General features: G+C 44.3%; 48 protein-coding genes and 2 rRNA genes (1 of these 50 running past the window's edge). 39 read left to right on the forward strand and 11 right to left on the reverse strand.

What is annotated here, in order from left to right; translation table 11 throughout:
* Together BLW60_RS10295 and rrf are read left to right on the forward strand one after the other, a co-directional pair.
* Positions 1-173, forward strand: a 23S ribosomal RNA gene (locus BLW60_RS10295); the annotation flags it as partial.
* 69 nt (positions 174-242) lie between these two features.
* Positions 243-359, forward strand: a 5S ribosomal RNA gene (gene rrf / locus BLW60_RS10300).
* A gap of 34 nt (positions 360-393) precedes the next feature.
* On the opposite strand, the gene BLW60_RS10305 is transcribed toward rrf, so the two are convergent.
* From BLW60_RS10305 to alr, 7 genes are all read right to left on the reverse strand, one after another.
* Positions 394-990, reverse strand: coding sequence for a dipicolinate synthase subunit B (locus BLW60_RS10305; protein WP_074717068.1), 597 nt, complete (start codon positions 988-990; stop codon positions 394-396).
* On the reverse strand, positions 983-1,846 hold the full coding sequence (locus BLW60_RS10310; protein ID WP_074717070.1) for a dipicolinate synthase subunit DpsA: 864 nt from the start codon (positions 1,844-1,846) through the stop codon (positions 983-985). Before BLW60_RS10310 ends, BLW60_RS10305 begins: the two co-directional genes overlap by 8 nt.
* 143 nt (positions 1,847-1,989) lie before the next feature.
* Positions 1,990-3,057, reverse strand: coding sequence for a branched-chain amino acid aminotransferase (locus BLW60_RS10315; protein ID WP_028517249.1), 1,068 nt, complete (start codon positions 3,055-3,057; stop codon positions 1,990-1,992).
* 33 nt (positions 3,058-3,090) lie between these two features.
* Positions 3,091-3,222 carry a hypothetical protein gene (locus tag BLW60_RS17280; RefSeq protein WP_278289914.1) on the reverse strand — a complete coding sequence of 44 codons (132 nt, stop codon included), beginning with the start codon at positions 3,220-3,222 and terminating at the stop codon, positions 3,091-3,093.
* Positions 3,223-3,352: 130 nt separating this feature from the next.
* A complete protein-coding gene (locus tag BLW60_RS10320) occupies positions 3,353-3,967 on the reverse strand; it encodes a TIGR04100 family radical SAM protein (RefSeq protein WP_074717072.1) in 615 nt (204 codons plus the stop codon).
* Between the two features lies 1 nt (position 3,968).
* Positions 3,969-4,487 (reverse strand): SecDF P1 head subdomain-containing protein, encoded by a 519-nt coding sequence (locus BLW60_RS10325; protein ID WP_074717074.1) that lies wholly within the window; start codon positions 4,485-4,487, stop codon positions 3,969-3,971.
* A gap of 58 nt (positions 4,488-4,545) precedes the next feature.
* Entirely contained in the window at positions 4,546-5,682 is a 1,137-nt protein-coding gene (gene alr, locus BLW60_RS10330; RefSeq protein ID WP_074717076.1) for an alanine racemase, read from the reverse strand.
* A 127-nt stretch (positions 5,683-5,809) separates the two neighbouring features.
* Between alr and BLW60_RS10335 the strand changes: the two genes are divergently transcribed.
* From BLW60_RS10335 to BLW60_RS10360, 6 genes are all read left to right on the forward strand, one after another.
* Positions 5,810-6,511: an SLOG family protein gene (locus BLW60_RS10335; protein WP_074717078.1), complete on the forward strand. Its 702-nt coding sequence runs from the start codon at positions 5,810-5,812 to the stop codon at positions 6,509-6,511.
* 332 nt (positions 6,512-6,843) lie between these two features.
* Complete coding sequence (locus BLW60_RS10340; RefSeq protein ID WP_074717079.1) at positions 6,844-7,722, forward strand: LCP family glycopolymer transferase; 879 nt, start codon at positions 6,844-6,846, stop codon at positions 7,720-7,722.
* Position 7,723: 1 nt separating this feature from the next.
* The gene (locus BLW60_RS10345; protein ID WP_074717081.1) at positions 7,724-8,488 is read left to right on the forward strand and encodes a TatD family hydrolase; all 765 of its coding nucleotides are present in this window, start codon (positions 7,724-7,726) and stop codon (positions 8,486-8,488) included.
* A gap of 20 nt (positions 8,489-8,508) precedes the next feature.
* A complete protein-coding gene (locus tag BLW60_RS10350; RefSeq protein WP_074717083.1) occupies positions 8,509-9,258 on the forward strand; it encodes a PP2C family protein-serine/threonine phosphatase in 750 nt (249 codons plus the stop codon).
* 661 nt (positions 9,259-9,919) lie between these two features.
* A complete protein-coding gene (gene serC, locus BLW60_RS10355) occupies positions 9,920-11,005 on the forward strand; it encodes a 3-phosphoserine/phosphohydroxythreonine transaminase (protein WP_074717084.1) in 1,086 nt (361 codons plus the stop codon).
* A 140-nt stretch (positions 11,006-11,145) separates the two neighbouring features.
* Positions 11,146-12,306, forward strand: a complete 1,161-nt coding sequence (locus BLW60_RS10360) for a 3-phosphoglycerate dehydrogenase family protein (RefSeq protein ID WP_074717086.1) — start codon at positions 11,146-11,148, stop codon at positions 12,304-12,306.
* A gap of 183 nt (positions 12,307-12,489) precedes the next feature.
* Here BLW60_RS10360 and BLW60_RS10365 read toward each other — a convergent pair whose 3' ends face one another.
* Together BLW60_RS10365 and BLW60_RS10370 are read right to left on the reverse strand one after the other, a co-directional pair.
* Positions 12,490-13,224 (reverse strand): hypothetical protein, encoded by a 735-nt coding sequence (locus BLW60_RS10365; protein ID WP_074717088.1) that lies wholly within the window; start codon positions 13,222-13,224, stop codon positions 12,490-12,492.
* Complete coding sequence (locus BLW60_RS10370) at positions 13,224-14,819, reverse strand: MBL fold metallo-hydrolase RNA specificity domain-containing protein (RefSeq protein WP_074717090.1); 1,596 nt, start codon at positions 14,817-14,819, stop codon at positions 13,224-13,226. Before BLW60_RS10370 ends, BLW60_RS10365 begins: the two co-directional genes overlap by 1 nt.
* Positions 14,820-15,459: 640 nt before the next feature.
* Here BLW60_RS10370 and BLW60_RS10375 point away from each other — a divergent pair.
* From BLW60_RS10375 to BLW60_RS10430, 11 genes are all read left to right on the forward strand, one after another.
* A complete protein-coding gene (locus tag BLW60_RS10375) occupies positions 15,460-15,918 on the forward strand; it encodes a DUF2975 domain-containing protein (protein WP_074717092.1) in 459 nt (152 codons plus the stop codon).
* Positions 15,919-15,929: 11 nt separating this feature from the next.
* Positions 15,930-16,142: a helix-turn-helix domain-containing protein gene (locus BLW60_RS10380; RefSeq protein ID WP_072952515.1), complete on the forward strand. Its 213-nt coding sequence runs from the start codon at positions 15,930-15,932 to the stop codon at positions 16,140-16,142.
* A gap of 70 nt (positions 16,143-16,212) precedes the next feature.
* Positions 16,213-16,728: an RNA polymerase sigma factor gene (locus BLW60_RS10385; protein WP_074717094.1), complete on the forward strand. Its 516-nt coding sequence runs from the start codon at positions 16,213-16,215 to the stop codon at positions 16,726-16,728.
* Positions 16,698-18,515, forward strand: a complete 1,818-nt coding sequence (locus tag BLW60_RS10390; protein ID WP_074717096.1) for a hypothetical protein — start codon at positions 16,698-16,700, stop codon at positions 18,513-18,515. The genes BLW60_RS10385 and BLW60_RS10390 overlap by 31 nt, the downstream gene beginning before the upstream one ends.
* A gap of 166 nt (positions 18,516-18,681) precedes the next feature.
* Positions 18,682-20,004, forward strand: coding sequence for an esterase/lipase family protein (locus BLW60_RS10395; RefSeq protein WP_139283407.1), 1,323 nt, complete (start codon positions 18,682-18,684; stop codon positions 20,002-20,004).
* Between the two features lie 75 nt (positions 20,005-20,079).
* Complete coding sequence (locus BLW60_RS10400) at positions 20,080-21,249, forward strand: dockerin type I domain-containing protein (RefSeq protein ID WP_074717098.1); 1,170 nt, start codon at positions 20,080-20,082, stop codon at positions 21,247-21,249.
* A 259-nt stretch (positions 21,250-21,508) separates the two neighbouring features.
* Positions 21,509-22,396, forward strand: coding sequence for a dockerin type I domain-containing protein (locus BLW60_RS16270; RefSeq protein WP_175460927.1), 888 nt, complete (start codon positions 21,509-21,511; stop codon positions 22,394-22,396).
* Between the two features lie 170 nt (positions 22,397-22,566).
* A complete protein-coding gene (locus tag BLW60_RS10415) occupies positions 22,567-24,084 on the forward strand; it encodes a zinc ribbon domain-containing protein (protein WP_074717099.1) in 1,518 nt (505 codons plus the stop codon).
* 418 nt (positions 24,085-24,502) lie between these two features.
* Positions 24,503-25,264: a hypothetical protein gene (locus tag BLW60_RS10420; protein WP_074717101.1), complete on the forward strand. Its 762-nt coding sequence runs from the start codon at positions 24,503-24,505 to the stop codon at positions 25,262-25,264.
* A 123-nt stretch (positions 25,265-25,387) separates the two neighbouring features.
* Positions 25,388-26,020 carry a hypothetical protein gene (locus BLW60_RS10425; protein ID WP_074717103.1) on the forward strand — a complete coding sequence of 211 codons (633 nt, stop codon included), beginning with the start codon at positions 25,388-25,390 and terminating at the stop codon, positions 26,018-26,020.
* Positions 26,021-26,039: 19 nt separating this feature from the next.
* On the forward strand, positions 26,040-26,729 hold the full coding sequence (locus BLW60_RS10430) for a PepSY domain-containing protein (protein ID WP_074717105.1): 690 nt from the start codon (positions 26,040-26,042) through the stop codon (positions 26,727-26,729).
* 69 nt (positions 26,730-26,798) lie between these two features.
* Here BLW60_RS10430 and BLW60_RS10435 read toward each other — a convergent pair whose 3' ends face one another.
* Positions 26,799-27,029: an HPr family phosphocarrier protein gene (locus BLW60_RS10435; protein ID WP_019680953.1), complete on the reverse strand. Its 231-nt coding sequence runs from the start codon at positions 27,027-27,029 to the stop codon at positions 26,799-26,801.
* A gap of 276 nt (positions 27,030-27,305) precedes the next feature.
* On the opposite strand from BLW60_RS10435, the gene mtaB reads away from it, so the two are divergent.
* From mtaB to BLW60_RS10545, 20 genes are all read left to right on the forward strand, one after another.
* A complete protein-coding gene (mtaB, locus tag BLW60_RS10440) occupies positions 27,306-28,616 on the forward strand; it encodes a tRNA (N(6)-L-threonylcarbamoyladenosine(37)-C(2))-methylthiotransferase MtaB (RefSeq protein ID WP_074717107.1) in 1,311 nt (436 codons plus the stop codon).
* A 126-nt stretch (positions 28,617-28,742) separates the two neighbouring features.
* Positions 28,743-32,447 carry a phosphoribosylformylglycinamidine synthase gene (locus BLW60_RS10445; RefSeq protein WP_074717109.1) on the forward strand — a complete coding sequence of 1,235 codons (3,705 nt, stop codon included), beginning with the start codon at positions 28,743-28,745 and terminating at the stop codon, positions 32,445-32,447.
* 26 nt (positions 32,448-32,473) lie between these two features.
* Positions 32,474-32,782: a hypothetical protein gene (locus BLW60_RS10450; protein WP_028516755.1), complete on the forward strand. Its 309-nt coding sequence runs from the start codon at positions 32,474-32,476 to the stop codon at positions 32,780-32,782.
* 111 nt (positions 32,783-32,893) lie between these two features.
* Positions 32,894-34,546 carry a leucine-rich repeat protein gene (locus BLW60_RS10455; protein WP_074717111.1) on the forward strand — a complete coding sequence of 551 codons (1,653 nt, stop codon included), beginning with the start codon at positions 32,894-32,896 and terminating at the stop codon, positions 34,544-34,546.
* Between the two features lie 368 nt (positions 34,547-34,914).
* Positions 34,915-36,369, forward strand: a complete 1,455-nt coding sequence (gene glgA / locus BLW60_RS10460; protein ID WP_074717113.1) for a glycogen synthase GlgA — start codon at positions 34,915-34,917, stop codon at positions 36,367-36,369.
* Positions 36,370-36,681: 312 nt separating this feature from the next.
* Complete coding sequence (locus BLW60_RS10465) at positions 36,682-38,208, forward strand: DUF1963 domain-containing protein (RefSeq protein WP_074717115.1); 1,527 nt, start codon at positions 36,682-36,684, stop codon at positions 38,206-38,208.
* Between the two features lie 26 nt (positions 38,209-38,234).
* Positions 38,235-38,894, forward strand: coding sequence for an HAD family hydrolase (locus tag BLW60_RS10470; RefSeq protein WP_081348212.1), 660 nt, complete (start codon positions 38,235-38,237; stop codon positions 38,892-38,894).
* Positions 38,891-39,133: a hypothetical protein gene (locus BLW60_RS10475; RefSeq protein WP_074717119.1), complete on the forward strand. Its 243-nt coding sequence runs from the start codon at positions 38,891-38,893 to the stop codon at positions 39,131-39,133. The genes BLW60_RS10470 and BLW60_RS10475 overlap by 4 nt, the downstream gene beginning before the upstream one ends.
* Positions 39,134-39,278: 145 nt before the next feature.
* The gene (locus tag BLW60_RS10480) at positions 39,279-39,863 is read left to right on the forward strand and encodes a hypothetical protein (RefSeq protein ID WP_074717121.1); all 585 of its coding nucleotides are present in this window, start codon (positions 39,279-39,281) and stop codon (positions 39,861-39,863) included.
* A 411-nt stretch (positions 39,864-40,274) separates the two neighbouring features.
* Positions 40,275-41,633, forward strand: coding sequence for a Trk system potassium transporter TrkA (gene trkA, locus BLW60_RS10485; RefSeq protein WP_074717123.1), 1,359 nt, complete (start codon positions 40,275-40,277; stop codon positions 41,631-41,633).
* 19 nt (positions 41,634-41,652) lie between these two features.
* Positions 41,653-43,089: a TrkH family potassium uptake protein gene (locus BLW60_RS10490; RefSeq protein WP_074717125.1), complete on the forward strand. Its 1,437-nt coding sequence runs from the start codon at positions 41,653-41,655 to the stop codon at positions 43,087-43,089.
* A gap of 73 nt (positions 43,090-43,162) precedes the next feature.
* Positions 43,163-44,236 (forward strand): leucine-rich repeat protein, encoded by a 1,074-nt coding sequence (locus BLW60_RS10495; RefSeq protein ID WP_074717126.1) that lies wholly within the window; start codon positions 43,163-43,165, stop codon positions 44,234-44,236.
* An 88-nt stretch (positions 44,237-44,324) separates the two neighbouring features.
* A complete protein-coding gene (locus BLW60_RS17025; protein ID WP_207645934.1) occupies positions 44,325-47,366 on the forward strand; it encodes a leucine-rich repeat protein in 3,042 nt (1,013 codons plus the stop codon).
* Positions 47,367-47,553: 187 nt separating this feature from the next.
* On the forward strand, positions 47,554-47,970 hold the full coding sequence (rpsL, locus tag BLW60_RS10515) for a 30S ribosomal protein S12 (RefSeq protein ID WP_028516762.1): 417 nt from the start codon (positions 47,554-47,556) through the stop codon (positions 47,968-47,970).
* A 230-nt stretch (positions 47,971-48,200) separates the two neighbouring features.
* A complete protein-coding gene (gene rpsG, locus BLW60_RS10520) occupies positions 48,201-48,671 on the forward strand; it encodes a 30S ribosomal protein S7 (RefSeq protein ID WP_009983569.1) in 471 nt (156 codons plus the stop codon).
* A 24-nt stretch (positions 48,672-48,695) separates the two neighbouring features.
* A complete protein-coding gene (fusA, locus tag BLW60_RS10525) occupies positions 48,696-50,774 on the forward strand; it encodes an elongation factor G (protein WP_074717128.1) in 2,079 nt (692 codons plus the stop codon).
* Positions 50,775-50,943: 169 nt separating this feature from the next.
* Positions 50,944-52,143 (forward strand): elongation factor Tu, encoded by a 1,200-nt coding sequence (tuf, locus tag BLW60_RS10530; RefSeq protein WP_074717130.1) that lies wholly within the window; start codon positions 50,944-50,946, stop codon positions 52,141-52,143.
* 106 nt (positions 52,144-52,249) lie between these two features.
* Positions 52,250-53,161 carry an ATP-binding cassette domain-containing protein gene (locus BLW60_RS10535; RefSeq protein ID WP_074717132.1) on the forward strand — a complete coding sequence of 304 codons (912 nt, stop codon included), beginning with the start codon at positions 52,250-52,252 and terminating at the stop codon, positions 53,159-53,161.
* Positions 53,154-53,891: an ABC transporter permease gene (locus BLW60_RS10540; RefSeq protein WP_074717134.1), complete on the forward strand. Its 738-nt coding sequence runs from the start codon at positions 53,154-53,156 to the stop codon at positions 53,889-53,891. Before BLW60_RS10535 ends, BLW60_RS10540 begins: the two co-directional genes overlap by 8 nt.
* A 204-nt stretch (positions 53,892-54,095) precedes the next feature.
* The gene (locus BLW60_RS10545) at positions 54,096-56,657 is read left to right on the forward strand and encodes a carbohydrate-binding protein (RefSeq protein ID WP_074717136.1); all 2,562 of its coding nucleotides are present in this window, start codon (positions 54,096-54,098) and stop codon (positions 56,655-56,657) included.
* A 352-nt stretch (positions 56,658-57,009) separates the two neighbouring features.
* Here BLW60_RS10545 and asnB read toward each other — a convergent pair whose 3' ends face one another.
* Positions 57,010-57,671: the final stretch of an asparagine synthase (glutamine-hydrolyzing) gene (gene asnB / locus BLW60_RS10550; RefSeq protein ID WP_074717138.1), read on the reverse strand. It continues 1,159 nt past the right edge of the window; 662 of the gene's 1,821 nt are visible here — the last part of the coding sequence; its start codon lies beyond the right edge, outside the window; its stop codon occupies positions 57,010-57,012.

Consider the following 57,671-nt stretch of genomic DNA (forward strand, 5'->3'; position numbering starts at 1 on the left):
TAAGTGCGGAACGGATAAACGCTGAAGGCATCTAAGCGTGAAGCCGACCTTAAGATAAGATATCCCTTCGTAAGAGTAAGACCTCTCAAAGACTATGAGTTTGATAGGCTCAAAGTGTAAGCGTGGTGACACGTTCAGCTTGCGAGTACTAATCGGTCGAGGGCTTTTCCTTTTTACTTCTGAACTTCTTTGTTCTTGCCTCGCATTACGCTTTATTCGTTTCAAAACTTCACAAATATTTAGTCGGTGCTTATGGCAATGAGGTCACACCCGTTCCCATTCCGAACACGGAAGTTAAGCTCATTCGCGTTGACGATACTTGGCTGGTGACGGCCCGGGAAACTAAATCAGTGCCGACACTCTAAAGGACTACTTCTTGTAGTCCTTTTTTATTTATGGTCTTGAATGATAGATTATAGGGCGGAGCTGTATGCCGTTCAGAGCTGCTTCTATTGCTTGTGGGAGCATTGAAAATTCAGCCACAAGTGACGCTGGCTTGTTTATCCAGTCGTCCTGTATCATTGGAACAAAGTAATAATTCTTGCGGTTGAAAAGCACTCCCAGATTTTGGGCAGAGCCCATAAGTGAGTCATTGGAAGCTATTGCAAGTACAACGGGCTTGCCGCGGCGAAGATGAGATTTTACAGCCATAGTCACAGCTGTATCGGTAATTGATACGGCAAGTTTTGCTGCTGTATTTGAGGTGCAGGGAGCAACTACCATTATATCTGTCATATCCTTAGGACCGATAGGCTCAGCGTCCTCGATAGACATTATAATGTCCTTTCCTGATATCTTTTTCAGCCTTTTGATGTTTTCTTCGGCTGTGCCGAAGCGCGTTGATATAGAGGCGACGTTTTCAGACATTATCGGAATAAGCTCTGCACCGTACTCCGCAAGTATCTCAGCCTGTTCAAAGCTCTGCTTAAATGTGCAGAACGAGCCTGTCATGGCATAGCCTATCTTTAGTCCCTTTAAAGCGTTACTCAACGGCTTCACCCCTTTCCCATATCATGGAGCTAACTGTTTCTGCGATTATCTCCCCCGATGTGACGGGAGCAGTTTTTCCCGGGAGTCCAAGTGCCCATATAACTCTGATACCATGTTCGAGAGCGGCATCGAAATCAATTCCGCCCGGTTTTGAGGCAAGGTCGATGAACAGAGTGTTTTTATCAAATCTTCCGAGCATATCATCGTCGAAGATAAGCTTTGGAACTGTATTGAAAACCAGGTCATAGCTGCCGTTAAGACGGCTTGTGGGGATAGCTTTTATGCCGTGGAGCCTTGCCTTTGCAGTACCACGGGAGTTGTGTACAGCCGCGGTTATATCCGCACCGAAGCCCTTCAATATCTCAGCAAGAGCTGTACCTATCCTGCCAATTCCTACTATGAGGACTTTCAGTCCGTTGAGAGTAACGGGAAGCTCTTCAAGTGCAAGCTGAACAGCTCCCTCGGCAGTTGGTATGGCGTTTTTCAGACTCATTTCCTCACGCAGGAGATAATCGTATATCGTATGTTCGGGTATGGCTTTTCTGAGCTTGTCATCGACTCTTCCTGCATATATAACAGCATCGGGAGCAAGCAGCTCCTCAACTGCGGCTATTGATATGACAGAAGAACTGCACGGTGCAAACAAAGTTCCCTCGCTGTTGAGTGGGGGCAAAGGCAGTACAGCGCAGTCATATGAGCGGACTCCTGTACGGTCGGCAGTTTTCAGATCAAGGTCATCGGGTATACGTTCACGGTCGAAGCCGAGAACGCTTATTTCAAATTCGCGTGACAGTCTGGCAGCACAGTAAAGCTGACGCATATCACCGCCTGTGATAAGTATTTCAGGTCTTTTCATATATTTCTCCAATCTGCCCTATGGCAAAGAAGTGATTATCTCTAATCAACCTATTATATGAAAAAGCAGGCGGAAGTGACAATATATCAATATATAAAAAAGGCGTTTCCATTGCGGAAACGCCTTTAACAATACTTTTATTATCAGTCGATAGGAAGGATCCAGTTGAATGTATCCTCTATCTTGCCCCACTGGATACCTGTCATTGTATCATAGAGCATCTGTGAGATCTTACCGATCTTGTTGTCGTTGATCTCCATAACCTTGTCGTTCCACTTGAGGTGGCCAACAGGTGAGATAACAGCAGCAGTACCTGTACCGAATACTTCGTCAAGCTTGCCAGCATCGTAAGCATCAGCGATCTCCTGGATAGTGATACGTCTTTCCTCAACTTCGATGCCCTTAGACTTGCAAACTTCGATAGCGGACTTTCTTGTGATACCGGGGAGGATAGAGCCCTGAAGCATAGGAGTTACTACCTTGCCGTCGATAACGAAGAAGATGTTCATTGCGCCAACTTCTTCGATGTACTTCTGCTCAACACCGTCGAGCCAGAGAACCTGTGAGTAGTTCTGCTTGTGAGCCTCGTCCTGTCCGATAAGAGAAGCAGCGTAGTTACCGCCTGTCTTAGCGAAGCCCATACCGCCTCTTACAGCGCGGACATACTTGCTCTCAACGTAGATGTTTACAGGGTTAAGACCTGTTTCATAGTAAGCTCCCGAAGGTGAGAGGATAATGATGAAGAGGTACTGAGCACCTGGCTTAACACCGAGGAACGGATCAACAGCGATGATGAATGGTCTGATATAGAGTGACTCGCCTTCCTTTGAAGGAACCCAGTCCTTTTCTACCTTGATGAGTTCTGTAAGGCACTTCATGCCAAGCTCAACAGGAAGCTCAGGGATTACAAGTCTCTCGTTGGACTGATTGAGTCTCTTGAAGTTTTCCTCAGGACGGAAAAGCTGTACCTTGCCGTCAGCAGTTCTGTAAGCCTTTAAGCCTTCAAATACTTCCTGACCGTAGTGGAGACACATAGCGGCAGGTGAGAGCTCGAGAGGAGCATAAGGCTTGATCTCGGGATCATGCCAGCCCTGTCCCTCATCATAGGGCATAACGAGCATATAGTCTGTGAAGATGTGACCGAAGCCGAGCTTGTCGCCTGGCTGTGGCTTAGCCTTGAGGCTTGCTGCTTTTGTGAATTTGATTTCCATTTTATTCAACCTTCTTTTAATAATATTGACCTGTTAATCTGTGACCGAGAAGTAATTCTTCTCGTAAATGCGCTTGCAGACGAATATAGTTACAGCAGCGGCAAAAAATGCCAGAACTGTTGAAGTGATAGAAGCTGCAAGAATGACTTTACTTTTTTTGCTCATAAAAAACTACTCCTTATCTCAGATCAGAGAAATCTTTCAATAAATAATTATACCATATTTCTGTATGTTTTTCCATAGTCGAAATGCTAAAATACTGCACAAAATGAGGTGTTGAAATATGTGCAGTATATCAGTCGTCAAAGGTTCTGACGCGTAGCTTTGCTCCCAGCTCGGCAGCAAGCTTCTTTGAAGCTTCTATCTGCTCGGGAGGGATAACGTCAACTACTGACATTACGATCTCAGCTCTGCCTATTTTTACGCAGTCCTTAGTGAATTTCTGGAGAGCCTCGAAAGCGTTGTCAAATCTTGGGCGTGTGACTTTCATGTACTCGTCCTCAGTGCCTGCATTAAGGCTGATAGAGATTATATCAAGGGAATAGCAAAGAGCCTTGGAAATACTTCTGCCGTGGATAAGATCGCCGAGACCGTTCGTGTTGAGTCTGAGCTTGGGACATCCTTCTCTGCTGCGGAGATAAGCCGCAGTCTCAAGTATCATGTCAAGACGCTCTGTAGGCTCGCCGTAGCCGCAGAAAACTATCTCTCTGTACTTTTTGAGATCGCGCTTTCTGAGGTCCATGATTATCTCGTCCCATGAGGGTTCATGCTCAAGCCAGAGCGGATCTGAACCGTATGCACCGTCAGCATGATTGCGTATGCAGAAAGTGCAGTTGCAGGGACATTTATTTGTAAGGTTGAGGTAGAGGTTATTGCCTACCTCATAAGAAATAGTCATAGCTTTAATCATATTATTCACCTTCGTTATTATTAGTTTCGGATTTTTCTATACACTCGTATATCCAGCCTGCTATCTTTCCGGCTTCTCTGAAGTCTGTTCCCGATATAACGGCTGCACCGTTGGTGATGGGTTCATCTACAGTAGCGCGGCTGATAAGATATTCGTTGTACCAAGTGGAGATGATACCTTTGTTTTCGGCAGCCTCAGTAGTAGCCTTTGCGAATATCTCTTTGCCCTCTTCATCGAAAAAGATATCGACAACGTATGTAGATTCACCTGAGTCGCTGGGAAGTATCTCCATTGAGCAGTCAGTGATATGGTCACTTGTGAGGAATGGTTCTGTGCTTGCGTCCTCACCCATGCGGAAGAATATCTGACTTTTGGCTGCTGTAGTCGGTTCGGTAGTTTGCTCCTGAGTAGTCGTTTTCGGAGCGGTCGTTGTCTCAGTGCTGCTGTTTTTGGATAACGGATTGCTGCAGCTTGTTAGCATTAAAAGAGCAGATGCCAATAATAAATACTTCTTTTTCATAATATTCCACCTTTTCAGGGACGCACACTGCGCGTCCGTATTAAGCGCTAAAATCCGATCATTCTATATATATACGCGGTACACGCTTGGAGATGCCGCAGACTACTTCGTAGCCGATAGTTCCGTATATCTGAGCAAGATCATCGGCGGTTATGCGTTCGCCGTTCTCTTCGCCTATGAGTATCACGATATCGCCCGACTTAGCTTCGGGAACGTCCGAAACGTCTATCATGAGCTGATCCATGCAGACTCTGCCGACTATTTTACAGCGTTTTCCGTGAACGAGCATTTCGCCTTTTGAGCTGAGAAGTCTTGAATATCCGTCAGCGTATCCGATAGTAACGGTAGCGATACGCATTTCATGGTCAGCCACAAATGTGCGTCCGTAGCTTATGCAGTCGCCCACATTTACAGTCTTGACATGAGAGATAACAGCTTTGAGCTCCATAAGCGGTTCGAGACCGTCGGGGATATCAAGGCTGACATCGGGGTGCAGACCGTAAAGGATAATTCCAGCTCGTGAAAGAGTGCTGCGTGAGCTGTTTCTGTAGCAGGTAGCCGCACTGTTCATAAAGTGGAGATGTTTTAGCTTTATGCCGTGGCTCACAAGTACATCGTATGTATCGGTTATGAACTTCTCCTGCTTGTCGGTGTAAGCGATATTGTCGGGATCGTCGCTGTCTGCAACAGCAAAGTGTGTATATATACCCTCAACAGAGAGCTTGTCGATCTTCATCATAGCCTCTATCTCGGCGGCGCAGGCTTCGGGAGTATCATGCTTGAGACCTATTCTTCCCATGCCTGTATCTATCTTTATATGACATCTTATGGGCGCAGGAGTGTTCTTCACAAGCTCCTGAGCATATTCTGTGGAAACAACGCCCTGAATAATGTTGTATGAAGCTATCTCGTGAGCGTACTCGGGGGGAGTATATCCGAGAATGAGGATATCTGCATCGGGAGCGAATTTCCTTACAGCTATAGCTTCATCAAGGTTTGAAACGGCGAAATACTTTATTCCGCACTGCTCAGCCAGACAGCGTACGATGTGCTCATCGCCGTGACCGTAAGCGTCCGCCTTGACTACAGCCATTATTTCTGTACCTGCTGAGTTTAAGCTCCTTATTATTTCAACATTTTTTCTTAGCTTGGGGAGAGATATCTCAGCCCATGCTCTTTTGAGATACGGCTTCATTTCCGTTATCAATCCTTTCTTTATGTCAAAGTTAAAATTTAATTACAAGTTAAAAAACGCCTTGAAATAATACATAATTTATGTTATACTTTTTAGTGTATGATTTTTTAGAGAAGCGAGGTGTGTCATGCTTTTCTCACTTGATTCGGGTATCGAAGTAATGCCTGCGGAGACTATTGAGACAGACGCAGGGCGCACTGTCTGCTTTACAGGTCACCGCGAAAGCAGCGTGATACCATATATGAAAGATCCTGTTTACAGCAGGATAACCCTGCGCACTGTTCAGCTCATGCTGTTCAGATACATAGACATGGCTGTTGAATACGGCTACAAAAGCTTTATAAGCGGACTTGCCGTTGGTACAGACCTGTGGGCGGCAAAGTATATACTCAATAAAAAACGTGCTGACAGCAGCATACGCCTCATCGGTGTCATGCCTTATCTGCGCCATGCAGAGCGTTTCAGCAGCAGCTACAGGGAGATGCTTGAAGATGTGGAAAAAGGAGCGGATATGCTTCTTACCACAAATACCGATCCAACAGTAGTATATGGCAAAAGCCGCACAGGAGAGAACACCTCTCCCGATCTTTACCGTGTCAGGAATTATTTCATGGTAGATCATGCTTCTGCGGTAATATCCTATTTCAACGAGGGTTCGTTCAAATCGGGAACATATCAGACGCTGAACTATGCAGTCCGTCAGGGGCTGAAGATACGGCGTTTCGGTCTTGAAGACGCATATTCCGTCATTGACGAGTGCGGAGCTGATATAGAAAGCATACGCAGAAAGCTTGTTTTTATGGAAAATGTCTTTGATCTTCCCTATTAATTATATCACATAAAACTTTTTTTGCAAGTTTATTCAGATAATTTTTCCTCAAATAAAAACTGAGTTAATGAATGTCTGTTCTTTTTCAACAGACTGTTGAATTGTGTGTTTAAACATGGACAAGCAATTCATTCATGTTGAAAATGTGGAAAACTTTGTGGATAACCGTATTTGCGCCAAGAAGTTTTTAACTTTGTTTTTTGGAAAACTTTTTTATTCATTTCCCGATGTATATTTTTTAGAATATAACTTTATACGATCAGTTTATATCCTTTGTGATATTAATAACATATAAAACAAAACTGTAAAAATACATGAAAGGAGCCAATGAAATGGCAAAGAGAAAAAGCGGACATATAGCTGTCCCATTCCTTATCACTATCTTTATCGGACTTATTATCGTAGGAGGCGGTGCATACGGAGTTTACCGATATTTCGACTTGGGAAAGAAAGAGGAGCTTACTGAACCCATACCGCGAGAGGTCGATGAGATAACCTCTGAGGACAGTCACACTATGCTTCTTATACTTGACGTTCCCGAAAAGAATTGTCCGCCAACTTTTGTACTCATGCGTTCGATGCCTGTAAAGAAAGAGGTAGTATTCATAGGCATCCCTTCAAATACTATCTACCTTTTAGATGGTGAGCAGAAGAGCATAAACGGAAGCTACGGAAGCGGCGGTGCTGATTCTGCTGTTGATTTTGTTTCAAAGGTGTTCGATCTGCAAATAGACAGATATATGAAGTTCAACGCAGATGCTGCAAAGAAGGTCTATGATATTTTCGGTGATGTTACTTATCCTGTCAACGCTGATATCGCAGGCTTCCAGAATGACGGTTCAAGCCAGCTCCTCAACGGCGATCAGGCTCTTACATTCGTTACATACAGAATGTTCAAGGACGGAGAGAGTGAGAGAGCTTTCACAGCAGCTACTTTCCTTTCATCAATGCTCAACCAGACAGACGGTGAGCGTATTGCCTCTAATATGGACGACAGCTTCAATATCATCATCAACATGGTCGAATCAAATGTAACATCTAAGGATTATAAAGACCATAAGACAGCTTTGAAGAATATGTTCAAAAACGGCAAATCCATTTCTTCTGCTATCTCACTGGACGGTACTATCTCAGGCGAGGACTTTATCCCAAGTGACAAATTCCTTGACGATATCAAGGAGAAGTTTTCAGAAGCAAAAGAAGTAAAGTAAGATGAAGATTTTTGATACTCACTCTCATTATGCAGACCATGCCTTTGACGAGGACAGGGAGCAGGTGCTTGCCGAGCTTCCCGACAAGGGCGTTGAGCTTGTGATGCTTGCAGCTTCTGATATGAGGGACTGCGCTGCAAATTCCGAGCTTGCGAAAAAGTATGACTATGTTTATGCTGCCGCAGGCATACACCCAGAAAGCCTTGACGAAACACCTGAGGATTATCTTGACTTTCTAAGAGAAATCATCGGTTCAAATCCTAAGATAAAGGCTGTAGGCGAGATCGGTCTTGACTATCACTATGAGGGCTATGATCGTGAAAAGCAGATACGCTTTTTCCGCGAGCAGCTTGCACTTGCTGCTGAGCTTGATATGCCTGTCATAGTCCACAGCCGCAACGCCACCGAGGACACAGTGGAGATACTGAAAGAGTTCCGTCCGAGGGGAGTAGTCCATTGCTTTAGCGGTTCTGCTGAAACAGCAAAGGAAATATTAAAGCTTGGAATGTACATCGGCTTTACGGGAGTCCTTACGTTCAAAAATTCAAAAAAAGCACTGAAAGCACTGGAGGCTGTTCCGCTGGACAGACTTCTCATGGAGACTGACTGCCCGTATATGGCACCAGAGCCTTTCAGAGGCAGACGAAGCGACAGCTCGATGATAGCTTTCACGGCTGCAAAGGCTGCCGAGATAAAAGGAGTTCCCACAGAGGAGCTTATTGATATTACCTGCCGCAACGGAATGAAGATGTACGGCATAGAATAAAAAGTAAAGGAGGAGTCTTGATGTATTACTGCTGCGGAGTTACAGACAAGGGCATAATGCCCCATAATGAAGATGCTCTGCTCATAAATAAAAGCGTTATTGATTCAGGCTCTTCCGAACAGAATGTATCGGTCCCGTTTATTGCGGCTGTATCTGACGGGGTATCGGGCGAGCGTTCAGGCGAGCTTGCTTCAAAGATGTGTCTGGAGCTTGTACGCGATATTGATTACAGCAGAGAGGTAAAGCTTGACGACGAGCTTCTCGGCATACATCAGAAGCTTGCGGATTACAGCAGGTCTGATCCCGAAATGCACAATATGCAGGCAACTCTGTGCGGTATAGCAGTAGATGAGACAGGAAATATCCTCACATTCAACGTTGGCGACTCCCGCCTGTATCGTTACCGCAGCGGACGTATCAAGCAGATATCCCGAGACCAGTCACTTGTGCAGCTGCTCATTGACGAGGGAGCTATTACCAGTGAGGAACGCAAGAATCATGTCCACCGCAATATTATTTTCCCTGTTTTCGGCAATCAGAAGTCAGCACCGCAGATAGATACTGTAGTGCTTGAGGGTGGGATGGAGTACGGTGACCTGCTGCTGCTGTGTACGGACGGACTTTCGGATTATGTCTCGGTGCTCGATATCGAGGAGATAATAGAAATGCCGAAAAGTCTGGATATGCGGCTTCATATGCTGGTGAAAAAGGCTCTTGATAACGGCAGCAAGGACAATATATCAATTATTGCAGTCGCATATTATGAATAAACACAGGGAACGGCTTAAAGTTGATACTGGTATAGAAGTATAGCCCCAACGCATTTGAACTGCTTTGGGGCTAATTATTTTAATTACGACTTGCCAGATAACTTGCTGAATGTATGAACGGGATTCCAAAGGGACTGTGTTCCTTTGGCAGAGTCCAGAGACAGCGTCGCTGGTCGCTGTTCACAGTTTTCAAAGAACAGCGAAATGATACGAAGGCGCATCGCAAAGGGTGAATTCAAAAACAGTCCAGTGGACTGTTTTTGAAGAGGGTGACTCCCTGCTGTGCAGGGAGATGTCTGTAGGACAGAGGGTGCCGGACCCGATTAGGGTCGCCTTGCAAGAGAAGGCGTTCCCTACCGCATTCTCGTTCAATTGTTTTGCTGTTAACGGGCGGATAATATCCGCTCTTACTTTTTTATTACGTTGCATTTTATACTGAAAAAAGCTTTGATACTGTGAAAGAATTACGTTAAAATGCGGCACTGTGCGGTCAAGCTCATAATGAGCAGTAAATTTGTCCTACCATTTTTTTTGCGGAATATTACCTTTGCAGGAAAAATTTCGATTTTATGTCTTGACTTATAAGGTCGAAAAGAGTATAATTTATATTGTATGGCGAATACTGCTTTTTATTTTATATATTAACTTGGAGGTATTTACAATGAGCAGAGTTTATAACTTCAGCGCAGGTCCTGCAGTTCTTCCTGAGGAAGTCCTCAAGGAGTGCGCAGAGGAAATGATGGATTACAAGGGTTGCGGAATGTCCGTAATGGAAATGTCTCACCGTTCAAAGGTATATGATGAGATAATCAAGGAAGCAGAAAAGGATCTTCGTGATCTTATGAATATCCCTGACAACTACAAGGTTATCTTTGTACAGGGCGGTGCTTCACTTGTATTTGCAGGCGTACCTATGAACCTTATGAAGAAGGGCAAGGCTGCTTACATCATCACAGGTCAGTGGGCAAAGAAGGCTGCTCAGGAAGCTGAGAAGTACGGCGACGTAGTAAGAGTTGCTTCATCTGCTGACAAGACATTCTCTTATATCCCTGACTGCTCTGATCTCGACATCCCTGACGATGTTGACTATGTATATATATGCGAGAATAATACTATCTACGGAACAAAGTTCTGGGAGCTCCCTAACACAAAGGGTCACGAGCTCGTTGCTGACGTAAGCTCATGCTTCCTCTCAGAGCCTGTTGACGTAACAAAGTACGGCGTTATCTACGGCGGCGTTCAGAAGAACGTTGGTCCTTCTGGCGTACAGATCATCATCGTTCGTGAGGATCTTATCGCTGACGGCCCTGCACTCAAGTGCACACCTACAATGATGGACTGGAAGATCCAGGCTGATAACGAGTCACTTTACAATACACCTCCATGCTATGGCATCTATGTATGCGGCAAGGTATTCAAGTGGATCAAGAAGATGGGCGGACTCGAGGCTATGAAGAAGCACAACGAAGCTAAGGCTAAGATCCTTTACGATTTCCTCGACAGCAGCAAGATGTTCAAGGGCACAGTTGAGAAGAAGGATCGTTCACTCATGAACGTACCTTTCATCACAGGCAATGAAGAGCTCGACAAGAAGTTCGTGGCTGAGTCAAAGGCAGCAGGCTTTGAGAACCTCAAGGGCCACAGAACTGTTGGCGGTATGAGAGCTTCTATCTACAATGCTATGCCTATCGAGGGCGTTGAGAAGCTCGTTGCTTTCATGAAGAAGTTCGAGGAAGAAAACTCGTAATAATTCATAATGCATAATGCATAATGCATAATTACAGTGATGTGTTATACTTGAGATATCGAGCGTAGCGAGCTCCGCAATTATGAATTATGAATTCTTAATTATGCATTTCAAAATCAAACAGAAAGAGGTTTACTGAAATGTACAAGATTCAGACATTAAATAAGATATCAGAAGTCGGAACAGATGTATTTGACAAGAGCAAGTATGCAATTTCTGATGATTGCGCTAATCCTGATGCTATAATGGTTCGTTCGGCAAAGATGCACGATATGCAGTTCGGCGATAACCTTCTTGCTATCGCTCGTGCAGGTGCAGGCGTAAATAATATCCCTGTTGAGCGCTGCGCACAGGAGGGTATCTGTGTATTCAATACTCCCGGTGCTAACTCAAACGCTGTTAAGGAGCTTGCTATCTGCGCACTTCTTCTTTCTTCAAGAAAGATCGTTGAGGCAGCTGAGTGGGCAGCTTCACTTAAGGGCACACCTGATGCTCCTAAGACAGTTGAGAGCGGCAAGTCAAAGTTTGCAGGTCCTGAGATCGCAGGCAAGACTCTCGGTATCATCGGTCTTGGTGCTATCGGCGGTAAGATCGCAAACGCTGCTGAGGCACTTGGCATGAAGGTCATCGGTTTCGATCCATACCTTTCAGTAGGTGCAGCTCTTCACCTTGAGCCTTCTGTAAAGATCGTTGCAGATATCAACGATATCTACAAGAACAGTGATTATATCACAATACATATGCCATATACACCACAGACAAAGAACACTATCGACGCTGAGCAGATCGAAATGATGAAGGACGGCGTTCGTCTTATCAACCTTGCAAGAGGCGAGCTTATCAACAGCGAGGCTGTAGTTAAGGCACTTGCAGACGGTAAGGTAGCTAAGTATGTAACAGACTTTGCTGATGATGTAGTTCTTGGCGTTGAGAACGTTATCGTTCTTCCACACCTTGGTGCTTCAACACCTGAGAGTGAGGACAACTGCGCTATCATGGCAGCAGAAGAGCTTATCGAGTACATCGAGAACGGTAATATCAAGAACAGCGTAAACCTTCCTAATGCTTCTATGAATGCTGTAGGCACAAAGATCTGCATCATTCACAAGAACGTACCTACAACTATTGCTTCTATCACATCAGTAGTTGGTAACGAGGGAATAAACATTGAGAACATGGTAAACGCAAGTAAGAAAGACTTTGCTTACACAATGCTCGATGTAACAAGTGATGTACCTCCAACAGTTGAAGGCAAGATCAACGCAGTTGACGGTGTTATCAAGGTAAGAGTTATCAAGTAAGATAATGATAATAATCAAGCCCCGAAGCTATAGCTTCGGGGCTTTTTGTTGTTAACGCAAATCATAATTCGTAATGCGTAATCAATTGTGTCGGCTTACGCCGACGGATTAAAGAATTATTTTGATCCTGTCCGCCATTCGGCTGACACCAATAATTACGAATTACGCATTAAGCATTACGAATTATAAAGATTTGCTTGTGATATAGCGTTTTTTCACGTTCAGCAATGTAGCCGAGAAAAGGAGATATCCTTTTAATTCTCTGAAATAGGGGATAAGCTCGTCATCGTCATATAATGTCAATTTGATTATGAGCCGCGAGAATACGAAGAAAAACCCCACTACTATCAGCCACCTGCTCTGTGATATGGAGTATCCGTGGAGTATCATTCTTATCATAAAGATGAAGAATGCAGTGATAAGCAGAGCTGAGAGGATATCCATACCAATTATACAGTAAAGGTAGGAAAGGTTCTTTTTTACAGCAGCAGCATAGTTGTGGAACTGCTGTGCAAGCTGAGCAGCTTCTGCCGCTATACCTGCCACAGGAAATATTATCATCAGGCGATAATGCTTTTTCATATTTACAAGTATCGTGAATATCAGAAAAGCAGCAGGAAGTATGCAGTACATTATCACAACTGTGATATAATTCAGCGGCAGTTCATTTCGTGCAAGGTTAATGAAGTCAGTAGGCGGTTTGTAGTCTGAACCAAGGTCGTTAAGTCTGATAAGCTCTTTTGGGCTGTTATAAATGTAAAAAACAGCGTGAAAAGCGGACATGATGAAAACGAATAAATAAATTATAGTACTTGATAAAATGTATTTTTTTCTGTCAGTGTCGCTCATATTTCTGCATATGGGACAGAGAGAGAAATTGTCGTGTATTTTTGCGCCGCACTTGTCACAGTACCGCATTACAGCTTCCAGCTGTCACAGAGCTTATGGATAGCTTCTGTGAGCTGGCGCATATCGGCATTTGTTCTGCCTTCCGAGTCTTTGATAAGAGCCGAAAGTCTGTCCGAAGCAGCAATGAGGTCGCTGTATGCAATGCTGAAGTTTGCGGTGTTTTTCTTCTTTGGTATCGGTATAGGCTCAGCGTCAATGGTTATGACATTTTCGGCAATGTCGAATTCAGCACCGCTGTACGGTACATAAACATCTTTGCCCAGCTCATCTCTCAGACGCTGTGCAAAGCTTTCTGAGGAGCTTGCTTCACCGTGGTTGATGAAGAACCTCTGAACTCCCGAAACGGCTTTAGCCCATTCGAGAAGTCCGTTCACATCAGCGTGACCGCTGATACCCGGGAGCTGAGTTATACGTGCAGCGACCTTGACTGTCTCACCGAAGAGCTTGACGCGCTTTGCGCCTTCCACAAGGCTTCTGCCGAGGGTGTTGCTTGCCTGATAGCCGACAAAGAGGATAGTATTCTGCTTTTTCCAAAGGTTGTGCTTGAGGTGATGCTTGATACGTCCTGCTTCACACATACCGCTGGCAGAAATGATGACCTTCGGGCGTTCATCGCTGTTTATTGCGATAGAGTCGTTGCTTGTGACTGTGCGGATAAGGTCGGGGAATCCGATAGGATTGATGCCCTGACGAACGAATGAAAGAGCCTCTTCGTCATAGCAGCTTTCACGGTTGTTTACGAAAATATCTGTAGCTTCGTTTGCGAGAGGGCTGTCCACATAAACAGGGAAGCCGTCGTGACCTTTGACAAGTCCCTCGGATTTGATATGTCTTATGAAGTAGAGCATTTCCTGAGTTCTTCCGACAGCAAATGAAGGTATTATAACACTTCCTCCGCGGTCAAATGTCTCTTGCAGCACCTTTGCCAGCGATGTTGTGTAGTCTGTAGGGCGGTCGTGGACACGATTGCCGTATGTGGACTCCATTACAACATAGTCAGCCTCAGCGAAATGCTGTGGGTCGCGTATGAGAGGCTGGTGGATATTGCCGATATCGCCTGAGAAAGCAATGGTCTTTGAAACGCCGTCCTCAGTAAGAGTGAGGAGGATACTTGACGAACCGAGGAGATGACCTGCGTCACGGAAAAGCACCTTTATACCCTCGTATATCTCGACTTCCTTTTCGTACTGATGAGGTATAAATAGCTCGATAGCACCGAGAGCGTCCTCCATAGTGTAGAGCGGCTCATAGTTAGGATCGCCGCGTCTTTCAGCCTTACGGCTGCGCCATTCTGCTTCAAATTCCTGAATGTGGGCACTGTCGCGGAGCATAACGCTGCAAAGGTTTGAAGTAGCTTCCGTAGCGTGTATCTCTCCCTGAAAACCGCCCGAGTAGAGCAGAGGCAGCAGACCTGAGTGGTCGATATGAGCGTGAGTGAGGAGAACGAAGTCGATATTTGAAGGTGAAACAGGTATCTGAACGTTCTCGAATATATCTTCACCCTGCTGCATACCGAAGTCCACAAGGAACTTCTTGCCGCAGGCTTCTATATAAGTGCAGCTTCCCGTAACTTCGTGAGTTGCACCGATAAAAGTCATTTTCATTGAAAAACCTCCTTTAGTAAATCAAAATTTGCAGCGTGACGCTGAACACTTTCTCCGCGCTTAAATAAATCTGATAAACAAATTATAGCCGCGAGAGACAATGAATTAATAGGTAAATATCATCGCGTGATTTGCTAAATTTTGATTTGAGCCGTTAGCCATTAGCCCATTGTAGGGGCGGATATTATCTGCCCGTGTATGACTTGCGCAATAAATAGCATGAACCAATGTGTAGGGGAGGGCGCCCTCGCCCTCCCGCGTGGGTATTTATTATTATTATTATTATTATTATTATTATTGCGGGAGCCCGAGGGCGGGCTCCCCTACAAATGTAAATATAATTTATCTTACTTATATTATACCATATTTTACGGCTTATGTCTATAATTAAACTGCGAAAAATGACTGAAAACTGAAAAAACTCCCAAGCAGTTTAATGATAAACGATAAATAATTATCGTGCGAAATATACAATGAAGTGCTGAAAACAGCTACCTGTTTATGTTTAATCGTACAATATTTAATGATAAACGATAAAAAACAGTTGACAAACATTAACGGCTGTGCTATTATTTAGTCACAGAAACGGAGTAACTCTATGTTCTGATAATGAACAAATACTTTACAAGGAGCGATCAATATGAATAAAACGAAAGTAGAAGCCATGATAAAGAGAAGCAGCTTTATTGTAATGATAATAGCTGCTGTAGAGACAGTTCTTTCGGTGCTGATGGCGGTAATGGAATACAAAAACTGTAAAAAAATGTCTCCTGAAGTCTTTAAGATGATGCTGCCAAACAGTGTAAATATGCTTTTCAATGCGTCAACATTTATTATTGAGATGGTCGTATTCTACAGGATATTCCGAAGCGGCAGACCGTTTACAAGCGGCAATATAACAGCGGTCAGAGTTATAGCTGCACTGTCGCTTATCGGCAGTATCGTTATTGCATTGATAAGGCACAGCGCAGGTATGCCAATCATATCGGCATTATTCACTTCGATCTTTTCGGTATTCGGAGCTGTAGTTTTTCTGTTCTTTGCCGAGATAATGCGCTACGGAAAGCTTCTCCAGATCGAATCTGACGAGACTTTATGAGGTGAGGGCGTATGTCGATAATTTTAAGACTTGACCGCGTAATGGCTGACAGAAAGATAAGCCTTAACGAGCTCAGCGACCGTGTTGGGGTAAGCAATGTTAATTTGTCAAAGCTGAAAACAGGCAAGGTGAGTGCGATACGTTTCTCCACGCTCAATGCCATATGCAAGGCACTGAAATGCCAGCCCGGAGATATACTGGAATTCACAGACGACGAAGAATAAAAATTTTTTTAAACTCTCTGCACAATTACTCATTCCTCATGTGTGTTATATATGAAAGGAGGTCACAGCAATGAATAATGACAGTACTGCATTATACGCATTCAGAAAATACGGAAACACAGTTCTGCGCGCAGCCTTTGCGTTTTGCGGCAGCTATGCCGAGTCAGAGGACATAGTTCAGGACGTTTTCCTTTCATTACACACATCTCCCAAAACCTTTAATGACGACGAACATCTTAAAGCGTGGCTCCTTAGGGTAACGATAAACAAGTGCAAAAACCTGAAAAGAAGCTTCCGCTTCAGCCGTACCTGTTCTATAGATGAGCTGGAACAGTCCGAGGCTATATATGAGATAAGCACCGAAGGGCGCGAACTGCGCCGACAGATATCGGAGCTCCCGCGGAAGTATGCCGAGGTAATATTCCTTCATTATTATGAGGGCTACAGCATAAAAGAAATAGCCGGGATACTTGAAAAGAATGAAAATACGGTTGGTTCATTACTGAAAAGGGGACGGGAAAAGTTAAGAGCTGAACTTGAAAAGGAGGATGAGTCATGCGGAGAGACGATTATAAAGACGCTCTGAATGAGCTTCAGCTCAGCAGTAAATTCCGTGAAGAAATGGAGAAAAAGCTTGCAGGAAGCGAGCAAAAAACAGAAGATGAGTACGAAGACGTCGTAACTCATGTTGACGTAATAAAACCAAAGAGATTTCGCGGACTTGCAATAGCTGCGGCATTTGTTATATGCGCAGGAGCTATCGGCGGCGGAGCGTATTACAAATACAGTGAAAGAAGCGGTATAGAGCCTCATGGCGAGCAAAGGATATATAATGACCGTAACTGTCATTTCCCCTTTGCTACACTTCCGCTCCATGATGCAGTATTCAATGCAACCGACAGAGTCGTTAATGCGACTGTTGTGGGTTATGACGATATAGCAAAGAAGCTTTGTGATTATTTTGAAAGTATTGAATGGAAAGAATTAGAAGTTGAAAAAGATACAGTGTATAAAGAGAGTTATATGTACTTTTATTCAGGTGTCAGCTTTTCGATCAATAATTATAAAGTCGTTATAAAGTCTGATGATAATGCATATGTGACACGAAGGATAATAAAAGACACCAGCGGAAAAGAACTGGACGAAGAAAAGGATTTTATCCCTGAAGTGATCTTTAATTCTTACGATTATTATACGTATTCTCTGCCTGAGGGAACATATTATGAGCTTCTCAGTATGCTTCTTGCGGAAAGAACAGGCGGAAATGCTGATTTCTGCGGTATAAAGGCAAGCTTTGCAGGCGCAGAATACCATACTCTGAGAGACGGAGGAAAGGTATCGGATATACAGGCGTTTTCTCTTTCACTGGTCTTTAATGAGCCTTTGTGGAGCGAGTGTACGGAAGAACCTGATGAAGATCCCGATGAAGAGCCGATCACACTCAAACTGCAAAACGGCAGAGAGCATTATCTGATAAGCGTGTACAGAGACGCTTTTGTATATATCAGTAAGACTACAGACGGCGTAGATGGAGAAGAGATAAGTAAGTATCGCTGTAAAGATAATCCGCGCATATATGACGAGGTAAAGGCTGCACTTAGCGAAAACGACAGCTATTTGTGGCTTGAAAAGTGTCCGATAGAGCTTGAACATGAAGAAGCTGTTATTATCAGGAAAGAAAAGGGCATAGAAAAAGCATATTGTGTTGCTTCTACGTGGTATACTAAACTTGCCGACATACTTGATACCTGTGACTGGACTTACTATGATGATCTCTTCTATATGGAAAATCTTCCTGACGGTTCGGTTCAATATTCGATATCTGATGAAAAATTAGCAGAAAACGAGAATACTTTCAAAATAGCTATCGGTGATCAGGTCATTATAGTAAATGACAATGATCTTGTCACTTTGCAGGGAGGCAACAGATTTAGTATAAGCAATAGAGATTATGAAGCTTTAAAAGCTTATGTGGATGATATTGACGGACAGTCTATGAGAGATTTCGAGATATCGGACTGGTTCATTGAAAATATGCTGGTACTTGGCGATCAGTCGTGTTATAACGTATACCGTAATGATCCTGATGATGGTATAGATGTTTATAGTGCCGGAACTTTATCATTAAACAAAAAAGAATTGGCAGAAATGAGTTCAAACTTGAGATCATTCATGTGGGAAAGACAGGACGTTTCAGAATTTGATGAGAAAAGTGATATTAACTTTGGCGATGATCTAATGTATTCTGATCATATCTCCATAGATAAAAACGGCAATATGGAGATCAATCTCTTTAACTCCACTTATTATTTCCACACCGATGATCCAAGATATGAAAGGTTTTATGAAAGCATAAAAACAAAGGAAGAATAGATATATTCAAAAAACAACATGATATAAGGGATTTTTCAAAGCATTTCTGTCTTTTCGGTCGGGCAGAAATGCTTTGGCTGTTTTATTGACAAAATATCCCCTTAGATGTATAATCTTAGTGTGATGCGATGAAGTATCGGATAAGAATTTTATGAGAGGGGAATATATGGAAATACTGTCTCTTTTAACAAAAATGATACTTACCTTTTGTGCAGTTAATATATATGCGGTCTCACTTATGTATCTTCATGGAGCAATGAAAGTCCTCGTCGTAATTGTTGGTATATTATTTGTATTTGTCCTTTGCGCAGTTCCGTGCAGCTCCCGTGAGGGCGGCAGACTTGGGCGTATGCACCGCGGCAGCCATCTGATGAAGATATTCCTTGTTGATGTAACTGCTGAGACAGCAGGCTGCATTTATTATGCAGTATGCGGAAAATGGGGACTTACCCTCACCATAAACTGCATCATAGCGTTTATCCTGCTTGCACTTATGTTTCTGGTATCGGCTGCAAGGATATACACAAGCTCTGTCCAGATAGGCATAAAATGGCGAATATTAGGCTTGATATTCGCTTTTATACCCGTGATAAACGTTATTATCCTTTTGAAGATGATAAAGCTCACTGACGCTGAATACAGGACGGAATGTGACAGGCTTGCCCTTGACTGCTCCCGTGAGCAGGAAAGAGTCTGCGCTACGAAGTATCCCATACTCATGGTACACGGGGTATTCTTCCGCGATGTGAGAGCTTTCAATTACTGGGGAAGGATACCGCAGGCACTTGAAAAGAACGGCGCAAAGATATACTACGGCTGTCAGCAGTCAGCGGACTCTGTTGCAGGCTGCGCCGCTGAGCTTAAAGCGAAGATAGACGAGATAGTCGCAAAGGAAAAGTGCGGCAAGGTAAATATCATAGCACATTCCAAGGGCGGACTCGATTCAAGATATGCCATATCCCTGCTCGGAGCAGGCGATAAGGTGGCAAGCCTTACAACTATAAATACTCCTCACCGAGGCTGCCAGTTCGCAGATTATCTGCTGTCGAAAGTTCCTGAGAGCTTCAAGAACGGACTTGCCGACAAATACAATGCTGCTCTTAAAAAGCTTGGCGACACCAAGCCCGACTTCATTGCGGCAGTCACCGACCTAACTGCTTCGGCTTGTGAACAGATGAACAGCATATGTGAGGACGTTAAAGGCGTGTACTATCAGAGCGTCGGCTCACGTTCGGTATCGGCTATGGGCGGACGTTTCCCCTTAAATCTGACCTATAGTTTCGTGAAGTATTTCGACGGACCTAATGACGGACTTGTTTCCGTTGAGTCTATGAAATGGGGCGAGAAATTCATTTTTGCCGAGCCACACGGTAAAAGGGGAATAACTCACGGCGACATCATAGACCTTAACCGCGAGAACATAAAGGACTTCGATGTAAGAGAGTTTTATGTGGGGATAGTAAAGGAACTTAAAGAAAAAGGCTTCTGAGATATTGACATATTCGGAGTTTTTTTCTATAATATAAGTATCATATATCGGACAATTCATAAAGGAGGTATTTTTATGAAGAAAACAAAGCTTCTGGCAGGGGCACTTTCAGGAATAATGGCAGCAGCTATGGCAGCTTCGGCTATGACCGCATCAGCTGACGCATTAAAGCTGGGCGATCCTACAGGCGACGGCATTATCGATTCAATAGACGCTTCATATATACTCAGCTTATACGCTGATCTTTCCGTAAACGGTGAAGAAATAACAGATGAGATACTTGAGATCTGCGACGTTGATAAGGACGGCAAGGTGAATTCACTTGATGCTTCACTTATCCTTTCTTATTACGCAAATCAGTCTATAGCCGATACAGAGGTATCATTGGAGGCTTTCATCGAGGAGATCTGCAATAAGGCTGTTTCATGGTGGGACGAGAACGCAAAAGATCTTGTATATGATCCCACATTTTCATTGAGTTGGTACGATACATTTAGTGAGGATATTCCGTGGGGAAAATGGGATCCTGATTCGAATACATGGAGTGAAAGTGGGCTTTGGGATAATGAAGCCCTGTGGGGGCCATGGCAATTGTGGTATACTAACCCATCTGCATTGATTGACGGTGAGCTTTCGGATACAGAAATTACAGATGCTCCAGGATCTGCTTCTTCATCTCCATGGATCTGGGGATCTTCATACAATCCGTGGGGCAGCTTGTGGTCATTTAGTGACGAAAACGGACAAGCCGTTACAACAGAAGAAACGACTTCTGATGACGGCTATGCAGGCAGCATGGACAGCAGATACTGCTTATGGATAGACATTGCAGAGAATAAGGACTATGTATTCAACGATGATTTCATAGAGGTATGCTTCAAACTCAAGGATAATATCCCTAAGAAAGACTATCCTGTAAGATTTATCACTGATTTCTCAACAGTCAATGGTAATTCTCTCGTGCCTGATAAGGTAATGCAGGGTAATATCAGAGTAGGCGGCAGCATCGAGGCTCAGGACGTTTCATCAGAAACAGGCTTCGTTGCTTACGGTGACAATGTTTCCGCAAATCCAGGAGAGGAAGTACGCTATCGCATAAACCTCAAGAACAATCCGGGTATGGCTGCTATGCTCGTATGGGTATACTATGATTCAAATGCTATGGAAGTTGAGAAAATTACTCCGTCAGGCGAATTTGCTGAACTCGCTGATACTGTTGTTACAGGCGAAAAGCCAAAGAACTAAAGATCTGTTGAAGCTCCCGATGACCGTGGTGCTGATATAAAAGTTTATATTGATCTATCTGGGAGCCCTTTCCGAGAAAAGGGCTCCCTTTTTTATAAGTGGGGCTTTCAATAATTAGCATAAATTATTATATAATTATTGCAATAATAGGGCTTTTTTAATTGTTTTAGTTATTTAATATATAATCTATTGACATTGTGATATCCAATTTATATAATGTAGTTAGAAAGATATTGATAAATCATAAGGGGGTATGATTATGAATATTAAAAAGATTATAACAGGTGCAGTAGCAGGAGTAAGCGCACTGGCGGTATGTATGCCGCTGAATATAAGTGCAGCAGCTCCGGAAGAAGAATATGTTGAGTGTGATGATTTTCCTCTCATCTCATACCACATATTGGACGATCATGTCGAAGTTGTAAAAAATCCGATTTTAAAGGAACTTGAAGCTCTTATCGCGGGGGGAACAGATAAGGCTAAAGAGGCTGAAAGCGAACTGGCGAGCCTGCTTGCAAAGGTGCTGACCAATGAAGTCGTAATAAAAGACACAGTAAACGGTCTGCCTGTAACAGAGATAGCTTACCAGTGCTTTTACGGAGATGACAGGATAAAGTCCATTATCCTGCCCGATACCATTGTTGCAATAGAGGGAAGTGCTTTTGAAAAGTGCTCGGGATTACTGTCCATAACCATAAAAAATCCTGACTGCAATTTAGTATCGGGAGTCTACTATTCCATATCCAATGACACTGAAAGAGTGGAATGGAAGGAAGGCAAAAAGCGTTATTCAAAGTATGTCCCTAAGTATAGCGGTACCATATACGGCTATGAGGACTCTACAGCGCAGGCGTATGCGGACAAATACAATTTTAATTTTGAACTTCTCAGTGACGGAACACACGCTGCAAAACTTGGCGATGTTAACGGTGACGGCAGGATAGATTCTGTAGACGCATCGAATATACTTGCTTCGTATGCAGTATTTTCAACAGGACAGGCTTCACCTACATCGACTGAGGTCGCCGCAAGCGATGTGAACAATGACGGCAAGATAGATTCTATCGACGCATCAAAGGTACTTTCGTTCTATGCTTACAGTTCTTCAAGCGGAACCCTGAGTTTTACCGATTATCTGAAGAAATAACAAGAAAAGCCCTCATTCGAGGGCTTTTTTCCATAATATCCGAATTTTTGCCAAAATCGCCGTTATGTAATCTTATGTAACAGTTTTTTTACTTGACATATTTAATGGTATGACTTATAATGATAACAGTATTACTTTTGACCATTTGACCTATTTACAGGAGGGATATTATGATATGCAAAAAATGCGGAAGTGAGCTTCCCGAGGACGCTCTGTTCTGTACAGAGTGCGGAGCTTCGCTTGCAGAAGAAAAAAACGAAGACATAAACGAGGTATCATCTGTTGATACGGATACGGACAATGAAAAAACTTCCATTTTACCACACCTTGAAAAAGTAATAGCTGACAATGAGGAGACGCTCAGTCTCACACAGGAGCAGGTACAGCTTCTTAATGATGAGCCAACGGAGATACTCAGCACTACCGAGAAGATAGATATACCTGAGCCGTCACCGATACCGCCTGCCGAGACAAGCTTTGAGAAGCCTGCTGAGTTCCCGAAGCAGGAAGCTCCCGCACCTGAGATAAGTGCTCCCGAGAGCTTCAACGACAACAGCGATACCATGAAGATACCCGTACAGCCTGAGTACGGCTCGGAAAATGCAAATAAAGACCGGTATACAAATGAGCCTAAGTACAGTATCAATGACAGTGTACAGCCGCCTGTGAACGATACACCTCAGTATCAGCCGCAGCCCCAGGAACAGCCTGCAGAACCTGTGCCTGCACCAATGCCTGTACAGGAGGACAAGCCAAAGGCTCGCAAAAAAGTCGGCGGCGGTCGTATCCTCGGAGCATCTGTGGTATCAATATTTACTATACTTTTCCTCATGCTTTGCAGCTTCCTACTTGCAGTAAAGCTCGGAGCCAACGGAAATGTCATAAGAAAGAGAGCCGCAAAGCTTGACAGCGAGACAGTTCTTTCTGCTCAGTATGACGGCAAGGAGCTTTCAAAGACCTTCTATGACTCTATGGGATTCAGAACAGCAACAAGAGGCAATGCCGATGAAGCAGGCTTCAAGAGATATATGCTCAACACTGATTTCCGTGAGTATATGGGCAGAGTTGCTGACAATTACCTCGATTTCATCATAGACGGCGAGGGAAGTGATCCTTCACTTACTTCCGAGGACTTTGTAAACGATTTCATAAAGGCTAATAAGGGCGCAGCAGTCAAGGAGTTCAACTACGACTTTGATGACGATGATTATGAGCTCATAGCCAAGAACCTTGATAAGGACAATTTCACTGATTCACTCAGCATAAGAAAGTGGAACAGAAAAGTCGGCTTCCCTGTAGACAGGCTCAGCTTCGTATTCTCATATATAACGATAGGCATAATCGTTGCATTCTTCCTGCTTTTCCTCATCTGGATAGCAGCTATAGTTGACAAGCGCGCAAAGCACGTTACAGGATTCTTCGGCTTTATATTCACATTTACGGGAGCACTTTTCACTCTCGGCGGACTTGCGATACTTATCGGTTCGGCAATGGGCTTCACATTCACACATAAGGTAGGATATTACCTTGCAGAAAATCTGCTCCTGCCGTTCACTTTGATTATCATTGCAATAGGAGTAGCCGAGCTGTTCATCGGATTTGTATTCAGAAAGACATACCTCGGTATAAGAAGAAAAGCAAAGAAAGCCGCAGCAGCTGCCGCAGCCGCAGAAAACGCTGCTAACTGATAAAAACAGCGTTGCACAAGTATGATACATATATAAAAGTTTATAGTTGTTTATTGGGGAAAACCTTTCTGAAGAAAGGCTTTTCCCCAAACCCTTTTCCAAAGACTTTTTATCTGATTTTTTCTCAGATAGGGCACTCCCTGCATTGTTGCAGGGCTTTTTTATTTTGGGTGTGCCCTATCTGAGAAAAAATAAAACAGGAAGTTTTAGGGGAGGAGTTTGAGGAGAGACCCTTTTTCAAAAGGGTCCTCCTCAATAGATGACCATCAAGCTTCTGTATGTGTAACAAACTTGTGAAACGCTGTTTTTGTCATTTATAGCATAAAAAAACAATGAAAATTTGTGTTAAACGATAGTTGATACTTAATATGAAATATGTTATAATACGGTATGAACGAATTATTAACGGAGGAATATTATGAAAGCAGGTATCATAGACAGTCCGAACAAATTCGGATTCTGGGAATTTTCCATAGGCGAAACAATGGATTTTATAGTTGCTGCTGATATCAGTGAGCTTTCAGGCTGTGATGTGCTGCTTGTTTCTGAGGAATACTGCGGCGGAGCGATAGGCACGTTAATGGAGAATATCCGTGCATCGGAAAAGCTTTGCAGGATACCTGCGGCTGCGGTGACATCTGAGAGGAGCTGCGAAGATCAGGAGATACTTTTCACGCTCGGCTTTGATGATATAATACTTCTTCCTGCCTGCCCTCAGCTTATACAGCGCAGGGTCGTATCGCTTGTAAAAATGGCATCTAACTGCTGCTCGGAGAGAATAATAAACCTCGACAGCCTTATGAAAATGAAGGACGCAGAATGTGGAGCATTTTACGTATGCACAGATGATTTTGAGAATATATACAAGTTCGTTCGCAGGATACTTGAGCGCACTAAAAAGAACGCACAGGTACTTGTACTCACTATCGAGGACAGCAAAAACTGTGATGCAATGTCTTGCAGGAATGAGATAAGCACACTGTCCCATGCGGTAAAGCTCTGCCTCAGACGCGGAGATATGGCAACAGTCTGCGGCGACAATAAGATGCTCGTACTGCTAATAGGTGCTGATGATGAGGGCGGACACCTTGTTGCAAACCGTATCGTCAGCAGCTTTTACAGCGAATGTGAGGATCAGGACCTTGAGCTGACTTACGATATACGCGCAGTCAGAGCATAATGAAAAAAAGAAGCTTCCTTGAACGGAAGCTTTTCTGATATTAAGATTTTTCTTGCTATTTTTGACGTATTGCTGTATAATTGTAATGTAGGATTATTCTGAACTGAAGTCAGGAGGAATGATATGAATAAACTAAAGGTATTTGCCGTATTATCGACCGCATTTGTGTCGGCTTCAATTTTCGGCAGCTGCGGAAACAATAACGAGCCAAAATATATCGACGGACCTGTTATAACTGTAGTAACAACAGAAAACAAAAACGTTAAAACGACCACAACAGCTCCTGCTACTACGACTGCTTCAACAAAAAAGCAGAAAGACAAAAAGACTGTCACAACAGAGGCAGAGACCACCGAAACTGTCACTGCTAAAAATAAAAAGAACAACAAGTCAAATAAAAAGACTACCTCTGCGGAAACTGAAAATGTTACTTCAACTACCGAGTCTGTATTTCAGAGCGATGACGGTACATATGTTGAGTATCATTTCCGCAATGCCAAGCTTCTGAACCAGCATTTCGAGAAGCACGGTGCGGAGTTCGATGACGATTTCGGCTATGAGACCGCAAAGGAATACGAAAAGGGAGCCAGCGATGTTATCAATAACTCGGAAGCTCTTCATAAGACCGAAGCTGAGGACGGTGACGGCGTTTATTATATTGAAGATACAAACGAATTTGTTATCCTTTCCACAGACGGATATATAAGAACATATTTCCGTCCGAACGGCGGGATAGATTACTATAACAGACAATAAGCGAAGGGAGCGGCTTTAAATGAAAAAAGCGGCAGCAGCAGTAATTTCAGTACTGACAGCGGCAGCTATGTGCGGATGCTCGGGAAAAAGTTCAAAGAGCAAAAGAGCTGATGAAAAGGAAAGACCTACATCATGGTCGGTGGAACAGCGCACACTTGACGATGTGACTCCGCGTGACGGCGAAACACAGATATATGTAAAGCATGACGAAGAGGACGATGACATTATATACCTGATACAGGGCATTCTGAGTCCCGATCCTGTAAACGACAAGGACGAGGCTCTTGACGTTATAGCTTCATATTCCGAGGTAATGGGCTTTAACGACGTATATTCAGAGCTTCAGTTCCGCGGCACAATAGAATACGATACCAAAGTGGATTATGTATTCGACCAGTACTGCGACAACATGAAAGCAGGCTCGGTTGAGCTTACTGTAGATCATATCAGCGGCAATAAGCCCGAGATACTCATCAGCAATTATATGGATCTCTGGAACTTCAATACAAAGCCGAAGGTAAGCGAAGCAGAAGCTATAAAGTGCGCCGAAGCAAAATACAAGGTGGATAAAGGCGCTAAGGCTGAGCTGAAAATACTCAGCGGACCTGTGCTTGCGTGGTGCGTTCCTGTGACAAATGAAAATGTCTGCGAGGTATATATTGACGCAGGAAACGGCGATATAGTACAGGAAACCAGATCATATGCCTGATACATAAAGAAAAAGGGGATACATTCCTTACGGAACATATCCCTTTTGCTTTGTTATTAACTTTTTATCTTACTTAACAATGAACTTGTCGATCTCTTTAAGGAACTTATCAGCATCATCTGTGTGCGCATTAAGCTGGATTGGCTTTGAGAGGTCGAGGCTGAAGATACCCATGATAGACTTAGCGTCTATAGCGTATCTACCGGAAACGAGGTCAATATCGAAATCATACTTCATAACGATGTTGACGAATTCCTTTACGTCGTTGATTGCCTGAAGATTAACAGTTGTTTTAGTCATACTATACCTCCTGTTTTCAGATGTCTGGGTTGTTTTTTTTCTTGTTTATTTCTTTTTCTGCGGCTTTTCCCTTCCGCAACTATATAATAGCACTATTAAAGCGCGGTGTCAAGCCATTTTCTGAATTTTCGTCATAATAGTGCAATAGATTGACACAGGAATAGCAATTTTTATGGATAGCAGATAACTATTAACAGTGCATAAAAACACAAAGTAATAATTGTGCAAACTATACACACAGCAGAATGTGCATATTTTATAAACTATGGGTGAATTATGTATAAAGTATATTTTATAACCTTTGGCTGTAAGGTCAATCACTATGAAACTGAATGTATGAAGTCGCTTTTTCGTGAGGCAGACTTCGAGATCGCGGAAGAATCGGCGGACGCAGATGCAGTTGTCATAAATTCCTGTACGGTCACTTCCTCGGGGGACAGCCGTGCCCTTACGGCTCTGAGAAAGGCTCGTGCCGAACTTCCTCATGCGGTCATAGCTCTTACGGGCTGCTATCCGCAGGCAAACAGGGAGGAAGCCGAAAAGCTTTCCGAGGCGGATATAATCGCAGGAACAAAGTTCCGCAGCCATATAGTGGGCATGGTGAAGAACTGCCTTGAAACGCGGTCGCACATGGTCGAGATAGAGGATTACGGCACTGACGATGTGTTCGAGCCGCTGAAATGCACCCGTTTCGACAATAATACCCGTGCATTCGTGAAGATACAGGACGGCTGCAACCAGTTCTGCTCATACTGCATGATACCCTACGCAAGGGGACGCTGCCGCTCGAAAGCCCCCGAAGTACTGCGTGATGAGGTAAGAGCCATAGCGGAGAGCGGCAAGAAGGAGATAGTCCTTTCGGGAATAAATCTTGCATTTTACGGCAGAGAATGGGGACTTGACCTTGCTGATGCTGCGGAGATATGCGCGGCTCAGGACGGCATAGAGCGCATAAGGCTGGGCTCATTAGAGCCCGAGATGATGTCCGAGGAACTGCTCATGCGGCTGAAAGCCCTGCCTCAGTTCTGTCCACAGTTCCATTTGTCCCTGCAAAGCGGCTGTGAGCGGACACTTAAAGCCATGAACCGCAAATATACCGCTGCGGAGTACCTTGCTCTTACTGAGCGTATCCGCAGTATCTTCCCCGACTGCTCCTTCACTACGGACGTAATGGTGGGATTTCCGCAGGAAACAGACGAGGACCATGCTGAGTCGGTAGAGTTCATACGTAAGGTAGGCTTTGCGAAAGTCCATGTGTTCAGATATTCGCGGAGAAAGGGAACAAGAGCCGACAAAATGAGTGGACAGGTAGCCGAGAGCGTCAAGACTGTAAGGTGGCAGGAAATGACTGCCGCAGCAGATGAAACCAGGGAAAAATATCTCAGCTCACTGGTAGGCAAAACAGTGCCTGTGCTGTTCGAGCGTGAAAATTCTACAGAATTTCACCGCGGATATGCACCTGATTATACACAAATAAAGATTTCTCGAAAAAATCCCGAAAAAAGTTTGCGTAATCAGATAATTAGTGTTATAATAGAAGAGTATGGTCACGACTGCTGCATTGGCAGTCCCATTGATGAACTTTAAATAAAATTCGGAATGCGGAATTAGGAATTAGGAATTGATGTATCGCCTTACGGCGATGAATTAAAAAAGATTAATTCCGAATTCCGAATTCCGAATTCCTAATTAAAATTGAAGGGAGACTGAATTATGTCCGTATTCAGAATTTACGTTGAAAAGAAGCCTGAATTTGCAGTAGAAGCTCAGTCTGTGCTCAGTGATATAAAAACTGCACTCAGACTAAACATTTCAGGAGTACGTATCCTTAACAGATACGACGCAGATAAACTCAGTGAGGAGGATTTCAAGGCAGCTATAAGCACTGTATTCTCAGAGCCTGCCGTTGACGTTGTATATGACGAGCTTCCGCAGATATCAGAGTCTGACAGGATATTCGCTGTAGAGTACCTCCCCGGACAGTTCGACCAGAGAGCCGACAGCTGCGAGCAGTGTATACAGATACTCCGTCAGGGTGAACGCTGCCGCGTAAGAAATGCCCGTGTATATATCATCTCAGGTATCATAAGCGATGATGATTTCGCTAAGCTCAAGGCTTATATCATCAACCCTGTCGAGAGCCGTGAGGCTTCACTGGAAACAGTAAAGACTCTCGATACAAATTACGATATCCCTACAACAGTTGAGGAGCTGGAAGGCTTCATCAACCTCAATGCACTGGGACTCCATGCATTCGTTGACAAATTCGGTCTTGCTATGGACTATGACGATATCAAGTTCTGTCAGGACTATTTCCGCAACGAGGAAAAGCGCAATCCTACTATCACAGAGATTCGTATGATAGATACTTACTGGTCTGACCACTGCCGTCATACCACATTCCTCACAAATATTGAGAACGTAAAGATAAATACTCCTTATATAAAAGATACATATGATATGTATATCAATGTACGTGAAGAGCTGGGCAGAACGGACAAGCCCATTACTCTTATGGATCTCGGCACTATCGCTGCCAAGAAGCTTAAGGCTGACGGAAAGCTCCCCGACCTTGACGAGAGCGAAGAGATCAATGCCTGCTCTGTAAAGATAAAGGTAGACATCGACGGCGAGCTCGAGGACTGGATACTCATGTTCAAGAACGAGACTCACAACCACCCTACAGAGATAGAGCCTTTCGGTGGTGCAGCTACCTGCCTCGGCGGTGCTATCCGTGATCCGCTTTCGGGACGTTCATATGTATATCAGGCAATGCGTGTAACAGGTGCGGCAAATCCGCTCGTTCCTGTTGAAGATACTATCGCAGGCAAGCTCCCACAGAGAAAGATAACTCTCGGTGCTGCAAACGGCTACAGCTCATACGGCAACCAGATAGGTCTTGCAACAGGCCATGTTGCTGAGGTATACCACCCCGGCTATGTTGCAAAGCGTATGGAGATAGGCGCAGTTCTCGGTGCTGCTCCTGCTGAGAATATCCGCAGAGAAAGACCTGTACCGGGAGATATCGTTATCCTTCTCGGCGGCAAGACAGGCCGTGACGGCTGCGGCGGTGCAACAGGCTCATCAAAGTCTCATACACTGGAGTCTCTCGAACACTGCGGTGCAGAGGTACAGAAGGGTAATCCGCCTGAGGAGAGAAAGCTCCAGAGACTGTTCCGCAATCCTGAGGTAACAAAGATGATAAAACGCTGCAACGACTTCGGTGCAGGCGGCGTTTCAGTTGCTATCGGTGAGCTCACAGACGGACTTATCATCAACCTTAACGCAGTACCTAAGAAGTACGACGGCCTTGACGGTACTGAGATAGCTATTTCCGAGTCACAGGAGAGAATGGCAGTAGTCATCGCTCCCGAGGACCTTGATAAATTCCTTGAAGAGGCTGCAAAGGAGAACCTCGAAGCTACACTCGTAGCAGACGTTGTTGAAGAGCCTCGCCTTAAAATGGTATGGAACGGCAACACTATCGTTGATCTGTCCCGTGAGTTCCTCAACTCAAACGGTGCTCCCAAGTTCACAGACATCGAGGTTGAAGCTCCTCTCCCACGCGCTGAGGAAGAGATCGCAGACAAGGCTGAGTCATGGACACAGCTCATGTCAAACCTCAATGTATGCTCACAGAAGGGACTTATCGAAAAGTTTGACTCCACTATCGGTGCAGGCACAGTCCTTATGCCATTCGGCGGTGTATATCAGATGACACCTTCACAGGCTATGGCTGCAAAGATACCGGTACTCAAGGGCGAGACAAATACCTGCTCACTCATGGGCTGGGGCTATAACCCTGATATATCCGAAAAATCGCCTTATCACGGTGCAATGCTTGCTGTTATCGAGTCTATCGCAAAGGTAGTTGCAGCAGGCGGTACATATAAGAAGTGCTGGCTCACATTCCAGGAATACTTCGAGAGAACACAGAACGATCCTCTCCGCTGGGGCAAGCCTATGGCAGCTCTTCTCGGTGCATTCAAGGCACAGCTCGAGCTCTCATGCGGTTCTATCGGCGGTAAGGACTCAATGTCAGGTACATTTGAGAATATCGACGTACCTCCTACACTTGTTTCATTCGCAGTATCAACTGCAATGGCAGACAAGATAGTTTCAACTGAATTCAAGAGCGCAGGAAATACAGTTATCTCTATCGTTCCCGAGTATGATGAGAACGGACTTCCTAAGTTTGACAGCATAAAGGCTTGCTTCGACAAGGTAGAGAAGATAATCGCCGATGACCGTGCAAACGCTATATGGACAAACGGCTACGGCGGATTTGCCGAGGGTATCGCAAAGATGTGCTTCGGTAACAAGATAGGTTTCGAGTTCACTTCATATCTCAGCAGCAATGAGCTGTTCAAGCCTTGCTACGGCGCATTCATCATCGAGCTCAAGGGCAGCGCAAACAGCGATGAGAACGTTATCGGTAAGACTATTTCCGATTACAAGATCATATGCCGCGATTATACTCTCAGCCTTGACAATCTCCAGAGAATATGGGAAGCTAAGCTCGAACCCGTATTCCCATGCCGCATAAAGACTACAGATACAACTCCTCAGACATATTCTTCACCTAATCGTATACAGCTTTCAGCTTCTACAAAGATAGCAAAGCCGAGAGTTCTTATCCCTGTATTCCCGGGAACTAACTGCGAATACGATACTGCAAGAGCCTTCGAGAAGGCAGGTGCAAAGCCTGAGGTAGTAGTTATCCGCAACCTGTCCGCAGGCGATATCGAGGAGAGTGTAAGATACTTTGAGAACGCTGTAAGACGCTCCGAGATAATCATGATCCCCGGCGGATTCAGCGGCGGTGACGAGCCTGAGGGAAGCGGTAAGTTCATTACTGCATTCTTCCGCAATCCTAAGATCAAGGACGCTGTTCACGACCTCTTAAAGAACCGTGACGGACTTATGCTGGGTATCTGCAACGGCTTTCAGGCACTTATCAAGCTTGGACTTGTTCCATACGGCGAGATAATCGACATGGCTGACGATGCTCCTACACTTACATTCAATACTATCAACCGCCACCAGTCAATGATGGTAAATACACGTATCGCTTCCAACAAGAGCCCGTGGCTCTATGGCTGCGAGGTAGGTGATATACATACAGTAGCTATCTCACACGGTGAGGGACGCTTCGTAGCACCTGCAAGTCTTATACAGCAGCTTGCAAAGAACGGTCAGATAGCTACACAGTACGTTGACCTTGACGGCAATCCGACAATGGATATCCGCTATAATCCTAATACTTCTATCGAAGCTATCGAGGGTATCACTTCACCTGACGGTCGTGTATTCGGTAAAATGGGACACTCCGAGCGTAAGGGCAGCTACATCTGCAAGAACGTTGAGGGTGAAAAAGACCAGAAGATATTCGAGAGCGGCGTTAAATACTTTACATGATGATATGACCATAGGGGGAATTTTTTATGAGTCATGCATTTAACTTTTTAGGGGGAGAAGAACTTTCACAAATAGGTGCAACATGGTTTGTATCATATGCATATCATGAATTTATGACTTTTGAACATATGAATTGGAAAAAGGTTAAGACTTTTCCATCGCGTATAGAAAAGTTTAATAATAGTAAAAAGTATCATTTATATTGGCTGTTTAAGGTATGTGATATGGATACAGAGAAATTAAAAACAAATAAGATAGAGTTAGCACCTGATAAAACAAAAGCAATGGCTAAAGAATTGCTGGAAAAGTTGTTGCTTGAACAGATAAATGGTTGATGTAATCTAAAGAGATACTTAATTAAAGGACGACTTTACGTCGTCCTTTTCCTATTGACAAATGATATAAAGTGTGATATTATTATAAAAATTTTATATTGGAGGTCAAACATGAAAATCAAAAAATTAACAGCATTAGTTATGGCATTTACTGTTACGTGTGGGGTAACACAGGCAGTAAATAACTATTCTCCCGTCAGCTTTACAGCTTCGGCTGAGGAGCAGATCAGTGAGGCGGTATCTTTCGATGAAGAGACAGGTACTCTTACTCTCAGAGGAGACATTTACTATTCAGATGTGCAGGAATACAAAGGAAAAGCTAAAACTGTAATAGCCGAAGAGGGAACAGTTCTTCCGGAATACTGTTCAGAACTTTTTTCAGGCTTTAAAAATGCCACAAAGATAGACCTCAGCAAAGCTGATGCAAGCAAAGTAAAATATATGACGCATATGTTCCGAAGCTGCTCAAACATGACATCTATTGATCTGTCTAATTTTGATACATCAAACGTTGTATTAATGAACGGCGTTTTTGAGAGCTGTGACAGTCTTCTTTCAATTGACCTTTCAAGCTTTGATACTTCTAAGGCTGAGACGATGTATGGAATGTTTTATATGTGTTACCACTTGCAGTCACTTGATCTTTCAAACTTTAATACGGTAAATGTAAGCATTATGAAAGATATGTTTGGAGGATGCAGTGAATTAAAAACTGTTTATGTAGGATCAAAGTGGGTCACAGATGGCGTTATAGATGATAGTCATATGTTTGAAGACTGTAATGCACTTACAGGCGGAAACGGAACAAAATATGACGAAAAGAAAATTTCCATAGAGTATGCACACGTAGACGAAGCTGATAACCCCGGATATTTTTCTGTACGTGAGGGCGGATCTTATGAAACACCTGCTGAACTGAAAAGTACAATTGTAAAAGACGGAGCATTAACTTACAGAGTATTTGAGGATCACGCAGAGGTACTGAAGTGTGATGAAAAAGCAGAAGGCGATATCGTTATTGCAGACAAGGTAGACGGAAAACCTGTTACCAAGATAGCAGTTGATGCATTCCTTTTATGTAAAGTTTCATCTGTTGTAATGCCTGATACAGTCAAGGAGATAGGAACAGCTGCATTTTCTTCATGCAGTATTTCCGAGAATTTTAAAATATCTAAAAACCTTGAACGTATAGGTGTTGAGGCGTTTAATTGGGCTTCGATCCCGTCATTGGAACTGTCTGTTTCCTCAGATGATATGGAATTGGCAGCATTTAGCAACAGTAATTTTGAAAAGATCGTTTTGTCTGATAATGTCGAAAAGATAAAAAATGGTTTGTTCTATAATTCGGCTATTAGGGAGCTTACTATTCTGAATCCTGATTGCGATATATATGACAGTGAAAAAACTTTTGGCAGTGTTCATACTATTATAGGTCACAGAGGCTCAACAGCAGATGCTTATGCAAAGAAATACGGTATTCTGTTTTATGCACTTGAAGACAAGCCTGTTGTATACGGCGACGCTAATGATGACGGCACAGTTGATATGTCTGATGTTGTTCTCATAATGCAGAGCCTTGCAAATCCTAACAAGTATGGTATCAACGGCACAGATGAAAATCATATCACTGACTTCGGACTTAAAAATGCCGATGTCAGCAGAGGTGAGAATAATGCGCCTAACGGAGTTACCAACGATGACGCATTGCTTATCCAGAAATATCTCCTCGGACAGGTTTCCACATTAACAGTTAAAATGCCATAAGCATTTATATCGGCACGGTTTTTACTGTGCCGATTTTTTCTGCTTTCATAAGGGGGCTGAAAAACGCGTTTTTTCAACGGAAAATCATTGAATATCAAAAAAGTTTTTAGTTATCAGTTGTTAGTGCATAGTGATAAGTATGCAATGATCTCTCTGTACTGCGTACTTATCATTAAATACCGAACGCTAACAAATATTTTTTGAATTTCCATACAAATTTAGGTGAATACTATTGTTGATTATCACGGAGTTTCTGCTCGCTGTGCAATGTTCATATTTTTGTGTTGACTAATGGCAGGAATTAGTATATAATATTTATTAAGGTTACAGGTGTTTGCTGTAACAAATAACGAAAAAGGAGATATGCTATGAACAATATTCTATTCGCCGCTTCTGAGTGCGTTCCATTTATAAAGACAGGCGGTCTTGCTGACGTTGTTGGAGCACTTCCGCAGTATATCGACAAAAATCAGTTCGATGTAAGAGTTATTATGCCTTATTACACCTGTATACCCGAAAAGTACAGGAATGAATTCAAATATGTTCACCACTTCTATATGGACTACGGTATGAGAAGCGAGGGCGTTCATGTCGGTATAATGGAGTATGAATATAACGGTATCAAGTTCTATTTCGTTGATAACGAGTATTACTTCAAGTGCGATACGCCATATTCTCCCGATCTGAAATGGGATATAGAGAGGTTCACTTTCTTCTGTAAGGCTGTACTGGCTATCATGCCTGTTATAGGCTTCCGTCCTGATATTATCCATTGTCACGACTGGCAGGCTTCTCTGATACCTGTGTTCCTTCATTCTGCCTTTGCTACAAATCCGTTTTTCAGCTCAACAAAGAGCATTATGACTATCCATAACCTGAAATTCCAGGGCGTATGGGATATAGATACATTCAAGTATAATACAGCTTTGCCTGATTATATGTTTACATCGGATAAGCTGGAGTTCCACAAGGACGCTAATATGCTCAAGGGCGGTCTGGTTTATGCTGATTATATAACCACAGTTTCCGAGACCTACGCTCAGGAGATAAAGTATCCTTTCTACGGCGAACAGCTTGACGGACTCCTCCGTGCGCGTTCAGCTTCACTGAGAGGTATCCTCAACGGTATCGACTATAAGGTATTCGATCCTGAAAACGATGAAAAGATACCTGTGAAGTTCACTTCCAAGAACTTCAAGACCAAGAAAGCCGAGAATAAGGAGAAATTGCAGGCTCAGCTGGGACTTCCCGTTGATAAGAACAAGTATATGATAGGTATTATCTCCCGTCTTACCGACCAGAAGGGACTTGACCTCGTAAATTACGCTATGGAGCGTATCTGCGATGAGAATACACAGTTCGTCATTATCGGTACAGGCGACCCGAGATATGAGAATATGTTCAGGCATTATCAGTGGAAGTACCCCGAGAGGGTTTCGGCTAATATCCTCTATGATGATAATCTGGCTCACAAGCTCTATGCGGCTGCTGATACTATCCTTATGCCTTCGCTTTTCGAGCCCTGCGGACTTACTCAGCTCATCGCGCTGAGATACGGCACTTTGCCTATAGTCCGTGAAACAGGCGGTCTGAAAGACACAGTACAGCCCTACAACGAGTTTGAGGGTACAGGAAACGGCTTCTCATTTGCCAACTATAACGGAGACGAGATGCTGTCAACTATCAATTATTCCAAGAAAGTCTACTTCGAGCACCGCAAGCAGTGGGACGAAATGGTAAAACGAGCTATGGAGCAGGACTTCTCATGGAACAGCTCCGCCCGTCAGTACGAGGGAATGTACAACTGGATGATAAATTGGTAAAAATATTGCGTGAGGGCGGACTCGTTCCGCCCTTACTGGTTTAATTCATAATTCATAATGCATAATCGTAGGGGCGAGTTCCGCTCGCCCATGTATGCCTTACGATGAAAATAACATGAGCACGCTGTAGGGGCTGCCTTTGGCAGTCCGAGCCTTACGTAATAGGTAACATGAAACAATTGTAGGGGCGAGTTCCACTCGCTCGTGTACGCCTTACGCTGCAAATTACATGAGCGTACTGTAGGGGAGCCCGCCTCGGGCTCCCGTCATTAACGTACAACTCAAAAAATGTCACACTTGAGAGAGAATAATATGTTTTTTGATAAGATATTTGATGCTTTGACGGACAGTACCGAAAAACTGCTTGAAAAAGAGGCAAGAGTCAGAGGACTTGATTACAATGAGGTCAAGGCTGACGCTGATTCGGGACTTCTTTTAGACGGCTGTAGCTTCGGCAGGAAATATGCCATAGTCCGCAACGGAAAGAAGTCCGTGCTTCTGCCGTATAATGAGCTTTTCTGGGTGTTTGCCAAAGGAACCGATGATGCCGAAATGGCAGATGTTTACTTTGTGACGGTATATCATATCATGTACCAGATAAACAATATGAGAAAAACTGATGCCGTAAATATCTGCGAAAGGATACTTGCAGCCGACAGAGCGGTCCTCATCGGCTTCAAAGAAGAGTACGCGAAGATCTATGACGAGCACCCCGATGACTTAAAGGAAGTAAAAAGGCAGTACCTGATAGGTTCGGTATTTCAGGAACTGAAAAAGGACGCAGAGGAGAGAAAAGAAAGGGGAGAGTATGAGACTAAGCCCTCTCCTGTAGCTCCCGTACAGCAGGAAACTCATGCAGAAAAGCCCGAGCCTGTACAGGAAAAAGTCTCTGAGCCTGTGCCCGAGCCTGAGAAAGTGCCGGATAAGTTCGATGAGATACAGGAAAGGCTCATGGAAGCTTACAACAGGCTCTGCGATGAAGCCGATTTGGACACTCCCCTGCGCACCGAAATGGCAATATGCGAGGCTGCTCCCGAGATAGGCGAGCAAATGAAGAAATTCAGACGCAACGCCATATTCTTGTGCGATAAGGAAACTCCCGAGGGCGGGATACCCGTGGGAGCAAGCAAGATAGGCGGATTTTCGGACCTTCCTCCCGATATGGAGTACCCGACCATGACAGGCTTTACCTTCCGCAGAAAGGGACAGAAGCCCGAAGAAGCAAAGGTCTATCCCAAAACGGCTATGCACCTTGCAGTGCAGATAAACCTTTATGAGCTTGCGGAGAGCGGTGCGGACACAGAGGGGATATTCCCGAAAACGGGTATGCTGTATCTTTTCTGGAGCGGCGAAATGGACGATACTATATTCGATCCCGAAAATAAATACGTATTTGTACGTGCTGACCAGCCTGAGCTTGCTCAGGTGAGCAAAATGATATGGTGGGACGGCGATATGTCCGCGCTTAGACGTACAGAGCCGCCCCTGTCTTATTATGAGGACGCAGACGATGAGGACAATGGCAGATTTGACGATATATGTCCCGAGGCGATGGTATCCTTTGCTGATATGACGGAGTATTCTCGTGAGGAACTGCTGAGTATAAAGGGATTTTCGGAGATAGACGAACGAAATGACTTTGAGCTTTCAGATCATGGCAATAAGCTCCTTGGAGTTCCGTGGGGCTGTAATATACCTTATATCGAGAAAGACGAGATACAGCTTTTGCAGCTCAGATACAGTGTGGGCTGCGTGTGGTCGCTGTTCTGGATAATGAAGAAGCAGGACTTTATTGACCGCGATTTTACAAATATACATCTGGACGCTGACTGCGACTGAGCAAAAATACAAACAAGGAGCAAATAATGTTAAAAGGCGCGATTTTTGATATGGACGGTCTTATGATAGACACCGAAAAGCTCTATCTCAAATTCTGGATACTGGCGGCTAAGGACTACGGCTATGATATGAAGCCCGAGCACGTTTACGCTATCCGCAGTATGGCAAGGAAATTTTCCATACCCAAGATAAAGAGCTTTCTGGGGGAGGACTGTCCCACAGAGGAGATACGTGCGCACAGAACAGTGCTTATGAACGAGTACATAAAGGAAAACGGTCTCGAAGTGAAAAAGGGACTGTTCACTCTTCTGGACTATCTCCGTGACCACGGTATAAAAATGGCTGTGGCAACGGCTACACCAAGTAACAGGACTAACGAATATCTGCGTACTATAGGTGCTTATGACTATTTTTCGGCTATGGTGTGCGGAGACATGATAACCAACGGCAAGCCTGCTCCCGATATATACCTTACGGCAGCTGAAGAGCTGGGACTTCCGCCGCAGGAGTGCGCTGCGTTTGAGGATTCGCCCAACGGTATAACAGCTGCCCATGCAGCAGGCTGTCACGCCATAATGATACCCGATATGACCCAGCCCGATGATGAGATAAAGCCGCTTCTGTCGGCAGTATATGACAGTCTTGACGAAGCGATAGAGTATTTTGAGAGGAGCATGAAAGAATGAGCGTTTCGGAGATATTTGAGATACCTAAGTTCTATTACTTCGAGAGCGGCAACGACTTCTCGGGAAGCAAGGGCGATTTCGCATATAAGATACTGAACGGCGATGTGCTTAAATGTATGACATGGCACGGCAGGCTCTGCTCCATGAAGGCTGAGATAGAGCATGAGGCGGAGTTTGAACGTACACAGGAAGGCTTCGACAATATGATAAAATGGCTGGAAGAGCAGTATAAATCATAATTCAGCTTTGCCGAATTATGATTTTAGCCGTTAGTCCTTAGAGCTTAGAACTAAGAGCTAAGAACTAAGTAGTGGCGAGTGCCACTCGCACGTCAACCCAGATGCAGGCAGCATGATCATTCATATAGGCAGGTGAAGCAAAAAAATGGGAAAACTCCAATGTGCAGATGAAGTATCGGCATCAATGCATCTGGATATGCTTATAAATGAAAAGAAAATACTGACAGAGATATGTACTATAAGAAAAAGACAGCATCTGAACAGTGTAAGATCACAGCTGGAAAAGTATAAGTTCATTGACGTCAGAGAGAATGACAGACTTCAGAACGGTCAGCTCTGGCTGCTTGCAGGCAGAAACGAAAATGAGCTAAAAGCTCTTAATGTAGGGCAGAGCCGAGATATACGGAATGAGATAGAGTATGATGTAGGTATAATGTATGGTACTATAAGCGGTAAAAGGGTAAGCTGTCCATACAAACAGCTCAAAAAGGACTATGAAGAGCTTACGTTTTATGAGGTGGATATCGACAGCTACATTAAAATGCTGTTTGGCGGTATATGCGAATGTGACGGCATTGTAAAGATCATGTTTGAGATGTCAAAGGAATATATGGCAGAAGCCGCTTTAGCTTACAGGACTGCGGCTGAATACTGGAATTTCAACAGATCAGGCATGGATAAGAAAGCCTATTACCGTATACTTGATATGCCCGAAATACTTGGAAAGTAAATAACCGTATTTTAACGGCTCCGCAACTCTCGGCTCTTAGTTCTAAGTTCTGAGGTCTTAGCTCTAATTTTGTGTTGACAAACGTGTACAGTGGGATTATAATTAATGTGTACTCACTAACCGCCGTCGGGCGGTTAGTACTCCGAACTCTGTTCGGAGCAGCGCAAATTTTTTGTAATATAGGAAATTTGCGCAACACATTTCTTTATGTCAAGCTCATTTTGCCTGAAGGGCAAAACAAAGTGCAAGAAAATGTTATAACATCAATGGATTTTCTTGCACTTTGACCACTAAAAATCGGCTTTTATAAGCTGCAAAATCCGATTTTTAGTGGGTGAGCAGACATTAATTATATTGAGTAAATATATCTGCTCACCCATAGTTTTGTAATAATATTTTTATGGAGGAAATATGGACATTATAATTGTAGGATGCGGCAAGGTAGGAAGTGCTCTTGCGCAAGTCCTCAGCGATGAACACAACATCACTATTATAGATAAGAAAGAGACGCTGGTAGAAACTGCAATAAACGATTTCGATGTAATGGGAATATGCGGCAACTGTCTACAGACCAATATCCTTGAAGAAGCTAATGTTTCCAAGGCTAATATCTTTATCGCTGTTACCACTTCCGATGAAGTAAACGTGTTATCATGCCTTATTGCAAGAAAAATGGGTGCGCGTCATTGTATCGCGCGTGTTCGCAGCCCCGAATTCGACAAACAGCTGGTATTCATGCGTGAAGAGCTGGGTATCAGCATGATGGTAAATCCCGATTACAATGCAGCCAACGAAATAGCCAAGGTACTGCGTTACCCCGAGGCTATAAATATAGAGTCTTTCGCTAAGGGCAGAGTCGATCTTGCAGAAATACGTATCACAAGCGGAAGTATCCTCGACGGTGTAGCTCTCAGTCAGCTTTCAAGAAGAATGAGGCTCGATGTGCTTATCTGCGCAGTACAGCGCGGCGAGGAGCTCACTATACCTAACGGCAACTATGTGCTCCGCGCAGGTGATAAGATACACATGACTGCTTCACACAGCAACATGGTAAAATTCTTCAAGAGCATAAGTGCGGCTTACCGTGAAAAGCGTGTAAAATCGGCTGTACTCATAGGCGGCGGAAGAATTGCTTATCATCTTGCTCAGCAGCTTATAGAAATGGGCGTCAAGGTAAAGATCATAGAGATCGACCGTGACCGCTGTCTTGAACTGTCTGACAGGCTCAACAAGGTGGATATCTCCTGTGCCGACGGTACAGACCATGATATCCTTGAAGAAGAGCGTGTTTACGATGCCGATGCAGTTGTTACCCTTACGGGAATTGATGAGGAGAATATACTTCTTTCGCTCCTTGCCAAGAACAACGGCGTTGAAAAGGTCGTAACAAAGGTAAACAGAATGTCTCTCATGCAGCTTTCCGATACTCTCGACCTTGACAGTATCATCTCGCCAAAGACTATCACAGTCAATCAGATACTCCAGTATGTGCGTGCAAAGCAGAATTCTCTCGGAAACAGTGTAACTACGCTGTACAGACTGGTCAATGACAGACTTGAAGCTATAGAGTTCGTAGTCCGCGACAAGAAGGAATATGTAGATGTTCCACTGAAGAAGCTGAAGCTTCGCAGCGGTATCCTTATTGCAAGCATCGCAAGAGGAAATGAACTTATCATACCAAAGGGCGATGACTGCCTGCAGGTAAACGACAGCGTTGTTGTCGTTACTACTACAAAGGGTATGCACGACCTCAGTAATATCTTTGACTAAGGAGTTCGCCTGACTTTATATGAACTATAGAATGGTATCTTACATTATGGGACAGATACTGAAAGTCGTTGGACTTTGTATGCTTCTGCCCATATTAGTAGGTTTTATTTATGAGGAGGACCATGTTGTGGCTTCCTTCGGCATTCCTTTTCTGATAATTATGGCAATAGCTATTATTTTCACTGTAAGGAAGCCGAAAAACAATTCAGTATATTCCATGGAAGGCTTTGTGAGCGTTGCGGCTTCATGGATAATGATGTCATGCATCGGAGCTCTGCCTTTCATTATCTCGGGAGAGATAGACGATTATCCCAGTGCTTTATTTGAGACAGTTTCGGGATTTACGACAACGGGTGCGACTATCCTTGACGATGTTGAGGCAATGTCAAAATCCTGCCTCTTCTGGCGAGCCTTTACTCACTGGCTGGGCGGTATGGGAGTACTTATGTTCGTTATCGCCATTATGTCCAGCAACGACTCGCGTACCATGCATATGATGCGAGCTGAGTGTGCAGGTCCGAAGGTGGGACGGCTTGTATCAAAGTCGCGCTTTTCCGCACGTATACTCTACGGCATATACATAACACTTACGGTCTCTGAGGCTGTACTGCTGCTTTTCGGCGGTATGCCGCTCTATGATGCTATTATCCACGCCTGCTCGTCGGCAGGTACGGGAGGCTTCTCCATATGGGGTGACAGCATCGGTCACTATGACAGCGTTTACATCGAAATGGTAGTGGCAACTTTCATTATCCTTTTCGGTGTCAACTTCAACCTTTACTACTACCTTATAATAAGAAAGTATTCGCTTGCTTACAAGAATGAAGAGGTAAGGACTTATTTCGGCGTTATCATAGCTGCTACGGCTATTATTGCATTTAACGTCCACAAGCTCTATGACGGCGTAGGCGATACTCTCAGACATACATTCTTTATGGTAGCTTCTACCATAACCTCGGCAGGTTTTTCGACTACGGATACTGCCAAGTGGCCTGTATTCTCGCAGACGCTGCTGCTGATGCTCATGTTCGTGGGCTCGTGTGCAGGCTCTACAGGCGGCGGTATGAAGGTATCGAGAATAATGATACTTATAAAGACAGGTATCAAGGAACTTAAATATATCACAAATCCGCGAGCTGTATCTTCTGTAAAAATGGACGGAAAGCCCGTTGAGAAGGACGTTGTCCGCGGTGTAAGCAATTACCTGATATTGTTTATCATGCTTATGTGCATATCTGTATTGCTGGTAACTCTCAACGGCTTCACCATTGAGGAGTCGGCTTCGGCAGTAATAACCTGTATGAACAATATCGGCTTCGGTGTGGGACGATTTGGTCCTGCGGGAAATCTCGGCGGACTCAATGCATTTTCAAAGGTAGTATTATGCTTTGATATGCTTCTTGGCAGACTTGAGATATATCCGCTCATAATGCTCTTCGTGCCGAGAAGAAGGTAAGCTTTTAAGACCTGCATATGCTTGGGGTGCTGTGCAGGTCTGAAATATGATATTAAAATGGGAGGAATAAAAAATGAAGAAGGTCGTATCAGCTGTCGTATCGGCAGCAATATGCTTTACGTCTATGGCATCATTCCCTGTACTGGCTGCGGGCGTTCCGCAGGAATATATGGTTACAGGCGAAAACGTAGGCGAATCGGGCAAATGCGGTTCAAATGCCTACTGGAACTTTGAAGGCGGAAAGCTTTCTGTTACAGGCTCGGGAGCAATGGCAAACTGGACTTCAAGTGCGAAAGTACCGTGGGCCGATATTGCGCAGCAGATCAATACTGTTGAGATCGAAAAAGGCGTAACAACTATCAGTTCGTATGCTTTTCTCGGCTGCTCAAGCCTCGGCTCTGTAACTATTCCCGACAGCGTGACTGAGATAGGAATGAGTACATTCACAGGGTGCAGATCACTTGTCTCTGTTGATATCCCTGCAAGTGTTACAGTCATAAGCAGAGAAGCGTTCAAGAACTGTTCTTCACTCAGCACTGTGATCGTCCGCAACAGGCTTTGCAAGATAGTAGGTGATTCGCTTACTATATGCAATTCGATCTCTGACAATAAAGGCGTTTTCAGCGGTACTATCATGGGCGTTGATAAATCGTGGGCTCAGACCTATGCAAGCTCCTTCGGATACAGCTTCAAGCTGCTGGGAGATCAGCCGATCACAACTACGACCACTTCAACAACAACGACAACGACAACGACTACTACAACCACAACAACTACTACTTCAACAACCACAACAACTACAAAAACCACAACTACAACAGCTAAACCAACCACAACCTCTGCAACTTCTACTACAGTTCCGGTAACTACTACAACACCTGTTCCTCATAGTGAAGACTATATGCTTGGCGATGTAAACGGAGACAAGCTTATAGACTCTGTTGACGCAAGCAAGGTGCTTGCAGAATATGCTGCTGTTTCATCAGGAAAGGCTTCAAAGCTCAGCGAAACAGCATTCAAGGCTGCCGATGTTGACAAAAACGGCATGGCAGACTCAGTTGACGCTTCAAAGATACTGGCATACTACGCTTATACATCTTCTGAAAACGGAAACGTAAGATCATTATCGGAATTTTTAGAGAAATAAAGCAAAAGCATAGATAGGGAGTGCATAGGGGAAATCAAAATAACACTTTCCGGAGGGGCGGATGGTGCTTGAGAATGGAGAAATATGCATGAAAAAAATTGCTGCCGCAGCTATTGCGGTGATAATGAGCGTTTCATCAGCTTTTTGCTGCCCTCAGACAATATCTGAGGCTGCTGTTCCTCAGATCATCTCTATTGAGGACAATACCGTACAGGAATCGGGCAAATGCGGAAACAGTGCTTACTGGAGCCTTGACGGCGGAAAACTTTCTATCACGGGTACGGGAAATCTCGCGGACTGGCTGTCTTCCGATAAAGTACCGTGGAGCTCTTACAGGAGCCGTATCTCTTCCGTTGATATAGCCAGCGGGATAACCGGCATAGGTTCATATGCTTTTATGAACTGTTCGAGCCTTTCATCGGTAAATATTCCGAATACAGTAAAGGAATTGGGAATGAGCGCGTTCAATTCCTGTTCTTCACTTGGTTCTGTTGAACTGCCTGTAAGTGTTTCTGTTGTCAGCAGAGACTGCTTTAAGAATTGTTCTTCACTCAGAAGTATTACTTTTTACAATAAAAATTGTAAGATAGTAAGCTCTTCCGAGACTATATGCAACAGCAGTAACGGCACTACAGGTTCGTACAGCGGAGTCATAAGAGGATACAGCGGTTCATATGCCCAGTCTTATGCAAGCGGCTATAAATATCAGTTCCAGCTGCTCAGCGGTGAGCCGCCTGTGGCTACTACGACCACTGCAAAGCCAACCACTACAACAACGACTACTACAACAAAGAAAACAACAACTACCACTACTACGACAACAACGACAACCACTACTACTACAACATCTGCGCAGGTAGTAAGTGTAAGTGCAAGTGTTGGCATAGGAAAAATGCCTAACAAGACCACCTATACAATGGGCGAGGCTCTCGACCTCAGCGGCGGTACAGTTCTGCGTTCGTACAGAGAATTCTACAGCAACGGCAAATACGAAGATCATATCCTTGATCCTATCGACATGAAAGATGCTGCTTACTGGAGAGACGGTGTATACATAAATACCGAGGGCTTCAACAGCAATGAAGCAGGCAGACACAAAATAAGTGTCGGATATACTTACTCAAACTCTACAGCCTTTGCAGAGTTTGAGGTGGAAGTTGAGCCGCCAAAGACTACAACTACCACAACTACGACAACCACTACTACAACTACGACAACTTCTACAACAACGACTACTGCGACCACGACCGAAACTACTACATCTGTGTATGTTGTAAGTGTTGATCCGAAGATAGACATAGACAGCCTTCCGAATAAGACTACATATACTATAGGTGAGGATCTGGACTTCAGCGGCGGTTCTGTTATAAGGTGGTATACAGAGTACTACAGTGACGGTACACACGCTGATATCTTCCTCGAAAGCCTGAAAATGGACGAGCTTTCGTTCTGGAGAGACTCTGTATATATCAATACATCGGCTTATGATAAAAACCGCGAAGGAAAATACACTATAAATGTGGGATATTCCGTTCAGGGAAGCGTTGTATATGCAGATTTCACGGTAGAAGTCGTAAAGCCTGCAACTACGACCACCACGACAACAACGACTACTACCACAACAGAGACAACGACAACTGCCACAACTACGACTGTCCATGTTGAAAGGGTAGCTGCAAGCCTTGAAATAGGTCATATGCCGAATAAGACCACTTATACGGCAGGCGAAGAGCTTGACCTCAGAGGAGGTACGCTTATCCGCTCTTACAGAGAGATCTACAGTGACGGTACATATAAGGACACGTTCCTTGATGCTGTTGATATGGATAAGGTAAATCCGAGAAGAAACGGTATCCGTCTTGACGATATAGCCTTTGCCAATACTGAGGAAGGAACTTGTAATATAAGATTTATCTATATTTACAATGATTCCGAGGCGTTCGTTGAGCTTCCGATAAATGTGGAAGCTCCCGTAACGACTACAACTACCACCACAACCACTACAACGACAACAACTACCACCACGACTACTGCGCCTAAGAATGTAAAGCCATCCATACGTATAGAGTCACTTCCTGATAAGGTGGATTATGAAATGTTCGAGCCATATGACCTTGCAGGCGGTACAGTAAGGATAGGTCATACAGGTCCTGACGGCAAAGAAAGGTCAGAGGTCGTTCCGATGGACGACAACAGAGTAATCAAAAAGACCGATTACAGGGCATGGGAAAGAGGAGAATATACATTTATCCTCAGTTATACCGAAAACGGCATTACCGTGACCGATTCGTTCGGAATGACTGTCGGCATTGTAAAAACGCCTATTACAACAGAAGCAACAACAACTACTACCACCACAACAACTACGACGACAACAACGACTACGACTACCACAACAACTACTACCACAACCACAACTACGACCACTACAACGACTACAACAACAGAGCCTGTAACTACCACAACGGCAGATCCTCATTTTACGGCTTCGATCGAAATAGTGAGAATGCCGCATCAGACCGAGTATGAGGTCGGCGAAGAATTAGACCTTTCAGGTCTGTATGTAGCTGTATATCATACTCAGGGCGGCGTAACACAGCGTATCTACAGAAGCGACAGAGTTGCTTCAAGTCCCGACCGCTATGAAGTAAGCGGATTTGACAGTCTTACTCCGGGCGTAAAGAATATCACGATAAAGTATAAGGTATTCAATGCAGATGCCAACGAGTGGGTATACGCGACCGTAGAGTTCGACGTAACGGTCAAGGAGAAGGAGACTACCACAACTACAACTACAACAACCACCACTACTACAACTACTACAACAACAACAACGACATCGACTACAACAGCTACTACCACCACCACAACTCCGCCAGAGCCTGAGATAGTACTCGGCGATGTAAACGGAGACGGCAAGGTAGACTCAGTAGATGCCAGCAAGATACTTAAAGAATATGCCCGCGTTTCTACGGGATATGGCTCTATACTTGACGAAAGACAGAAGGCAGCAGCCGATGTTGACGGAAGCGGAAGAGTTGATTCCATTGACGCATCTAACGTATTGGCGTTCTATTCTTATATTTCGGGCGGCGGTACTATAACCGACATGAAAGAATGGCTGAAATAATAGCTAAGTATCTATGACAAAATCCCATGCAATAATGGGAAAAATCACAAAAAATAATGAAAATGGACGGCTTTTTGAGGATCACCCTTGACAAGCCGTCCTTTTTTGGGTATAATATATCAGTGCGCAGACTCTATACCTTTTTATGGAAGGTCTGACGCTTATATTATTGAAAAGGAGGAAAAATATGCCTACATTTAACCAGCTCGTTCGTAAGGGAAGAAAGGATCTTGAGACAAAGTCTACAGCTCCTGCACTTCAGAAGGGTTACAATGCAAAGAAGAAGACACAGATCAACCAGAGCTCACCTCAGAAGAGAGGCGTTTGCACTGCTGTAAGAACTGCTACTCCTAAGAAGCCTAACTCAGCTATGAGAAAGATCGCCAGAGTTAAGCTCACAAACGGTTATGAAGTAACATCTTACATTCCTGGTATAGGTCACAACCTTCAGGAACACAGCGTTGTTCTCATCAGAGGCGGACGTGTTAAGGATCTCCCTGGTGTGCGTTACCACATCATCAGAGGTACTCTTGATGCACAGGGCGTTGCTAACCGTAATCAGGCTCGTTCCAAGTACGGTGCTAAGAAGCCTAAGCAGAAGTAAGATACTTCAGAGCAGTCAGCGGCAGGCTGCATGAATAAAGCCGCACATTATCAATTGAATAGGATAACTACTACCGCAGGGTAATGCGGAGATCATATAGATTTATTCGATAGATCCTCTGCATTGGCTCCTGACACACCGATCGGCGAAGCAATGCCGATATACGGCAGTAACCGATCAGGTTTGAGTACCTATGAATTCATCAATCTATATGAAGGAGGGAAGCGAAAATGCCAAGAAGAGGTAAAATCGCAAAGCGTGATGTATTACAGGATCCTGTATACAATTCAAAGCTCGTTACACGTCTTATCAACAATATCATGTTAGACGGTAAGAAGGGCGTTGCGCAGAAAATAGTTTACGGTGCATTTGAGATCGTAGCTGAAAAGACAGGCAAGGATGCTCTTGAGGTGTTCGAGCAGGCTATGGAGAATATCATGCCTGAGCTCGAAGTAAAGGCTCGCCGTCTCGGTGGTGCTACTTACCAGGTTCCTATGGAGGTTCGTCCTGAGAGAAGACAGACTCTCGGTCTCCGTTGGATCACTAAGTACTCCAGAGAGAGAAACGAGAAGACTATGAAGGAAAGACTTGCCGGTGAGATCCTCGATGCTCTTAACGGCACAGGCGGTGCTTGCAAGAAGCGCGACGATACACACAAGATGGCAGAGGCAAACAAGGCGTTTGCTCACTACCGCTGGTAAGCGTCATTGTAAAAGGAGTAAATTATGTCAAGAGATTGTTCACTTGAAAATACAAGAAATATCGGCATAATGGCCCACATTGACGCAGGTAAGACCACAACCACAGAGCGTATCCTTTTCTACACAGGTGTTAACCACAAGATCGGTGAAACACATGAAGGTTCCGCTACTATGGACTGGATGGAGCAGGAGCAGGAGAGAGGTATCACAATTACTTCCGCTGCTACTACTTGCTACTGGGCAGGCCACAGACTTAACATCATCGACACACCTGGCCACGTTGACTTTACAGTTGAGGTTGAGCGTTCACTTCGTGTACTCGACGGTTCTGTAACAGTTCTCTGTGCTAAGGGCGGCGTTGAGCCACAGTCAGAAACAGTTTGGAGACAGGCTGATAACTATAAGGTACCACGTATGGCTTATGTAAATAAGATGGACATTATGGGTGCCAACTTCTATCATGTTATCGACATGATGAAGGACAGACTTAAGTGTAATGCTGTTCCGATCCAGCTCCCGATCGGTGCTGAGGACGAATTCAGAGGCATTATCGACCTCGTTGAGATGAAGGCTTACATTTATACAAACGATCTCGGTACAGACATCAAGGTTGAAGATATCCCTGATGATATGAAGGAGATCGCTCAGAAGTATCATGATGAAATGGTTGAGCACGTTGCTGAGCAGGACGAAGCACTCATGGAGAAGTATTTCGAAGAGGGCGAGCTTACTCAGGATGAGATCAAGAGCTGCATCAGAAAGGCTACAATAGCTAACCACATGGTTCCTGTAACCTGCGGTACTTCATACAAGAACAAGGGTGTTCAGAAGCTCCTCGATGCTATCATCGACTATATGCCTTCACCACTCGACGTTCCTGCTATCAAGGGTGTTAACCCTGATACAGAGCAGGAGGAGGAAAGACCTTCTTCTGATAACGAGCCATTCTCAGCTCTCGCATTCAAGATCGCTACTGACCCATTCGTTGGTAAGCTTGCGTTCTTCCGTGTATATTCTGGTGTTGTTAATCAGGGTGATACAGTTCTCAACGCTACAAAGGACACTAAGGAGCGTTTCGGCCGTATCGTTCAGATGCACGCTAACCACAGAAAAGACCTTACAACTGTTTACTCAGGCGATATCGCTGCAGCAGTAGGTCTCAAGAATACAACCACAGGTGATACACTCTGTGATGAAAAGCATCCTATCATTCTCGAGTCTATGGAATTCCCAGAGCCTGTTATCCAGCTCGCTATCGAGCCAAAGACAAAGGCTGGTCAGGAAAAGATGGGTATCGCTCTCGCAAAGCTTGCTGAAGAGGATCCTACTTTCAAGACATGGACAGATGAGGAAACAGGACAGACTATCATCGCTGGTATGGGTGAGCTTCACCTCGATATCATCGTTGACCGTCTCCTTCGTGAATTCAAGGTAGAGGCTAACGTTGGTGCTCCTCAGGTTGCTTATAAGGAAACTATCAAGGGCAGCGCAGACATCGACTACAAGTACAAGAAGCAGTCAGGTGGTTCAGGTCAGTACGGTCACGTTAAGATCAGAGTTACTCCTAACGAGTCTGGTAAGGGCTATGAGTTCACAAACGCTGTTGTCGGCGGTTCTATTCCTAAGGAATATATCCCTGCTGTTGACGCAGGTATCCAGGGTGCAATGAAGGCTGGTATCCTTGCAGGCTACGAAGTAGTTGACGTTAAGGTAGAGCTTTACGATGGATCATACCACGAAGTTGACTCGTCAGAAATGGCATTCAAGATCGCCGGTTCTATCGCTTTCAAGGAAGCTCTCAAGCAGGCTAACGCAGTTCTCATGGAGCCTGTTATGAAGGTTGCAGTTATCGTTCCTGATGAATATCTCGGAACAGTTATCGGTGACCTCAGCTCACGTCGTGGACAGATCCAGGGTCAGGAGTCAAGATCTGGTTCAATCCAGGTTGACGCTCTCGTACCACTTTCAGAAATGTTCGGTTACACAAGCGACCTCCGTTCAAATACACAGGGTCGTGGACAGTACACTATGGAACCACACAGCTATGAGGAAGTTCCAAAGAGCATCGCTGAAAAGATCATGGCTAACAGAGCTAAGAACTAAAAAAGCTATCCGCCCGTTTTATGCGGATATATGGGTAAAACGGGCATATATAATAAAATTACGTGATTCAGCTATAATTTTTTTACTGAAACACTTGAATTTCCAGAAATAATCTGATATAATACTATTATACAGATTTCTGAAATCTATTCTAAGGAGGAATTTCCCAATGGCTAAGGCTAAATTTGAAAGAACCAAACCCCATGTAAACATTGGTACAATCGGACACGTTGACCACGGTAAGACAACTCTTACTGCTGCTATCACAAAGACTCTCGCTCTGAAGGGTCAGGCTCAGTATGAGGCTTACGATATGATCGATAAGGCTCCAGAAGAGAGAGAGCGTGGTATCACAATCAATACAGCACACGTTGAGTACGAGACAGACAAGCGTCACTATGCTCACGTTGACTGCCCAGGTCACGCTGACTACGTAAAGAACATGATCACAGGTGCTGCTCAGATGGATGGTGCTATCCTCGTTGTTGCTGCTTCTGATGGTCCTATGGCTCAGACAAGAGAGCATATCCTTCTTGCTCGTCAGGTTGGTGTTCCTGCAATCGTTGTATTCATGAACAAGGCTGACCAGGTTGATGACGAAGAGCTCCTCGAGCTCGTAGAGATGGATATCCGTGATCTTCTCTCAAGCTATGATTTCCCTGGCGACGAAACACCTATCATCAAGGGTTCAGCTCTTGCAGCTCTTAACGCTCCTGATGATCTTAACGATCCAGCTTACAAGCCAATCCTCGACCTCATGGACGCTGTTGATGAGTACATCCCAAGCCCTGAGAGAGACGATGCTAAGCCATTCCTTATGCCTATCGAGGATACTATGACAATTTCAGGTCGTGGTACTGTTGTTACAGGTAGAGTAGAGCGTGGAAAGCTCAACGTAAACGAGCCTGTTGAGATCGTTGGTCTTTCTGACGAGAAGCTCAACACAGTTGTTACAGGTCTTGAAATGTTCAGAAAGACTCTTGACTTCTGTGAGGCTGGTGATAACGTTGGTGCTCTTCTCCGTGGTATCACAAGAGATCAGGTTGAGCGTGGACAGGTTCTTTGTAAGCCAGGCTCAATCCACCCACACACAAAGTTCAGCGGTCAGGTTTACGTACTGAAGAAGGAAGAGGGCGGCCGTCATACTCCTTTCTTCAACAACTACAGACCTCAGTTCTACTTCAGAACTACAGACGTTACTGGCGTTGTAAGTCTTCCAGCTGATAAGGAAATGTGTATGCCTGGCGATAACGTTGCTATGGACGTTGAGCTCATCACTCCTATCGCTATCGAAGAAGGACTCCGTTTCGCTATCCGTGAGGGTGGTAGAACAGTTGGTTCAGGCGTTGTTACAAAGATCAACGAATAATTTAGTGCTCATAAAAATATAACGACTTTAGGCGGTCGTGCTTATAGCATGGCCGCCTTTTTACGTTATCACATTGTTATAAAATAGTCAAAGGCAGGTCGATATTATGGAATACATTCTACAGACCCAGCAGCTCAGTAAGCAGTACGGAAAATTTCATGCACTTACCAATCTTACTTTAAATGTTCCAAAGGGTGCAATATATGGTATGGTCGGACGAAACGGCGCAGGTAAAACTACATTAATCCGTATTATCACGGGTCTTAACAATCCTACTTCGGGTGAATACTCACTTTTCGGAGTAAAGAATAGTGACAAGAAGCTTCTTGAAGTCAAGAGAAAGACAGGAGCTGTTGTCGAAACACCTTCACTTCACCCCGATATGTCTGCAAGAGATAATCTTATCCAGCAGACAAAGGCTCTCGGCATATCAAACGATAAGATAGATGAGCTCCTCAAGCTTGTAGGTCTTGCTAATACAGGCAAGAAAAAGGCTAAGGACTTCTCTCTCGGTATGCGTCAGAGACTTGGTATAGCTTTCTCACTTGTTGGTGATCCCGAATTTCTTATCCTTGACGAGCCTATAAACGGTCTCGACCCACAGGGTATCATTGAAGTTCGTGAGACCATTCTCCGCCTCAATCAGGAAAAGGGCATCACTATCCTTATCTCAAGCCATATCCTCGATGAGCTTGCTCGTCTTGCAACACATTACGGCTTTATCGAGCAGGGTCATGTTATCAAGGAAATGAGTGCCGAGGAGCTTGAAAAAGCTTCACGCAGATATGTTCGCATTAACGTTAATGATACAGCTGCTCTTGCAGAGGTACTCAACGGTATGGGTGCTGAATTCAATATCACATCAGAAAATGAGGCTGAGATCTATACACCTGTACAGGTAACTCCTCTTGTACTCGCTCTCAATGAGAAGAACTGCTTCGTTAACTCCATGTCAGAGAATCACGAAAGTCTCGAAAGCTATTTCATGAATCTTGTAGGAGGTGCTCAGAATGTCTAATTTACTCGCAGAAGGTTTCAGACGACTCTTTAAAGGAAAGCGTTTTTACATTGTTCTTGTTATTATAATGGCTATCCCCGCAGCTGCCTGTATATTCATAAAGATCTTTGAGAAAAGCAAAGTGAATGTCGGCGACGGATTAGTATTCGCTATGATAGGCACAATGACTATGTTCATAAGCATTGCCGCAGGTCTGTTTATCGTACAGGATTTTAAGAACAATACAATACGAAATAAAATAATCATCGGTCATTCAAGGACTAATATTTATCTTGCAAATCTGATAATATCATTGACGGTTGCCTTTATTTATCAGGTAGCTTACTGGCTCGTACTTATTGCATTCAGTAAAACTTTGCAGAAATTCAAATCATTCCCAGGCACGGAAGTTTTCCTTAATATGCTTTTTACAATTGTTATCTTATTTGCATTCACAAGCTGTTTTGTATTCCTCTGCACTTCAATGAGAAATACAGGCGGTTATGTACTTTCACTTATGCTTGATACAATTGTAACTATGATAGCAGGTATTATATATACTTTCGTAAAAAATAAGATAGTCAGAAATGTTATTGAGTATGGTCTTCCAAGCGTGCAGATAGACGGATTTAAGTATAATCCAACAAATGTTGACGATAAGTTATGGCTGATGATACTTATTGATCTTGGTATATGCGTTGTTTCAACCATTGCAGGTATAGCAATATTCAAAAAAGCTGACCTTAAATAATAAATTCAGAAGCTTCCTTCGGGGAGCTTCTTTTTTATGCACTTTTCCGTAATGATGATACTATATTATATGTTGAAATAGATACCAAAACATCAAAAAACAAATATGCACAGTAAAAAAGTACTATATTTCATTGCTAAATCTGTGAAAACAATGTATAATGTTAATATAGAAAGTATAGCTTTTTATCAGGAGGGTGTTAAAATGAATAGAAAGTTGAAAAGACTAACTGCCCTGCTAATGGGAGTAGTGACTGTTTTCGGAAGCAGTTCGGCATTTGCTCCAAAGCAGAGCGGCAGTATAATGAAAGCTTCTGCGGCAGGGAAGATACTTGCATTCCCAGGAGCTGTAGGCGGCGGTAAATACGCTACAGGCGGTCGCGGCGGAGAGGTGTATCATGTAACTAACCTCAATGACAGCGGCGAAGGCTCTTTCCGCGACGCTGTAAGCAAATCGGGAAGAATAGTTGTTTTTGATGTCAGCGGCACTATCGAATTGCAGGGAAATATACTCTGTTCGAGCAATGTTACCGTAGCAGGTCAGACTGCTCCGGGCGGCTCGGGCATAACGCTGAAAAACTACAAAATGGGTATGTCGGGAGACAATATAATCTCTAGGTATATAAGCTCCCGTCCCGGACCTTATGCGTCAACAAGTTCGGGCAATGACGCATGGGGCGGCGCAAAGGGCTCAAATTCCATAATCGATCACTGCTCAATGGGCTGGACTACCGATGAACAGTGGGGACTTTACTCCAATAATACAAACTATACCGTTCAGTATTCCGTACTTGGTCCTGCGGACTCATGGGGCGGACACAAAAAGGGACTTCACGGCTTTGGAATAATGCTGGGAAAGGGCGACCTTACCTTTGACCATAACCTTATCATACATAATGTTTCCCGAAACTTCCGCGGAAAAGTGCCTGACCAGTACACAGCCGATTTCACCAATAATATCATCTATGACTGGGGCTATCAGACGACTTACGGTACTATCGGACACCTTAACTACGTGAACAATACCCTCAAAGCAGGAAATTCCACTACTGGCGGCTATCACTATATGTACGTTGACAGTACCACAAAGCCTGAGAATTTCAAGGTATACTGCGCAGGAAACCGCCTTATAAACAAGGACGGCTCGTTCCACAGCGTCACTAATGACAACTGGTCGGGCGTTACTGTCAAGGACGGAATAGGCATAACTAAAAACAACCTTTACAGCAGCACGGCTTTCCCCATAAATTCGGACGGCGAGAACCTGTCCACAGCTATGACTTGCGAAAGTGCGGCTGCTTCATATGACCATGTTATAAGCTTTGCAGGCAATGGTATCTCACCCGATAAGCGTACAGCTATTGATAAGCAGTGCGCCGAGGAGACTAAAAACGGTACGGGACAGTGCAGCGGTACTGCGGCATATGACTCGTCTGAGGCTAATCTCTCAAAGTACAACATAAAGTGCGGAGTTACCTACAGTTACCCGTCAGCAGTTACGAAAAAGGAAATAACCGATGCCGATAACGACGGCATGGACGATAGCTGGGAGCTTGCCCGTGGACTTGATCCCACCGATCCCGATGACTATGCAGACGATTACTGCGGTCAGGGATACATGAATATCGAGTATTACATCAACGACCTTACGGTGAATTCGTTCCCCGAGGGCGTTGTGAAGCTGTCTCCTACAGACGGCAATTACACATCTGTTCAGACTGTATCTGCCTTTGAGGAGATAGAAGCCGATTCGTTTTCGGATAAGAAAGGCATAATCGTCGAGGAATATTCGGGCAGATCAAATAATTTAGCTCTTGTTTCTGACGGCGACTGGGTGAAGTATAGCAGAATAAACTTTGGAAGCGGAGCAAATTCTTTCAGCGGATGGATGGGCGGCTATCCTTCAAAGATCGAACTCTATCTTGACAGTATGGACGGAACTCCTGCCGCAGTCATAGATTACAGCGGCACAAAATCGCTGAATGATTATCATACATTCGAGACTAATATCAAGACAATAACAGGTACTCATGACCTGTATATGGTATTCAAGGGCGAAAGCGAATATCTTGTAAATCTGTGCTCATTCAAGTTCGGAAAAGACAAGCTGCCTCTTAGCGGAAAGCTTTTCAAGAGCGTTGAGGTAACTGAACAGGCAAATCCCGACTCATGGAAGATAGCTTCAGATGCAGCTGTAGGCTCGCTCATATTCGGCGACAGGGACTTCAAGATCTCGGAGTTACAGTCGAACCTTGAAGGTGCGGAGATACTTCTTACCTCATGCGACGCCAAGGGGACAACAGGCGATGCTGCGTACTTTACGGCTGGCAGCGATATGTCGCTTTATGTGGGACTTGACAGCCGCGTAGAGAATGTACCTCAGTGGCTCGGCGATTATTCTCTTATGAGAACGCTGTGCAAGTCTGATAACGATGTTACATTTATGATGTATAAAAAAGAGGTCAAGGCAGGGGAGAAGGTAACTCTCGGCAGCAACGGTCAGACATATAAGTGCGTTAACTATATCGTTATGGGAGTCCCTGTGGTCAATATCGCTCCCGTATACTCTGTTGGAGATATAAACAATGACGGATATATTGGCATATCCGACCTTGTTACCCTGCAAAATCACCTGCATGGAAAGATGCTGCTGATACAGGAGCAGTTTGAGTATGCTGATATAAACGGAGACGGAGATATAGACGTATTCGACAGCGTTGACCTGAGAAAGCTTATTATCTCGGGAATGAAGATCATATTGGACTAAGTTGAGAGTTGAGAATTGAGAGTTGAGAGTTAATGTGAGCGCAGCTCACGGCGTTCCTTTGTAGGGGCGGATATTATCCGCCCGTTAGTAACGAAATAACTGAAAATATAATGTTGTAGGGGACGGTGACTCCCTGTAGTACAGGGAGATGTCAGCAAAGCTGACAGAGGGGCGCGGCTCCTGTTTGGAGTCCTCGACGTCCCTTAACAGATACAACAATAATATTTGTGGGGCGATGTGGGCATCGCCCCCCTACAATGAGCGATAATGAAGCGGTTTCACCATTTAATTATCGGGCGAGCGGAACTCGCCCTTACAATGGGCTAACGGCTGAAATCTCTATTTAGCAAAGCTAAATAGAGATTTTTATGTCAAAGCGTTCCAGCCAGTAATTTAGCTGAATAAAAAATGCGATAGTCTGGGGCAGGTTCATGAGCTGACCGTACCACTGTACGTGTTCCTCATGCCGCAGCAGCTTTTCAAGCTCCTCGCGTTTTACGAGCTGAGTGAGCCTTTCACCGCCGTTGTCAAGGATATTACGCAGCTTCGCGGTAACTCCCTCAAGAAACGCAGGATTATGAGTTTTCGGATAAGGACTTTTCTTGCGCCACAGGACTTTTTCGGGCAGCCATTCCTTCATGGCTTCGCGGAGAAGTCCTTTTTCTCTGCCCATATAGTCCTTGTACTCCCACGGCACGTTATACAGGTATTCGGCTATTCGGTAGTCGCAGAAGGGCACACGGACTTCAAGTCCGCTGTACATGGACATTCTGTCCTTGCGGTCAAGGAGAGTCTGCATGAACCAGTGGAAATTCAGCTGTGTCATCTCGCGCATACGGTATTCCAGGGGACTGTCCTCAGGGAGCTTCATTGCGTAGTCGGCAGTCTTGCGGTACGCACTGTAAACGTATTCCTCGGCATCTATCTTAGCGGCGTAGTCGTCGCAGATGAAGCGTTTGCGGTAAGCAGTGCTCTGTGCCCACGGGAAACCGTCAGTCATGCGGATATCCTTAT

The sequence above is a fragment of the Ruminococcus flavefaciens genome, from assembly GCF_900108555.1.
In the GTDB taxonomy this organism is placed as follows: domain Bacteria; phylum Bacillota; class Clostridia; order Oscillospirales; family Ruminococcaceae; genus Ruminococcus; species Ruminococcus flavefaciens_P.

Excerpts from the sequence above, each read along its gene's own strand:
- BLW60_RS10310 (WP_074717070.1), bottom strand. The coding sequence starts at position 1,846 with ATGAAAAGACCTGAAATACTTATCACAGGCGGTGATATGCGTCAGCTT.
- BLW60_RS10315 (WP_028517249.1), bottom strand. The coding sequence starts at position 3,057 with ATGGAAATCAAATTCACAAAAGCAGCAAGCCTCAAGGCTAAGCCACAG.
- BLW60_RS17280 (WP_278289914.1), bottom strand. The coding sequence starts at position 3,222 with ATGAGCAAAAAAAGTAAAGTCATTCTTGCAGCTTCTATCACTTCAACA.
- BLW60_RS10320 (WP_074717072.1), bottom strand. The coding sequence starts at position 3,967 with ATGATTAAAGCTATGACTATTTCTTATGAGGTAGGCAATAACCTCTAC.
- BLW60_RS10325 (WP_074717074.1), bottom strand. The coding sequence starts at position 4,487 with ATGAAAAAGAAGTATTTATTATTGGCATCTGCTCTTTTAATGCTAACA.
- alr (WP_074717076.1), bottom strand. The coding sequence starts at position 5,682 with ATGAAGCCGTATCTCAAAAGAGCATGGGCTGAGATATCTCTCCCCAAG.
- BLW60_RS10335 (WP_074717078.1), top strand. The coding sequence starts at position 5,810 with ATGCTTTTCTCACTTGATTCGGGTATCGAAGTAATGCCTGCGGAGACT.
- BLW60_RS10340 (WP_074717079.1), top strand. The coding sequence starts at position 6,844 with ATGGCAAAGAGAAAAAGCGGACATATAGCTGTCCCATTCCTTATCACT.
- BLW60_RS10345 (WP_074717081.1), top strand. The coding sequence starts at position 7,724 with ATGAAGATTTTTGATACTCACTCTCATTATGCAGACCATGCCTTTGAC.
- BLW60_RS10350 (WP_074717083.1), top strand. The coding sequence starts at position 8,509 with ATGTATTACTGCTGCGGAGTTACAGACAAGGGCATAATGCCCCATAAT.
- serC (WP_074717084.1), top strand. The coding sequence starts at position 9,920 with ATGAGCAGAGTTTATAACTTCAGCGCAGGTCCTGCAGTTCTTCCTGAG.
- BLW60_RS10360 (WP_074717086.1), top strand. The coding sequence starts at position 11,146 with ATGTACAAGATTCAGACATTAAATAAGATATCAGAAGTCGGAACAGAT.
- BLW60_RS10365 (WP_074717088.1), bottom strand. The coding sequence starts at position 13,224 with ATGCGGTACTGTGACAAGTGCGGCGCAAAAATACACGACAATTTCTCT.
- BLW60_RS10370 (WP_074717090.1), bottom strand. The coding sequence starts at position 14,819 with ATGAAAATGACTTTTATCGGTGCAACTCACGAAGTTACGGGAAGCTGC.
- BLW60_RS10375 (WP_074717092.1), top strand. The coding sequence starts at position 15,460 with ATGAATAAAACGAAAGTAGAAGCCATGATAAAGAGAAGCAGCTTTATT.
- BLW60_RS10380 (WP_072952515.1), top strand. The coding sequence starts at position 15,930 with ATGTCGATAATTTTAAGACTTGACCGCGTAATGGCTGACAGAAAGATA.
- BLW60_RS10385 (WP_074717094.1), top strand. The coding sequence starts at position 16,213 with ATGAATAATGACAGTACTGCATTATACGCATTCAGAAAATACGGAAAC.
- BLW60_RS10390 (WP_074717096.1), top strand. The coding sequence starts at position 16,698 with ATGCGGAGAGACGATTATAAAGACGCTCTGAATGAGCTTCAGCTCAGC.
- BLW60_RS10395 (WP_139283407.1), top strand. The coding sequence starts at position 18,682 with ATGGAAATACTGTCTCTTTTAACAAAAATGATACTTACCTTTTGTGCA.
- BLW60_RS10400 (WP_074717098.1), top strand. The coding sequence starts at position 20,080 with ATGAAGAAAACAAAGCTTCTGGCAGGGGCACTTTCAGGAATAATGGCA.
- BLW60_RS16270 (WP_175460927.1), top strand. The coding sequence starts at position 21,509 with ATGAATATTAAAAAGATTATAACAGGTGCAGTAGCAGGAGTAAGCGCA.
- BLW60_RS10415 (WP_074717099.1), top strand. The coding sequence starts at position 22,567 with ATGATATGCAAAAAATGCGGAAGTGAGCTTCCCGAGGACGCTCTGTTC.
- BLW60_RS10420 (WP_074717101.1), top strand. The coding sequence starts at position 24,503 with ATGAAAGCAGGTATCATAGACAGTCCGAACAAATTCGGATTCTGGGAA.
- BLW60_RS10425 (WP_074717103.1), top strand. The coding sequence starts at position 25,388 with ATGAATAAACTAAAGGTATTTGCCGTATTATCGACCGCATTTGTGTCG.
- BLW60_RS10430 (WP_074717105.1), top strand. The coding sequence starts at position 26,040 with ATGAAAAAAGCGGCAGCAGCAGTAATTTCAGTACTGACAGCGGCAGCT.
- BLW60_RS10435 (WP_019680953.1), bottom strand. The coding sequence starts at position 27,029 with ATGACTAAAACAACTGTTAATCTTCAGGCAATCAACGACGTAAAGGAA.
- mtaB (WP_074717107.1), top strand. The coding sequence starts at position 27,306 with ATGTATAAAGTATATTTTATAACCTTTGGCTGTAAGGTCAATCACTAT.
- BLW60_RS10445 (WP_074717109.1), top strand. The coding sequence starts at position 28,743 with ATGTCCGTATTCAGAATTTACGTTGAAAAGAAGCCTGAATTTGCAGTA.
- BLW60_RS10450 (WP_028516755.1), top strand. The coding sequence starts at position 32,474 with ATGAGTCATGCATTTAACTTTTTAGGGGGAGAAGAACTTTCACAAATA.
- BLW60_RS10455 (WP_074717111.1), top strand. The coding sequence starts at position 32,894 with ATGAAAATCAAAAAATTAACAGCATTAGTTATGGCATTTACTGTTACG.
- glgA (WP_074717113.1), top strand. The coding sequence starts at position 34,915 with ATGAACAATATTCTATTCGCCGCTTCTGAGTGCGTTCCATTTATAAAG.
- BLW60_RS10465 (WP_074717115.1), top strand. The coding sequence starts at position 36,682 with ATGTTTTTTGATAAGATATTTGATGCTTTGACGGACAGTACCGAAAAA.
- BLW60_RS10470 (WP_081348212.1), top strand. The coding sequence starts at position 38,235 with ATGTTAAAAGGCGCGATTTTTGATATGGACGGTCTTATGATAGACACC.
- BLW60_RS10475 (WP_074717119.1), top strand. The coding sequence starts at position 38,891 with ATGAGCGTTTCGGAGATATTTGAGATACCTAAGTTCTATTACTTCGAG.
- BLW60_RS10480 (WP_074717121.1), top strand. The coding sequence starts at position 39,279 with ATGGGAAAACTCCAATGTGCAGATGAAGTATCGGCATCAATGCATCTG.
- trkA (WP_074717123.1), top strand. The coding sequence starts at position 40,275 with ATGGACATTATAATTGTAGGATGCGGCAAGGTAGGAAGTGCTCTTGCG.
- BLW60_RS10490 (WP_074717125.1), top strand. The coding sequence starts at position 41,653 with ATGAACTATAGAATGGTATCTTACATTATGGGACAGATACTGAAAGTC.
- BLW60_RS10495 (WP_074717126.1), top strand. The coding sequence starts at position 43,163 with ATGAAGAAGGTCGTATCAGCTGTCGTATCGGCAGCAATATGCTTTACG.
- BLW60_RS17025 (WP_207645934.1), top strand. The coding sequence starts at position 44,325 with ATGAAAAAAATTGCTGCCGCAGCTATTGCGGTGATAATGAGCGTTTCA.
- rpsL (WP_028516762.1), top strand. The coding sequence starts at position 47,554 with ATGCCTACATTTAACCAGCTCGTTCGTAAGGGAAGAAAGGATCTTGAG.
- rpsG (WP_009983569.1), top strand. The coding sequence starts at position 48,201 with ATGCCAAGAAGAGGTAAAATCGCAAAGCGTGATGTATTACAGGATCCT.
- fusA (WP_074717128.1), top strand. The coding sequence starts at position 48,696 with ATGTCAAGAGATTGTTCACTTGAAAATACAAGAAATATCGGCATAATG.
- tuf (WP_074717130.1), top strand. The coding sequence starts at position 50,944 with ATGGCTAAGGCTAAATTTGAAAGAACCAAACCCCATGTAAACATTGGT.
- BLW60_RS10535 (WP_074717132.1), top strand. The coding sequence starts at position 52,250 with ATGGAATACATTCTACAGACCCAGCAGCTCAGTAAGCAGTACGGAAAA.
- BLW60_RS10540 (WP_074717134.1), top strand. The coding sequence starts at position 53,154 with ATGTCTAATTTACTCGCAGAAGGTTTCAGACGACTCTTTAAAGGAAAG.
- BLW60_RS10545 (WP_074717136.1), top strand. The coding sequence starts at position 54,096 with ATGAATAGAAAGTTGAAAAGACTAACTGCCCTGCTAATGGGAGTAGTG.